Origin of the sequence: Methanocella paludicola SANAE, assembly GCF_000011005.1 — an archaeon.
Classification (GTDB): Archaea; Halobacteriota; Methanocellia; order Methanocellales; family Methanocellaceae; genus Methanocella; species Methanocella paludicola.
On sequence record NC_013665.1, the window covers coordinates 2,880,172 to 2,935,506 of the forward strand.

The window sequence follows — 55,335 nt, forward strand, 5'->3', positions numbered from 1 at the left end:
CCCGGCCCGTGTATCCCCTCGCGGCCCGGATGGCGCTCATGGTCGCCTCCCCGCCGGTGCTCACGAACCTCATCATCTGCATGCCGGGATAGTAATTTCTTATCTTCCGGGCGTACCGCACCTCGAGCTCGCACGGGGTGCCATACAGCCAGCCCTCGTCCAGCTGCTTCCCGATGGCATCCTTTACCGGCGCGGGCTGGTGGCCTAAGATGAGAGGGCCATAGCCCATGCAAAAGTCGATGTAGCCGTTGCCGTCGGCGTCCGTGAGCCGGCATCCCTTCGCCGACTTCGTGTAGAATGGGAACGGCTTCGCGGCCCGGACGGGGCTTGAGACGCCCCCGGGCATCACCTGTAACGCTTCCTCAAAAAGCGCTCTGGAAGTGTCGAGCTTCATGGAACCTCACTTTATTAGCGTTGCGATGTCTTTTGCAAAATATGTTATGAGCATGTCCGCGCCGGCGCGCTTCATCGATATGAGCGCCTCCATGGCGGCCTTTTTCTCGTCCAGCCAGCCGTTTGCCGCGGCGGCCTTTATCATTGCATACTCGCCGCTCACGTTGTAGGCGGCCACGGGCGCCCGGAACTCGTGCTTGACCCGGTACACGACGTCCAAATAAGAGAGGGCGGGCTTCACCATCACGATGTCAGCTCCCTCATCCAGGTCGAGCGCCACCTCGCGCATGGCCTCGTCCGAGTTCCTGGGGTCCATCTGGTACGAGGAGCGGTCGAAGCCCGTGAACCCGGAGTCCGCCGCCTCCCTGAATGGGCCGTACATGGCCGAGGCGTACTTGGCCGCATAGGACATGATGGCCGTGTCCTTGAGGCCGTTGAAGTCCAGCTCGCTTCTAATTGCATGGACCATGCCGTCCATCATGCCCGAAGGGGCCACGATGTCGGCGCCCGCCCGGGCGTGGTTGACGGCCACCTTCGCGATGACGTCGAGCGTGGCGTCGTTGTCTACCGTGCCGCCCTTTATTGGGCCGCAGTGGCCGTGAGTGGTATATTCGCAGAGGCAGACGTCCGTAATGACCAGCAGATCCCGGCGCTTCTTTTTAAGGCGCTTCACTGCGGCCTCGATGACGTTCCCGCCCTTGTGGGCGCAGCCCCCGGTCTCGTCCTTGAGGCCGGGAATGCCGAAGAGAAGCACGGCCGGGATGCCCAGCGCCTCGAGCGAGTCGGCCTCCTCCTCGACCTCGTCGAGCGGGAGCCTCTCCACTCCAGGCATGGACTTTATCGGTGCCCGCTTCGTCGCCGTTTCGTCGATAAATATCGGATAGATCAGGTCCTTAACGCTTAAGGTGGCCTCCGCCGTGAGGTCCCTCAAAAGAGCGTTGCGCCTCAGGCGCCTAGGCCTTGTGACCGGATAGCCCATCGTTATCCTCCAGGTCGAACAGTACTCGCGCGGTCCTTAAATATTCGTCGTCGCCCTTCTCCGCCGCCAGCCTCAGCCTCCTGGCGGGCGCCGCCAGGATCTTGCCCGTGAGGGCGCAGGAGAACTCGGACAGGATGTCCTTCTGGGCCTGGTTCAGGCCCCCGTGGGATGAGAGGCGGCATACGGCCCGGTCCAGCTCGGCCAGCCGGAGGCTGTCCGCGTGCAGGTAGAGCCCGCCTATGACGTGGTCGGCCCGCTGGCGGCCGTACGCCTTCTTCATCCGGGCCAGCTCCTCGGATATGATGCGCTCCACCTGGCCGACCTCGGCCCTGCGGCGCTCCAGGTTGGCCTCGTTGATCCTGCGGAGGCTATCGATGTTGTGCAGGACGACGCCCGGCACCCGGGCCACGGCCTCATCCACGTTCCTGGGGTTGGTGATGTCTATGATGATGAGCGGTCTCCTCGCGCACGTCTCGACCATCTTTTTTGTTATAATAAGGTGGGGCGCCGCCGTGGCGCATATCAGGACGTCGGCGGCCGCAATGTAATTGCAGATGTCGTCGAGCCTGACCGCCACGCCGCCCAGGCTGGACGCCAGCTTTTGCGCCTGCTCAAAGGTACGATTGGCAACGTAGATGCCCTTCAGGTTCTTCTGGGCCAGGCCGTTGGCCACCAGCGAGCCCATCTCCCCGGCGCCCACGACCAGGATGGACCTGCCCTTCAGGTCCCCGGCCAGGGCTTCGGCCAGCTCCACGGCGGCCGAGCCGATGGACACGGACCCTTTGTTGATCCGGGTCTCCAGCCGGGCCCGCCTCCCGGCGTCGATGGCCCCGAGGACGGCCGTCGAGAGGATGCTGCCCATACAGCCGTTCTTTTCGGATAAGAGGTATGCGGACTTGAGCTGCCCGAGGATCTGGTCCTCGCCGATGATCATGGAATCCAGGCCGCCGGCCAGGCGTAATAAATGTAACAACGCGTCGTCGCCACACGCGTGCTCCAGCGGGGGCATGCCCTCTGCAACGGCGAACTTCCCGAGGACGTCAGGGTCCTCCGACACGGCGTATATCTCGACCCGGTTGCAGGTCTGGAGGATCATGGCCTCGCTGGCGCCCGTCACCGTCAGCCTTTGTAGGGCCGCGTCGACGTTATCGAACCGGGCGGCCTCGATGCCGCCTATGGAAGCCCTGTGGTGGTTGACGGACGCGCTCGTTATGAAAGTCATGCTATCCCTTAAGACGTAGTAACACTTTAATTTACAATATTAGCACTACTGCAAAATTATTATAGTTTGCGCATCAGGAGCGAGCGTGGCGCAACGCCAGCTCTAACGCCCTGTCGTCCTCTTTTAAAGCGTCCCATACGGCCGGGTCGTCCAGGATAGCCCATAATATCTTTTCCCTTGCTTTTTGATCCGGCAGCTGGCTTTTTAATCTCTCCCGCACCCGGTCCTGGAGCGCCGCCATCTTCTCCACGTCCTCGCCCAGCGCCGGCTCGAGCTTCAGCCTGAGGTACTTCGATAGGGCCGGGCTCCGGCCCCCGGTGGAGATGGCCACCATGACGTCCCCCTTTTTTATGAGCGAGGGCACGACGACTGGCGACTCGCCCGTGGCGTTGTTGGCCAGGATGCCGGCCGCCTCTGCCGCCTGCGCTATCGACTCGTTGAGCTCCGCGTCGCCGGTGGCTGCCACCACCAGGAAGGCCCCCTCGACCAGGCCAGGGACGTCGCCGGGGACGACGGCACGGCGCTCAAGCTTCACGAGGCCGTCGGCGCCCATGGCCTCCAGGCACTCCGTGAACGAAGGGCTTATGACAAAGACCTCGGCAGGTAAAAAATATCTGGCCTTCCGCTCTCCAACGGCGCCGCCGCCGAATATGATGACCTTCCGGCATGAAAAGTCCAGGAACAGCGGAAGGTAAGATGCCACTATGATGCCCCCCGGAGGGTGTCCCTCGCGAGGGTGTCCCTCACGAGGGTCGTCTGGTAGTACTTCGAGTAGTTAAAGGAGATGGCCGAGAACGCGGCGAAGCCGACCCAGGGGATGATGACCACGAGCAGCGCCGAGACGGAGCCGATGGCGATGATGGCCACCGAGGCGATGAGCGTCGTCAGGTACCCTTTAGGGTCGAGCGATATGAGCCCCCTGATCCGGCCCGGCGTCAGCGCCACCCTGACGCTGTCGCACGTCGCATAAAGCACCCAGGAGGCGAAGAACACCACGCAGAACACGACCGCCGTGACGGCCATGGTGACCACGAGCGCGATGGTGCTCAGGAGCACCATGAAGGGCATGTTGAGCGCCTGGAAGATGAAGACCGACAGGGCCACGAGCGATATGACGACCAGATACGCCAGCGCGTAGGCCAGGAATACCACGACCATGCGGAGCCCGTCCCAGAACATGTCCACGATGTTGTTCCACTCGGGCAGGATGCCGTTGCCCCCGATGGCCTCTCGCATGCACCGGGTGATGTACCCCAGGAAGAAGGGGAGGCCCACGGCGAAGGCGGAGAGGAAGAACACGATGCCCCCGACGAGGAGCGCCGAGATGTTGGAGGACGCGTACTTGAGCGCGTCGGCGAATGTCTCCAGTAAGTCATTTCGGGGCATTATGTTACTAGCTATTGTTCAATGTGAAATATAGCTTTGGTGGTGATATTAGCGGATACCATATATAGAATCAATTCTAACCACTCAGACGATGCCCGATTTTAACACGCCCGCCGAGAGATATCTCCGGGACTTGATCTCCATGCCCTCTGTAACAGGCCGCGAGGGCCTCGTGAAGGACTATTTAGCCGACGCCTTCAGGAAGATGGGGCTCGGCGTGGAGCTCCAGAAAGTCGAAGGGGACCGCTGCAACGTCATCGGCAGGCTGGGAGAAGGCCCGATAAAATTAATGCTCTGCACCCACACGGACGTCATCCCGGCGCTGGACGAGTCGCTGTGGCATTCTCCGCCGTTCGAGGCCACCATGAGGAACGGCCGCATATACGGGCGGGGCTCGACGGACGCGAAGGGCTCGCTGGCAGCGGCCATGGAGGCCATGGGGAAGGCGGCCAAGCTTAAAAAATTCAACGGCTCGGTGGCGCTGGCGGCCGTCGTGGAGGAGGAGACGGGCCGGTCGCTGGGCGCGAGGAAGCTCATGGAAAAGTACAGGCCGGAGATGGGGCTCATCCTGGAGCCCACGGGGCTGAGGGTGGCAATCGCCCACAAGGGGGCCCTGAGGCCCGTCATTACTGTCCATGGCCAGGCCGCCCACTCGTCGAGCGCGGACATGGGCGTCAACGCCGTGTCCATCGCGGGGGAAGTGCTCCGGGACCTGGAGAGGTACCGCAACAGGGTCATGAACGTGGTCGACCCCCTGCTCGGCCGCTCGTCCCTCGAGGTGACCATGATCCGGGGCGGGGAGCGCATCAACGTCATACCCGTGAAGTGCCACATATACGTGGACAGGCGGCTCACCTCGGGCGAGACCGTCGGGGGCGCCTTCGACGACCTGGCCCGGGTCGTGGAGAGGATCGGCGAGGAGACGGGGGCCCGGATGGACGTGGAGTTGTTATGCTCCTACCCTCCGTCGAGCGTGAGCGAGAAGGAGCCGGTGGTCGCGCTTATCAAGGATGTTCTGGCGAGGCACGGCCTGCCCTCGGCGCCCGTCGGCTTCCCGGCGGGGTGCGACATGTGGACGTTCCGCGCCAACGGCGTGCCGGCCGCCGTGCTCGGGCCCGGGTACATCGACCAGGCCCACGGCGTGGACGAGTACATCGACAGGGAGCAGCTGAAGCTCGCCGCGGACCTGTACGAGGACATCGTTAAAAAAGCGTTAATGTAAAAGCGGCTCTAAGACTAATAAGAAAGCTCGAAGACTGTTTCAGCCACGAAGCGACACTAAGAGGGCCTGAAGCTACACGAAGACATAATAATATATTTTTGACTCTTCCGCGGTTTTGGGATGAATATTTTTTTTATCCTTTTCTAGTTATGCCGTCGTTGAGTGGTCCAACCACAGAGGCACGGAGCGCACGGGAGTTTCACAGAGTTTTATTTTAATAATTTAAGACTCAGAGGGCTCAGAGGCCGGTTTATTAGTTTGCCTGGGGCACAGAGTTTATTGAGGCTCGGTTGACCAATAAACAATAATGCGGGTTTATCCTCGGCAGTGCCTCTTTCAACTCCGTGCCCCGGGAATGTTATAAACCCGTACTCCGTGGCCTCTGAGCCTCCATTTATAAGAAAACTCCGTGAAACTCAGCGCTCTCCGTGCCCCTGTGGTTGGACCACTCAACGACGGCATAACATAAAAACGAGCGAAGGCATCAGCCAAAGCAATATATCATCCCAAAAACGCACAAGAACCATAATTTTAAAAAATCTTAGAGTAGCTTAGAGCCGGCTTAGTGTCGCTTTGAGGCTGAAACAGTCTTCGTGCATTCTTAATAATAGCTTAGAGAGGCTTTAGTTCCTTCTGATGTGCGAGATGACGTGTCCCAGCTCGGGGACGATCAGCTCTGAGACGGCGACCCTGGCGGCGTTGGGCGAGCCCGGTATGCAGAACACGGCGCGGTCCTCGATGACCCCCGCCATGGCCCGGGTAAGCATGCTCGCGGTCCCGACCTCCTCGTAACTTTTAATGCGGAATAGCTCGCCGAAGCCGGGGATGGTCTTCTGCAGCATGGGCGTGACCGCCTCGATGGTGACGTCGCTCGCCGTCAGGCCCGTGCCCCCGCAAACGATGGCCGCGTCCGCGTCCGAGAGCATGTCCATCAGGCACCGCTCGATGTGTAGCCGGTCGTCCGGCAGCAGGCGGTAAGACGTCCTGTGGCCCGCCTTCGCCAGAAGGCCCACGATGATGCTGCCCGACTCGTCCTCACAATCTGCCGGCGACGCCGAGTCCCCGTACTTAGCATATCGAGAACTACTGACAGTAATGACGGCACACTTATAAGACAGGCCTTTAGCCTTATCCTTATGCTTCTCGTGTGAAGGCTTTTCCAAGCTGCTCACCTACAGTAAAATAATGGGCACAGGACTATAATGATTTTGCCACATTTTTCGACGCATAATCTATTTCTCGAAGGGCAATAGTATGTTAAGCGACATGGCAAAAACGAGCGAAGCGCAGGAGCGGTATTTCAAAAGCCTCGAGGGCGAGTTCGGCCGGTGCAGGGAGCTTGCGGGCCGGGCGCGCTCGCGGGGATTCGACCCCCAGCTCGAGGTGGAGGTGCCGTCGGCCAACGACCTGGCGGAGCGGGTGGAGGTCCTCATGGGGATCCCCGGGCTGGCGCCCCACATCAGGAAGTGCGAGGAGAAGATGTCCAGGGAGGAGGCCTCGCTGCAGGTGGCCGCCGACATCGCAGAGGGGCTCGTTGGCAGGTTCGATACGAAAGCGGACGCCATCCAGTGCGCCGTGCGGACCGCCGCCGCCATCATCACCGAGGGCGTGGTCGCCGCGCCGCTCGAAGGGATATCCCAGGTATCGATAGCGAAGAACGACGACGGCACCGAGTACATCAAGATCTACTTCGCCGGGCCCATCCGGAGCGCCGGGGGCACGGCTGAGGCGCTCTCCGTTCTAGCGGCAGACTACGTGCGCCGCAAGGTCGGGCTCGCCCCGTACAAGCCCCGGCCAGATGTCGTCGAGCGGTACGTGGAGGAGATCGCCCTCTACAAGTCCATCCAGCATTTACAGTATACTCCCACGGACGAGGAGATCCGGCTCATCGTGCGTAACCTGCCCGTCTGCGTGGACGGCGAGCCCACCGAGGACGAGGAAGTGCAGGGGTACCGGGACGTCACCGGGGTCGACACGAACCGCGTCCGGGGAGGCATCGCGCTCGTTATAGCGGAGGGCCTCATCCTGAAGGCCCCCAAGGTCAAGAAGCACGTCGATAAGCTCAAGTTCGACGGCTGGGAGTTTTTGGACAAGGTCATCGCGGGCTCGAAGCCCGCGGACGAGAGCCACGACGAGAAGGTCAAGCCCAAGGATAAGTTTTTGGTCGACCTGATCGCCGGGAGGCCCGTGTTCGGCCACCCGTCCCGGGCGGGAGGCTTCCGCCTCCGCTATGGCAGGGGCAGGAACACGGGGTTCGCGGCCGCGGGCATACACCCGGCGTCCATGGTCATCATGGACGACTTCATCGCCACCGGCACCCAGCTCAAGGTCGAGCGGCCGGGCAAGGCCGCCGCCATGGTGCCCGTGGACAGCGTGGACGGCCCCACCGTGCGCCTCATGAACGGCGACGTGCTCTACATCGGCACGGTCGATCAGGCCCGGGCCATCAAGAAGGACGTCTCCGGGATACTCGACAACGGCGAGATACTCATCAACTACGGCGACTTTTTGGAGAATAACCACATCCTGATGCCCTCGCCCTACGTGCTGGAGTGGTGGGAGCAGGACCTGGCCCTGGCCACGAAGGAGAAAGTCCAGGTCCGGTCGGCCGGAGAGGCGTTCGATGTCTCCGAGAAGTACGGCGTGCCCCTGCACCCGAAGTACACGCTCATGTGGAAGGACGTCTCCACGGAGGACATATTGCAGTTAAGGGAGCACGTCGTGAAGACGGGCAGGCTCGAGGACGGGCTCAGGATGCCCGTGGAGCCCCGGTCGAAGCGCACGCTGGAGCTGCTATTATTGCCCCATGAGGTGAGGAGCGGGGCCGTCATCCTCGACGCCGACCGGGCGGCGCTGCTGGTCCGCTGCCTTGGCCTGAACCCGGACCTCTCCCCGAAAGAAGCCGACGTCTCCGGCCTGGACCCGCTGGATGCGGTGAGCAAAATGTCGGGAGTCACGATAAAGGACCGGGCGCTGTCCAGGATCGGGGCCCGTATGGGCCGGCCCGAGAAGAGCAAGATGAGGGAAATGAAGCCCCCGGTCCACGTCCTCTTCCCGGTGGGCGATGCTGGAGGCAACCGGCGCTCGCTCGAGGACGCGGCCGCGTTCACGAGGAACATGAACGATAGGGCCGGGCTCATCGAGGTGGAGATGGGCCGGAGGAAGTGCCCCGGCTGCGGCGCCGTCACATTCAGGAACCGCTGCGACTGTGGGGCCCACACGCTGCCCTACTATGGCTGCCCTGACTGTAAAATAGACAACATCACGGGCGCCTGCCCGAAGTGCGGCAAGCCCGCCACGCCGAACGTCCGCATGAAGGTCGACCTCAAAGGCCTGTATGCCGAAGCGCTTGAGAACCTGGGGGAGAGGGGCAACTACGAGATCCTCAAGGGCGTGCAGGGATTGATCTCGAGCGAGATGACGCCCGAGCCCCTGGAGAAGGGAGTGCTCCGGGCCAAGCACGGCGTGTACATGTTCAAGGACGGCACCGTCCGGTACGACCTGAGCGACGTGCCCCTCACCCACTTTAAGCCCCGGGAGATCGGGCTGTCTCTCGAAAAGCTAAAGCAGCTCGGCTACGAGAAGGACGTATACGGAAGGCCCCCCGAGTCGGGGGAGCAGGTCTTCGAGCTTAAGGTGCAGGATATCGTGCTGTCCCACGACTGCTCCACCTATCTTATAAAGACCGCCGGGTTCATCGACGACCTGCTCGAGAAGTTCTACGGGCTGCCCAGATACTATAACGTGAGCTCCGAAGAGGAGCTGATCGGCCACCTGGTGATCGGCCTGGCGCCCCACACGTCCGCCGGCGTGCTGGGCAGGATCCTGGGCTTCACGGGCGCCTCGGCGGGATACGCCCACCCGTTCTTCCACGCGGCCAAGCGCCGGAACTGCGACGGCGACGAGGACTGCGTCATGCTCCTCATGGACGGCCTCATCAATTTTTCCCGCTCATACCTTCCGGACCGCCGGGGAGGCAAGATGGACGCGCCCCTGGTGCTGTCCATGCGCATCGACCCGAAGGAGGTGGATAAGGAGTCCCACAACGTCGACGTCATGGCCAGGTATCCCAGGGAGTTCTACCTGGCGACGCTGGAGTATAAGTCGCCCAAGGACCTGGAGAAGATGATGGATCTGGTGTCGAGGCGGCTGGGCACTCCGGCCCAGTACGAGGGGTTCATGTTCACCAACGACACGGGCGACATCGCCGCCGGCCCTACGAATTCCGCATACAAGACGTTAGGGTCGATGGAGGATAAGCTGAAAGCGCAGCTTGAGCTGGGAAGGCGGCTCCGGGCGGTGGACGAGAAGGACGTGGCCGAGCGGGTGATCAACTCCCACTTCCTGCCCGACCTGATCGGCAACCTCAGGGCTTTCTCGACCCAGCAGATGCGCTGCGTCAAGTGCGGCGCCCGGTACCGAAGGCCCCCGTTGTGCGGCACCTGCCCCAAGTGCGGGGGCCGGGTGATATTGACCGTGCACGAGGGCGCCGTGACCAAGTACATGGAAGTTTCTATTAACATCGCCCGGGAGTACGGCGTCTCCAGCTACACGCTCCAGCGGCTAGAACTTCTTGACCTCTCCATCAAGAGCCTCTTCGAGAACGATAAGTCCAAGCAGGTCATCCTTTCCGACTTTATGTGAGAAGCTAAGCTCCTCGAAAATTTATTAAGAATGCTCTAAGACTATTTCAGCCACGAAGTTACACAAAGCAGGCCTGAAACTGCACAAAGGTATTAATAAAATATTTTTAAAAGTCTTAGAGTTTCTTCAGCAAGCTTCGTGTCGCTTCGCGGCTGAAACCGTTTTCGTGCAGCTTATTATTTTTTCGAGGGGCTTGCATAAGGGAAAAAGATTTAGTGGCCGGAGCCTATGGGGGTATAACTATTACCGGTGGACGAGGGTATGGACGAGGGTAAAAACGACCTCAGATTGACGAGAAGGAGCTTTTTGGCCGCGGCAGGCGTCGTGGGCGCAGCGCTATTCCTCAAGGCCAACGCGCCAGCTGTGGCCGCAGCCATCGCCGGGTCAGATAAAAAGCTCGTCTGGCTAAGGGGCTCGGGGTGTGGAGGGTGCACCGCATCGATGCTCAACGGCGGGGACCCGGACGTGCTATCCGCCCTGGAGAAGGTCGGGCTGGAGCCGGAATACCACGACGAGTTCATGCTCCAGCAGGGCGTGTTCGTGGACGGCAGCCTCTCGGGCAGCTCGGACCACAACTCCCGCATACGGCTGAGCGAGCTGCTGGCCGGCGGGGACTACGTCCTCGTCGTGGAGGGCGCCATACCCGACGGCCCGGAGGGCAGCGGCCGGTACTGCATGTCAGGGGCCATGCCCTTCAAGCAGCTATTCACCGAGGCCGCTCCGGGGGCCTCCTGCATCGTCGCCGCGGGCACCTGTGCCTCGTACGGGGGCGTCTCCAGGCTGTTCAGAGCCGCCGACGCGGCGGGCGTGGCCTTCGGCGGGACGTCCCGCCTCAAGGGGGCCATGAGCCGCTACGGCGTCGATAATAAGGTCATCAACGTGCCCGGATGCCCCACGCATCCCGAGTGGCTGCTGCTCGTCCTGGCGGACGTGCTCTCGGGCCGGGACGTGGCGCTCGACATGTACGGCCGCCCGGTGGCGTTATTCGGGGCTACCGTACACGATTCCTGCCCCAGGAGGGGCGCATATGACAGGGGCGACAGGGATAACGAGTTCTCCGGGGGCAACTGCCTTTACTCGCTGGGATGCAAGGGCCCCCTGGCGTACGCCGACTGCCCGACCCGGCGCTGGAACGGCGCCTCGAGCATGTGCACCCGGGCAGGAGGCCCGTGCGTCGCCTGCGTCGAGCCGGCTTTCCCGGACGCGTTCATGCCGTTCTTCGGGAAGTCAGAGAGTAAGGAACTTTTCGCCGACCTGGCGGTGGACGACATAGCCAAGGTCGTCATCGGCGCATCCGCCATCGGCGCCGGGATACACGCGGTGAAGCGGCTCGCAATCGGCGAGAGCGGCCGGGAAGAGAAGGGGGAGAAGAAATGAGGATCACCATCGACCCGGTGACCCGCCTATCCAGCGGGCTGCGAGTCACCGCAGAGCTCACGGACGGCGCCATAACCAGCGCGAGCAGCTCGGGCATGATATACCGGGGGCTCGAGCAGATGCTGGCGGGAAGGTCCCCGGAGGACGCCCCGTACTTCACGCAGCGCATCTGCGGCATGTGCTCTGCATCCCACGCCACGGCGTCCGTGAACGCCATCGAGAGCGCCGCGGGCGCCGCGGGCCTCATACCCCGGGACGCGCTGCTCGTCCGGAACATCCTCAACGGCCTCGGGTGGCTGAAGAACCACGTCGAGCACCTCTACATGGCGTTCATGCCCGACCTGGCCGACCCCGTGTACGGGGACGCGCTGAACTCCTCCAGCCTGGGTAATTTATTATGGCAGGAGCTCAAAGAGCGGTACGCGGTCTCGGGCGGCCAGGCCTACGGCGAGGCGCTCAGGTGCATCAGGGAGATAGGCAGGGCCGAGGGCGTTCTCGGGGGCCGCTCCCCGTGCTCGCCCGCCATCGTGCCGGGAGGCGTCACGGTGAGGCCCGCCAGGGGAGACATCGGCGCCCTGGAGACGTGCCTGGAGAACATCGACGGCTTCCTGCAGAAAAGGCTGGTCGGCGCCATGACCATAGGCGAGTGGCTGGCTAATACGCACGACCAGGACGCCGGGTTCGGGTACGACTACATCGAGCACCTCCCCATGGGCGACCTGTCGGCCTCGAAAGGCTGGGGGGACCTGCCCCTCTTCATGATGTTCTTCTCCAGGATGTTCGCCAGGGACGTGCTATCCCTCCCCGCATACATCGGGCTGGACGACGCGGGCGGCTATCCCCTCGACGACCAGCTCATCGGCTTCCTCAGCTACGGGTCCTTTTACAGGGTCAGGGACGAATCCGGCCGGCTCAAGGACGGGTACGGGACTGTCGAAGATGGCGCCTTCGAGATGCCCGCCGGGTTCACGCCCGGGGGCATGCAGAACATATACCTGGCCGCCGACAGGGTCGACCCGAACCTCATCGTCGAGCACGTCGCGGCCTCGTTCTACGACTACAGCGAGGAGAGGCTGTCGGAGGCCCCGCTGGACGGGGAGACCGTGCCGGCCGGCAGGGCGAGCTCCATAGAGCTGGACGGCGCCCGGTACAGCTTCATCAAGGCCCCCAGGTACGGCCGCGTGCCGTGCGAGGTCGGGCCGCTGGCGAGGCAGATCAACTCCAGGGAAAGCCTGATCATCGACGCCATGCGCAGGCTGTACTCGCGCAACATGAGCGTCACTAATTACCCCATGGCCAGCGTATACACCCGGACCATGGCCCGGATGCAGGAGACATTGCTCATCTCCCGCATGCTCCACGAGTGGCTCGACGATCTCCATGTCAGCGATGAGAGGCAGAAGTATTGCGTGCCCGTGTCCGTGAAGCCTAACAGGACGGGGAGCGGGCTCATCGAGGCGCCCCGGGGCGCGCTCGGCCACTGGCTCAGGATAGGCAAGGACCAGAAGATCTCCAACTACCAGGTCGTGGCCCCGACCACGTGGAACGCCTCGCCCAGGTGCAGCGAGCAGAAGAGCGGCCCCATGGAGCTGGCCCTGCTCGGGTGCAGCACCACGCCCTCCGGGTACCTGCCCGGGTCGGAGTCGAACCCCGTGAGCATATACCACGTCATCCGGTCGTTCGATCCCTGCGCCGCCTGCGCCGTCCACACCGTGAAGAGGCGGGACATTGGATAGGCTGATCGTGACCAGGCACACGACCCTGGAGCGGCTCTCCCACTATACGAACATCGCCTCGCTGGCGCTCCTGCTCGCCTCGGGCTTCTCCATGTACCTGGGCCTGCCGTACCTCTCGTACGGCGACTCCTATTCAATTCACATCATCTCCGCCGCCGCGTTCATCGCCAACAACTGGATCGTGATGCCGTACACGGCCTTCATGAACAGGAGCCTGTCCAGCTACTTTTTCTGGCCCATGGACTTCCGGAGGCTGTGGGGCATAATTAAAAACTTCTTCACCGGCTCGGAGTATCCCCCCTATTCGGTCTACGACATCGGCAAAGGCCGGTTCGCCAATCGCCTCCACCCCGGCGCCAAGCTGCTCCTCTACTCGCACTACGCGGCGCTCTTCGTGGCCACGGCCACCGGCATCGTCCTCTACTCGGGCTCGGTCACGGTGCTGGGATTCGGCGTATCGTCATTGATCGTGCGCGCCCTGGACATGCTAGCCCCCTCTTTTCACATGCCGGGCATGGCCCTGGCCCTGGTGCTCCACATGGCCGCCGCGTACTGGTTCGTGGCCGAGGCCATCATACACGTGGGCATGGTACAGCTCGACCCCAAAAAGTCCCAGCACATCCGGTCCATTTTCCTGCACGGTAAGGAGGACCTGTACGCCGACCCCACGGCCGACATCGTCGATACTTCGGAAAGCTCTAAGGATTTCGAGGAGAAAACTGCCGTCGAGGTCAAGTAGGCTATTTTTTTAGCCTGAGCTTCTCCATGTCCTCGGCCCGGTTCACGTTCAGAAAAGTCTCAAGCTCCGGGTCGACGGCCCTGACGGCGTCGTCGGGCACGTATACCACGTCCTTCAGCCTCTTCAGGGGAGCCGATATCTTGCTCTCGCCGGCCGCGATGGACTCCTCTACGGCCCTGAGCATGGGCCCCCTCTGATATACGGCGTGCAGGGGCTCAATGAGCCCGTCCTCATGGCGGGGCACGGCGGCGTCGTGGCCGAGCGCCTTCTCGAACAAGAGCCGGACGGCCGCGGAGTTTATTAAAGGCATGTCGCAGGCCACGACGACGGCATAATCGCCCTTCAGGCGCTTAAGGCCGGATAAAATGCCCGATAGCGGGCCGATGCCCTGCACTTCGTCATAGGCGAAGTAGTAGCCGCTGATAAAAGGGAACAGCAGGTCTTTCTGCTGCTCGTCCCTCACCGAGATGACGAGCTCGTCCACGACGGGGCAGAGCGCGTCGACGACCCGGCATATCATCCGCCTGCCCCCGACCAGCTTCAGCGATTTCTCACCGCCGCCGAACCTGGTCGAGCGGCCTCCTGCCAGTATCAGGCCAGACCTCATGAAAACTCCTTATGTGCCTAATACATAAAAAACAGATAGTATAGGCCCATCGATATGATGCCGCCGACCACTGTGGAGAAAAAGTTCACGCCCTCGTTAGTCAGCAGCTTCTTCTGCTGGAAGGTGGCGCCCAGTACGCTGTCGATGTTAGTGCCCAGGAGCCCGCCCAGCACCGCGAGGAGGAAGGCGACCCCCGCGTCGGGGCCGGCGACGCCCATGGCGATGGCCACGACGGCGATGGCGACCGAGCCGAACAGGGCCGATACCTCGCCCAGGATGGATACGGCGCCGTCCGTGCCAGGCCTAACCTTTTTAAGCGTGGTGATCAAGCGAGGCTCGCCCCTATAAGTGGAGCCGATCTCGCTGGCCAGGGTGTCGGCGGTCGCCGTGGCCATGGCGCCCAGGTACCCCATGATGAAGATGGTCCTGTCGACGGTACCGACGTACGGGAGCTCGAAGCTCCCGATGGCGCCGAAACCGACCACTAATATTAGAGGGAACAGGCAGTTGCCGAACACGTTCCGGTACCCCCGGGAGCCTTTATTCATCTGGGCCGTGCCGATCTCGACCTTGTACCTGTACTTGTACTTGGTGAAGAGGGTGCCCAGGAAGAAGAACACGAGAAGCAGGGCGAACCAGCCGATGCCCCCGAACAGGATCATGAGCAGCCCGGAGAGCACGCCCGCCAGGGCGCCGGAGAGGTCGGCGGCGTTCAGCTTGTACGAGGCGACGCCGATGATCAGCGGGAACGTCGCGGCGATGATTATTTCGGCCGAGGCGGGGATGCGCGCGTAGGTGAACGACGAGAACAGCCACATGGCCATGCCCGCGCCCAGCGGTATGGCGATGCTCTCCTCGTCCACGATCGTATAGAGGAGCGCGCCGGTCACCGTGCCTATTACCGCTAAAAAGAACATCAGGTCGAGCCGGTCCGTGCCCATGCCCATGTTCACCATCGCCCAGCCCCCGAATATGAAGCCGAATAAAGTGCCCAGTATGAGGAGCGTGACGATCCAGAAGAGCGCCTTATTCCGGGAGACCAGGACGTTGACCAGGGTGGCGGCCCCCTCGCCGAATGCCACGATGCCGATGGTGGCGGCCATCACGTAGACCGGTAAGTCGAGCGACACGACCAGGATGGCCAGGAGAAGGATGGCGAAGCTGAACTTCAGCGGGCCGATGAGCACGCCAGCCTCCATGTCGCGCTCGGAGGCGAACGCCCTGAAGATAAAAGAATTTTTAGGCATGTACAGGATGGCCACGACCCCGAACAGGACGCCCAGGACGATGACCCACTTGGGCACGAAGGGGAACAGCAGCGCCAGCAGGCCGAGGGAGATGTACGCGGACTGCCGCTTCAGCTCGGCGTCTAGCGATTGCCGGCCAAAAGTGCTGAGCCTCGGGTACATAGAGTCAGTATATTCGGCCAATACGCAAAATACTTTACCCTATAGTGAATTAATACGTACGATGCTCGTCCGGCAGATGGCATATAAGATCTACGAAAGGTCCCTGGCCAGCGGTATTAAGCAGAGCCCCGTGCCCCGTTGTATAGCGCTCGTCATTTCGGACGGCGACCTCATCGACCGGCCTGCGCTCAACAAGCTGCTCCAGCTGATCGAATGGTGCGCCGAGCTGGGCGTCCACGAGGCGTCCATTTACGTGAGCGTGACCGACACCAGCGCCGTGTCCAGGCTGGTGGAGTGCATCCGGGACGTCTTTGATGGCGCCGGGTTCCCGGGGAAGATCGTATCCCCGGGAGGCATCGCGGACATAGAGGGCGACATGCCGTGCACGGTCAGCGTCTCCATCGGGTACGGCGGCAAGCACGAGCTGATCAACGCGCTCCGGGCCGCGATGAAGGACGTGAAGGAGGGCAGGCTCTCCGAGGACAGCATCGACGAGCAGGCCATCGATTCCCGCCTCGTGTTCAAGTGCGAGCCCGACCTGTTCATCCGCACGGGCGAGGAAAGGCTCACCGATTTTCTGATATGGCAGGCCGTGTACTCCGAGCTGTACTTTACGGACGTGAACTGGGAGGACTTCCGTAAGATCGACCTGCTCAGGGCGATCAGGGACTACCAGTACAGGCAGCGCAGGTACGGCACATGATCACAGAGAAGGACATCATGTTCCCGGACATACCCTTCGGGAAGACCGCCGTGCTCATCGTGATAGGGCTCGCTATTTACTTCGGCTACTTATACCTGGTCGGCTTCGACAGCGTCCTGGACGTGCTCCTGCACGCGGACTACTGGTACATGGCGCTGGCTGTCATCATCTCCCTGTCCGCAAATGCCTTCCACGCGGCCGGATGGTGGGTATACCTTAAAAGCATGGGATATAAGACATCGTTCTTCAAGGCGTACCAGATCTACCTCGCGTCCATATTTTTCGTCAACCTGCTACCTACGATGGCCGTGAGCGGCGAAGTCTCTAAGATTTATTTCGTGCAGAAGAGCACGCCCGGGAGCCGTTTCGATAAGACGCTGGCCACGTGCGTCATGAGCAGGGTGCTCGAGATCGTCCCCATCGCTTCAGGCGCGACGGTCGGCGTGCTTTACCTGGCTTTCTTCTACGGGATGCCCATCTGGGCCACTGCTTTCTGCCTGTTCGTCGCCCTCGCCATGGCATCAGTGGCCGTAGGCGGGCTCGTCGTGACCATGGACAACGTCCTTCTTCGAAGGCTCGCGAACTCCGCCTTCCGGCTGTTGGGCCGGCTGCTGAGGAAAGACCTCTCTGCGCAGGCGGAGCACGTCGACATCATCCTCGCGCAGTTCGACACGAGCCTCAAGGACATGACGAGTAACAGAGCCCTCGTGGCCGGGTCCCTCGTCTTGATATTAGTGGCCTGGTGCCTGGACGTCTCGGTCGCCTACATCGCCTTCATGGCCATGGGCAGCCCGGTGTCCCCGGTGCTCGTGGTCACCGTGTTCTCGGTCATGGTCATACTCCAGATGCTGCCTATATTCCTGCCCGGGGGCATCGGCGTCGTCGACATCGTGATGACGACGCTGTACATGACGGTGGGGATAAGCAAGAACGCCGCGGCCGGGGCCACCATCATGGTGCGCTTCGTCACGCTGTGGTTCCTCACCGCGCTGGGCGGCCTCGTCACGCTATACCTGACGAAAGCCCATGGAAAAAACGGCGCCAGATGAGGAGAAAGAATCAGAATATTTTACCTGCCAATCGGATGCGACCAAATAAAATTCAATAAAATTCTAGACTGTATTATATACTCGTAGGCAAATTTCTATTTATGAGCGACTACGTGCCCGTGAAGGTGAGGGGCGTCTATTTTGTGAGCACGATCACCGGCCCCCAGGCCGTCGTGTTCATCGCGGCGGACAACGAGCGTATGGTCCCCATCTATATCGGGCTCGCCGAGGCCATCTCCATCGACATCGCGCTCAGGAACGAGACCACGCCCAGGCCGATGACCCACGACCTCATGAAGTCGGTGATGGACAACTTCAACATCAGGATCGACCGCATCATCATCGACGACCTTGACGAGCAGGTGTTCTACGCCAGGCTCATGCTCAAGGACACGGACAAGGAGATCGAGATCGACGCCCGGCCCAGCGACTGTATCGCCCTCGCCGTGCGGATGAACGCGAGCATCTTCATCGACCCCGAGATCTTCGACAAGGTCGCTGTCGACCGCAAGGATATCGAGGCGGCCGGCAACCTCGAGGAATTTTTCGAGTAGGTAATTACTTAATATTACTTTCAAATCGGTTAATATTACTTTCAAATAGCTCTCTATCATCGGCTTCATTATTTAATTGCATATATTTGCAAATATGTTCATACCATTGACCATCAACCAGCGCCGCGACGGGCTGACTAATGTCCTCATTGCGGGCGACACGGCGGGCATATTCTATTTGCTCAGCCACCTGACCGCATTAGAGCTGAACGTGTTCCTGGCAGACACGGGCATACGAAGGCCGCTCCGGGAGTTCCCATGCCACCGCGGGGCCTCGAAAGACAGGGCCAACGTGTATTACGACTTCTTCGACGGGGGGATCGGCGCCGGCATCCCGAGGCGAATGGACGCCGTGCTCACCACGTCGTGCGACCTGAAACGGTGGACCAGGCACTTCGAGGTGCCCGCAGTGCACTTATGGCAGGACGCCTCGGGCACATGGCTCGAGTTCGAGGGGGCGGCAGGGAAGCCGGATAAGGGCTCCATCGCCGACATGCTGGGCGGCTTTATTTCCTCCCGAAGCCGGTACGTGCCGGAGTCTTCCCGGGCATTGCTCGATAAGGAGGGCGAGCTGCATGCCTTCCCGGCAGTCGAAAAGTGGGAGACGAAAAAGCTCACGCCCGACGAGTCGACGTTCAGCGCCTGGGACCGGGCCTGCGACCTGCTGAAGGGAGGGGAACGGCTCCTGAGGAACGACGACGCCATCGAGAGCGGCGAAGAGAGGAGGCTCATCGAGCTCGGGGTGCCCGAGCTGGACGTCGTGGTAATAGAGCGCTGCGGAAAGCAAAAGTACGTGGAGCTTACCGGGGACCTGGCGAGGGTGTTCGACGGGCTGTTCTAGCCGGCCCTGACGAGGTCCACCAGCCGGTCAAGCACGAGGCCGACCCCTTGCCCGGTACGGGAAGATATGGGGAGCACCTCGCATACGCCGCCCGCGTCCCTCGTTATCCTGTCCAGGGACGCGCCCGGCAGGTCCTGCTTGTTCGCCAGGACGATGCACGGCACCCGGTTAGCGTGAAGCTCGCCCAGGATGCCCTTCTCGAACTCGGTCATCCCCCGGGTGGAGTCGACGACTATTATCGCGGCGTGCAGGCCGAAGGCGACGACCTCCCTGGCCACGTCGAACCGGTCCTGGCCCGGGGTACCGAACAGGTAGATCCGATAGCCGTTGTGCTCCTTGATGGCCAGGTCGAAGGCTACAGTAGTCGTGCCGCTGCCGCTCTTTACCTCGGTGGAAAGGGTGTCGGGGTTGACGCAGCGGATGAACGACGTCTTGCCCGAATGGTACGAGCCGAAGGCGACGACCTTGACGCGGTTGCCGCTGTCGACTTTCCTGGCGACGTTCTCGAACATCGATAAATGCCCTCGGATTGTTGGGACTTAACCAGCATAAGCCTTTCTCTCAGGCGCCTTCGAAGCAATGCATCAACAAATTGATATACTATACATATTTTATTAGAGGCACATGGGCTATTCCGCCGGTATCGGGACCTCCGAGCTGATCGACTTACTATTATCGTTCGTAGTGCTCACTGTCGCCTTTGCGATGGTCGGCGGCGGCCTGGGATCATTGAGCGCGGAGCGGATCGCCATCGTCGCCGTGGCGGTGGGCACCGGGTTCCTGCTCCACGAGCTCGCCCACAAGTTCGTCGCCCAGCGGTACGGCTACTGGGCGGAGTACAAGGCGAGCATGTTCGGGCTCATCCTGACGTTCATCATGGCCCTGACCATCGGCATCGTGTTCGCCGCGCCCGGCGCGGTCATGATCCGGAAGCCTGCCCACTCGTCCCGCTCGATGTACGACCTCCAGGCCAATTACGAGGGCGACGACGCCTACTGGGACAGCCTGGAGCGGAAGACTGGCAGCGAGGACCTCTGGATATCGCTCGCCGGCCCGGTGACCAATATCGTGCTGACGATGTTCTTCTTCGCCCTGCTCATGAGCGGCATGCTCACGTCCTCGCTCTTCATCGCCATGGCCTGGACGGCTTTCCAGGTGAACCTGATGCTCGCGGCCTTTAACCTGATACCCATCGACCCGCTCGACGGCGGCAAGATCTTCCGGGGCAACGCGCTTGTATGGGTGATCGTCGGGGTGCCCACCATACTGGCCGCCCTCGCGATCCTGTTCCTGGGCGTCAGGATCATCTAAGGCCCTTTTTAAATGAACCGTGCAAGGAGCAGGCTCAGCTCGAATAATAGTATCAGGACCACGCCCACGATGAGTTGCGAGAGCATCGTGGGGTCCGGGGAGATGAACACGGCGAAGCCCACGAGGAGCCCGTACACGACGAGCCGGCTGTCCACGAGCGCCTTCCTTTTTACCAGGCCCATCCTGATGGCCAGGAGAATAATGAGGGGGACCTGGAACACGACCCCGAAGCCCAGCATGAAGTTCGTTACGATGGTGAACGTTTGCCCTATCGACAGCTCGGGCGAGGCGAGCGAGCCCTCATAATTGAACAAAAGGTCGAAGAAAAGAGGCATAGTGACAAAGTATGCCAGCGCCGATCCGGCAACGAAGAGGAGCAGGGAGAACGGGAAGACGGCATAGACGAACCGCTTTTCATGCTGGTACAGGCCCGGCGCCGCAAAGCGGAAGGCCTCGTAGACGAGGAGCGGGAACCCGATGGTGACCGCCGCGAGGAACGACACGATGATCCGCACCTTGAGGAGCTCCAGGGGCTCGTAGACGGTGAGCGTTGCCGAGGCCGGCACGACGTGCCCGAGGACGATGTCGACTAGCGAGGAAGAGAATGGAAAGGCCACGGCCATGAGCGCGAGCGTGACGGCGAGGACGATGACCACGCGGTCCCGCAGCTCCCGGAGGTGCTCGGACAGGGGCATCTCCCGGTCGTGGGGCGGGAGCGATGTTTCGGGCATTGGTTAGGTGTGTCCGCCGTATTAATAAAAAAACTTTACCTGACGAGGAGCCGCCAGGCGGCGCAGCCGAGCACGATGAAGCCGCCGGCGAACGCCAGCAAAGGGTTCCTCAGCAGGTCGATGCTGTCCGTGGCAAGGAGCATGCCGACCGCGATCATCAAGAGCCCCACGGCGATCCCCGTCATGTCTAGCACCGACACCTTCTGCACGGGCGCTTTTTTATTTGTGGCCGCCTCGAGCGCCGCCACCCGGCCCTCGAGAGATGCGTGCGGGCCTTCCGGCCCGGCGGGCACGAACTCGGTGACGTCGCAGGCGCTCGCGTCCCCGGAGAACCGCATCTCCAGCGCGCTCAGCCGGCCGCCGAGGCCCCTCGTCCGCTGCTCCAGCGCCATGATCCGCCCGACGACGTCGGGCCCGGACTCCTTATTCGTAGCGTCCATAGTAACCACATGTGTAATTACATAATGGTAAGCCGCAAACTATAAGTATTTTACCGATAAATGAAAAAAAGTATGCTGGACGAGAAGGGAGCCGACTTCCTCGGGATGAGGCTCGTAGTGGTGCTCATGGCAGCCTTTTTGCTGCTGTCCGTGGCCTCCGCCTATGTGGAAGCGTACGTCGAAGGGGCCTCGAGGGACCAGGCGAGGCGGGAGGCGTTCCGCATATCGAGCCTTGCATCCGCCGAGTTCGCCTCGGGAATACCCGGTGGCTCCGCTGAGATATCGGTGAGCGTGCCGGGCTGCGTGAGGCACATCGATTTTACGGGCAATAATTATAGCATCGAGTTCAGTGACGGCTCCTGCGAAGTGCATGCAGCTGGCTGCCCGTTCATTCCCGCCAGGCTGTGCCCGGGCGAGCACCGCCTGGAATTAAAGGTCGTGGATAACGGCACATACGCCGTCTCCATGGAGGCTCAGGATGCTCGATGACAGGGGCGTGGACTACGGCGTCCTGACGGGCATAGGACTTGTCATCGCGTCGGCAGTCGTGCTGCTGTTCGTATTTTCCATGGTCAGGTCCTCCGCTTCGGCCGACGTGGCGATCGCGCTCGAGTCGGCCGCATCGGAGGTGTGCGGGGACATCGAGACCGTGGGCTCTATGGCCGTGCCCTATCGTGTAGAGCGCTTCTACCGGCTGGACGGGGCCGAGGTCCGCGCGAGCTCTGGATACGTGAACGCCTCCTGCGGGAAGGACGTGTTCTCCAGGCCGTTCGCCTTCCGCATCGTGCCGGGGAGGTATGAGGAGAACGGCTCCCTGCTCTGGAACGGCTCGGCCGGGATGCGGGAGTACCTGAACGCCACATTCAACGCCACGGGCACCAGGGAGAGGCCGGTCGACGACAACCATACGAAGGCTTTAACAACGCTCATGGACCGGGCGAGCACGAGCACGTTCACCAGCCCCGTGGAGGTGCCCCACGGGAGGCCCCTGATCATCGAGAAGACGTTCATATACGCCATGAACGGCGTGGAGGCGGAGCCATATGTGCTCGTTTACGCGGGATGAGCGGGGCGTGACGGAGCCCTACACGGACCTTCCGGCGCTGGGCATCGTGGCCGTGGGGCTCATCGTGTTCTTTTATCTCGTGCTCTCGGCGTACTCGTCGTACGCCTCCTCCGCCTATTACGCCTCGGTGAAGGGCGACCTGAGGAGCGTCGCCCGCGCCGTCGCCGCCGACCCCGGGCTCACGTACGCCCCTTATACGTTCGATGCCCGGAAGCTGGACAACGCGTCATTAAGCAGTGCAGATTACGGGTACCAGGCCGTCCGGATGACGGTCGATGCCCCGGGGCGCCACTGGGCATGGGGCCATCAATCGAGCGGAAGGTCGGCAGGCTGTATGCTCCCCGTCTCGGTCAGGCTGAACGACGCCAGGTGCATCGCAGGCACTCTCAAGGTCACCATGTGGGAGCGATAGAATGGATGACGGGTACTCCACCATCATCGACGCCATCATGTTCCTGGCCATGGTGTCCGCCTGCGCGATCATCCTGTCCCCGGCCATCGCCGGAGGCGAGAGCCGGCGGGCCGTGGCAGACTCGAGCCTCCGGGCCCTGGCGTCATCGTGCCTGGCATCGGTGGAGACCGGCCGCGTTGACTACTTCGAGTACCGCATCCTGGGCGACCGCGTGGATGCCGTCGCGGAGAGCTGCGGCATCGACCCCGGCGCCTGGCTCTACAGGGACGTGACGAAGGCCGTGCTGGGCCGGGGAAACCGCCACAAGTCCGCCATGGAGATGGCCGCAGAGGCCGCCGCGTGCCAGTTCACGGTCCGCATGGGAGGGGACACGCTCACGCTCAACCCGCTCACTGCCGAGTACCGCAGCGGCGTAGAGCGGGCCGTGGACGGGCAGGCCAGGGAAAGGCTCGACGGGCGTTATGCGTATAATTTTACCCTGCGCTGGGTCCCTTTCGCCGGAGTGCCCTTCGAGGGCTCCGTGGAGTGCGGCAAGCCCGTCCCCGTCGGCGCTGCCTCCGCCTCCACCCTGGTCACCATGCCGTATCAGGCCGGCGTCACCGGGAGCCGCATCGAGGAGGCCATATCCCCGGAGCTCTCGGGCATCGAGAACGCCACCCGCGAGTACAGGGCCGGGGGCCGGGACGATGTTTACAGGGAGCAGCTGAGCGCATATCTTAGTAGCTCATTGAAGAAGTCCAGCAGTCTCATGGTCGAAGAGGTACTGGGGAACACGCTGTACCGGGTAGTGCCGGCGAGCGACGTGGGGAACCCCCTGGCCATGCTCGCCTCCTTCTCGGACAACGACACCGTATCCGCCGGCCCGGTACTGCTGAACGCGAGCGATGACCTGGAGGACGTCTTATGCGACATGATCGTGCAGTACAGCTCGGAGCCCCTGGACGGCCTGGCCGATAAGATCATCGAGGGCGTCGATGACGGCTCGATAGAGCCCGGAGATGAGAGGGATATCATAGTAAACTGGCTTTGCACGAGATACAATCCATCGGCGGCACGGGCCACGCTGAGCGTATGGGTGACCGCCGATGCTTAAGGACGACGGCGCCAGGGTACCGTTCGCCGTCATCGGCGTGCTCCTGATCTTCGTATCCACTGCGGCGTCGGCGTACCTGATGTCCATGCAGTCGCTGGGGGTCACGAACGCCGTCGAGGACGAGAGGGAGGCCGAGCTCAACGACGCGCTGGCCTGCGCGAAGGCCGACATCGACAGCGCCCTCAACTACGCCTGCATATACGCGGAGGAGGACATCGGAGAGCGGCCTATCGTCAACTCCACGATGGACCCCGGCGAGGCAAACCTGCTCCGGCTCGAGCGCATGGCGGCCCGGAACCTGACGCAGTACCTCGATGCCAACTATCAGGGCAGCTTCGTCTACGGCGACTACCGGATCGACGCCTCGATGTGCGGCAACGTCAGCGTCGAGCCCCTCTACATGAACCTGAGCCGCGTCGTATACCACCCCGTGCTCCAGTGCCAGGTCCGCTACCCGGCATATTACGTGGCCTCGACGCCCATACGCCTTCACATCACCCGCCCGGGCAGCACGCTCGACCATGCCGAGGAATACGAGGCCAGGACGCTGGTCACCTCGCGGTACCCGCTCCTGGAGAGCCTCACGGAGGAATATGAGGCGCGCCTGAACGGCACGGTTATGCTAGCCGACGCGACGGCGGCCTCGTTCGCGTACACCTGGGCCAGGGGGTACTGCCAGTACTACTCGGGCGAGCCCGCGAACATCGTGGACAACGACGACCTCGCGCTCATCGCCAACGCCGCGTCGCTCCTGGAGCAGGGGTGCGAATACAACTCGGTGGACCCGGTGAGCCTGGCGTCCCTGGTAAAGCACACGTACGACAACACGCGCTCCACGGAGGACGTGCTCGAGGATAACGACCTCTCGTACATCAACCAGTACAACTTCAGCAATACCTCTAAAAAGCCCCTGCCAAGGGATGAGGTGCCCGACGAGTACTCTTTTAACGGGGACGAGATCGTGGATAAAGCGCTCAGGAAAGCCATCGCCGACCCGGTGAGCCGCTACGACGTGGAGAAGGCCTACGGGTGCCGCATGTACGTCACGGTCCAGAGGAGGGCCGTGTCCGAGCGGTATAACGACACGGGAAGCATCTGCCGGGAATCGTATCCCCTTGCCTCGAACGAGAACGGCACAGGCCCCTTCTTCCGCGAGGTGTGGAAGGCCTGGGAGAACGATACGTGTGGCAGAGGATGGACCGAGGCCGTCACCATCGACTACGTCATGGAGGACTGCTCGCTCCTCCACGCGTATAACGACGTGCGGACGCCCCATAAAGAGGCCTCGTACGCGTCCGGGGGCAGGGCTTACGTCGACTCGAACCTCGTGAAGGCGGTGGACGGGTACCACGGCGTCGTTCCCGTCCAGGACGTCCTGTTCGACAGGGCAGGGTACCCGTCGGGCAGCTCAGGGCCGACGGTCGAGATAGCGTGCGAGCACAATGAGTGGGTGGAGAACGCCTCAGTGTCGGAGCTGAGAGCGCTGGCGCCCGGGATAAAAAAGGGCATATCAGTAACGCTCAAGGCCTCCGATTATGGCTCATATGACGAGATGATGGCCGGGGCATACGGAAGGATGCAGGACCAGTTCAGGCGTAACTATACCGCCTACCTGTCGGAGGGCGATTACCGGAATGATGGCATATTCAGGGGCTGCGGAGCGAAGTACGTCTTCTACAAGCGGGTGGCGTTCCTGGACGACATCGGGAACGCGCTGGACGCCTCGGCGAACGCCTCAGAAGAGGTAAATAAAAAGATCGACAAACAGCTAAAAGACTACTCCCGCGACATGAACTCGTCCACGCTGAAGGACAACGCCCGCAGCTCAAAAAGCTTCCTGGACGACACGAAGATGTTCATACCGTTCGGGCTTAACATGACCCTCGCCGGAGGCGAGGGCAAGTACGACCCGTACAAGTGGGAGGAGAACGTGTCCCTGGCCATCGACCAGCGCCCGAACTACCTGTACGTTGATAATTATACGGACCCCGAGACCGGCTATACGGTGAGGCCGCTCAAGGTCAGGAACGTGTGCGCATTCGCCCTACCCACGGACGTGGTCGATACGGGGGAGGCGACGGGGGCGGTGCTCGACGGCATCGACGCGGTGGCGGGAGCGGCCGGAAGGCTGGCCAACGATACCATCACGGCCGAAACGTCGGAGCTCGTGGACAACGTCTCGGCTGAGGCGAAGCAGGCGATCAAGGACGAGATCAACGACGCCCTTGTACACGACCAGGACCTGCAGGGCCAGGTCACCAGGGAAGACGTGAACAGCTCTGTCGAAAGCGCGTTCAATGACCGCACGCCGGGGCAGGCCGTCAGGGACATGAGGAACGGCACCCTGCAGAGGGAGATCGCCGGGGACCTCGCGGGGAAAGCGAAGGCCCGTGCCGAGAGCGAGCTGGCGAAGAGGTCCGACGAGTACGTGGACGCGTACGGCGACTATATCGCCGGCAAGGCCGAGGAGGCCATCCTGGGGGCCGAGGAGCGCGCCGTCTCGTACGTTATAAGCACGCTAAGCGACAGCGTAAAAGGCGTTTTTAAGGACTTCATGGCCGAGGCGGCGGACAAGACAGGGGACGCTGCGATAAGCGCAGCGCTCAAGCGCATCCCTATGGGCCTGCCCCTGCTGCCTCCGTGGGGATGGTGGGCGACCATGAACCTCTGGTATATCGAGATCTACGGGGAGATACCGTACCTGGCCGTCTACGACACTGATAGCGAGCCCATCCCGGACCCAGTCCTGGGACAGAGGGCCACCGTGTACGTGCGCCGCCCGATGCTCGACATCAGGGAGGGGGAAATAATGGGGAGCAACGAGCCCGTTCGCTTCCACATCCGGACCTGCACCTTCATCGTGGTCCCGCCCGGGCCCCAGGGTATCGGCGATAAGCTGGGCGGCTGGGACGAGAAGAGCCCTGGCTTCGACGAGGTGCCCGCATGAGGATACGGGCGCTGGCGCTGGCAGCGGTCATCCTGGTCTCGATGGCAGGGGACGCGGAGGCCAGGCACGTCATCAAAGCCTATTATAACGGGCAGGAGGCCACGGTCACGGGCGTCGTCCTCAAGGTAGGCGAGCCGTTCACGATCGACCTTTATGTTACCCCGGACCGGTACGCGACGGTGTCCGCCCGCCTGAGGGAGCCCGGAGGAGGGCTCGAGTCTTACGGGCGCATCTCGGGCGATCCTGTGGATATAGTGCGCAAGAAGGGCGGCACCGGTGATACCGTGCACTTCCAGTGGGTGCTGGCCCCCACGGACGCGTGGGCCGGGGGCACGGCGCCCCTGGACATCCAGTATAACGTGTGGGGCGAGACCATGGACGGGGACGTGCAGGGATGCTTTACGGCCGTGGAGGCGTACATCTCTCCTGTAAAATATGGGCCGCCGCTCTGGTCACGGGAGGGCGCCCACCTGCCACATAGCGGCGTCCGCCGCGCCATCCGGTGCCGCGCGCCATCGCTTATCACGTAACACGAAGCCTATTTATATCCAGACCCCATTACTACGAGCCCATGCTAAACAGGTTATTCAGTATATTAAAAATAAAGAAGTCTTTGCAGGCCAGGGACTGGACCCGCAACACGAGCCTGCTCCAGTCGGGCGTTTGCGGCGGGTTTAACTTTACCCGCTAACCCCTTTTTAACTTTCAGTTTCACCTACCCTTCCGGCTCAGGAACAGGTACAACCCGAGGAGGCACAGGATGCCCACTGCCAGTGACGCCAGCAGGGCAGCCCACTCGATGGGGATCCCTGAGGGCTCCGATGTCGTGGCGCTCGCAGTCGCGGAAGCGCCCACATCGAGCACCATGGGAACGAAGGCCACGTTCCTTGCGTCGTCCTCCCCGCCGTTCGCCATGAGCATGTCCGGGTAATACAGGGGCTTCTCTTCCGTCCGGTCCTCTGCAGCCCCGTATTCCGCCACGGCCACGATGTCCTTCTTCGCCTGGATCGGCTTGCCGTCGTCCGTGGTCGGTGCCACGCCCGAGAACGCGTATCGGCCCTGATCGTTCGTCGTGGCAGAGACGGTCCTGCCATCTGTCACCATCGGGACGAAGGTGGACCCGTTATCGGACCGCTGGTAGAGCGCCACGGTCACGCCGGGCAGGGGCTGGCTGTCTTTTGTCAAGACGATGCCGATGACCCTGTTCTCGTGGTGGGCCGGCGCCTCGGCGGGGTCCGGGCTCGAGGAGGGAGAGGTCAGCGGGAGGATGATGCGGGTATCGAGCACTTCGGTCACGGCTGCGTTGGGAGTGACGTTCACGGCCTTGCGGGCCGACTCGTAGACCACTCCGTTCTCCCGATGCTGAGCGTATAAGATGTAGCTGCCCGCGGGGGCGTAGAACGTATAGCTGGCCTTGCCGTCCGTCCTGTCGGCGAACTGGTAGTACCTGATGCCGCTATCGGGGTCCGCCAGGTAAACGATCCCCGGGATGAAGCTGGCGGCATTCCCGGCGCCGGCCTGGATGGCGCCGTATATGTAGCCGTAGACTGGCTCAGGATAGTTCGAAAAACTTGTCTCGTTGCTGTTGATGCACTGGATGCCTTTTGAGGGATACCATCGAGTGTAGTACGAGGGAATCTCGTATGTCTTCCCGCCCCGCGTGAGGTTCACCCTCACCGAGACCGTGTCAGTATCCGATACCACGTTGACGAAGTCGTAGTTGCCGTTCTCGTTCGTATAGTTGATCGATATGGTCTTATGCGCGTTATCGATCAGTGTCACGCAGGCTCCCTGCAAGGGGCCGCCGTATCGGTCGAGCACCTGCCCGGAGAGAGAAAAGGGCGTGCCGGCGGCGGAGGCCGGGGAGACAAAAAGCACGACCACCGCGAATATGAGCAAATAATACAGTCGCATTAACATACACCAAGAAAAAAAATAAAAAGGGAGCTTAAATAGCTTATATCACGATCGGTTAACCCTTAGAACGTGTACATGCTCAGGTCGTGAGTGCCCGCCGCTTCTTCGATGTTGTCGATGGCCCGGTAGATCTCCACGATGCCCTTGTTGCCCAGCAGCCTCTGTTCCGCTTCCATGAATTGTTTATTGATGTCGTCCATGTCCCTCTCCGGGAGGAGGTCGTACATCGCGGGGAAAATGACGGTCTCTTCCCAGGCGGCGTGGGCCGTGATCATGTCCTTGAAGCTCTTCGTGAGCAGCGCCAGCTCGTCCATTTCGCTCTTGCCCTTGACCTTGCCCCCTCTGGTCAGGTCGAGCACCATCTTGTTAACGACTCGGGCGTCATCGTGCTGGCCCTCAAGCGTTTCCGTCATGCTGCTCAGGTAGTCGATCTGCTCCATGCGCGGGTAGACGCTCTCCTCCTCGAACGCCATGTGGTGGTCGGCCACCACTTTCTGGATCGCGTTGGCCGCGCTGTTGATGGGGCTCAGGTCCGTGCTCCTGTCGTCGAGGGCGCTGTCCACGACGTTATCGATGGCGAGCAGCAGGCGGGTGAGCATCGCGTGCTCCCTGGAAAGCGCTTCAGGGGCGGACACGTTCATCGAGCGTTCGCTCGCCCACGTAGGCCTGGCCTGGGTCGCCTGGGCGAAGATGCCCAGAAATGCGCCCGGCCGATAAGTAAATCTCCTAAAGGTCATGCATATCACCGCGCGGATAATTTTAGTGTTATTAATAAAAAATGTGGCAAAATTAAACGTGATATTGTAAAAATGAGCTTAATTAGGGCTTTTTAAGATGAACTGTACGTTACTTTTCGTTTTTTCCACGGCTCGCCATGTCATAAAAGTACTTGACCTTCGAGCTGTGCTCGATCATCGTGGTGGTGTTGAAGCAGTCCTTCAGGTCCGGCCCGATGGCGAACGAGCCGTGGCCGCGGTTCACCACGCCCCTGTACTTTCCCGGCGAAAATACCGATATCAGGTTATCGTACAGCTCCCTGGAGCCCGAGTCCCCGTCCACGATGGGTATGGTGCCCAGGAACGGGAGGCCTTCGCTGTCAAGAGGCCGGATCTCGCCCTCGCAGAGGAGCGACTCCACGATGGCGAACTGCGGGTGAGCGTGGATGATCGCCATCGCGTCCGTGGCCCTGTATATGGCGCGGTGGCTCGAGGTCTCGGACGAGGCCTCGCGGTCGGCGGGCGAGGGCTCCATGCCCACCTCGATCACGTCGCCGGCGCTCTCGATGGAGTCGAGCATGACGCCCGTCTTTTTTATCAGCAGCCCGCGCTCCGTGCGCACGCTGATGTTGCCGAACCTCGAGCTGACGAGCCCGCTCGCGGCAAGCTTTTTACCCCAGTATGCGATATCCCGCCACATCATATCCCCTTATCACGCGCATATTATTAATGCTATGGATGGCGTCATGTAAAATAAGACCGGGGGCTCAGTTTCCACAGGAAGCGAGGGGGTCGAAGTATGGTTTCGCATCTGAAGGCCTGGGAGGACGAGTATACGCGCACCGAGTGGAGGGGGCCCTATAGCATCGAGCCCATGAAAGAGCTCCTCAGGGCCGGCGCCCGGGTGCTGGACGTGGGCTGCGGGAACGGAAAATTGCTCGCCCCGCTGGCCAGGGCGGGGTTCGACGTCCTGGGGGTGGATATATCCAGGGGGGCGCTGCTCACGCTGGCGGACCGGAGGATCGTGCAGGGCGACGCCCGGGACCTGCCCTTCAAGGAGGATACGTTCGGCGGCGCCGTGTGCTACGACGTGCTCCAGCACCTGCTCGAGGCCGAGAGGGACGCCGCCGTCCGGGAGATACGGCGGGTGCTCGTGCCGGGAGGCCTGCTTTTTATCCAGGTGTTCGGCAGGAAGGACATGCGCTATGGAGGCACCCTGGTGGAGCCCGACACGTTCAGGCGGCACAGCGGCATCATATACCACTACTTTTCTGAGGATGAGGTGAGGGCCATGCTCTCGGGATTCACGGTGCTCCGCATGGACAGCTCCATCTCCGTCAAGGCCTTTAAGGGCGAGGAGTTCACCCGCCATAAGATCACGGCCGTCGCCCAGAAATGAGCGGGACCACAAAGGTCAAATATACATTGGATTCTATAAAATGTCAGGGGATGCGGATTTAAAAAACGCGGCGATAGAGGCTTTTTTATGCTTCCCTGCCCCGGCCATCTAAGGAAGGGCAACTTTTGTATGGCAACCACTAGTTTACTATACAATTCGTTATATAATAAAGCCTTGATGTCCCCGGGAACAGGACACAATTTAAATATCAGTTTGACAAATGGTAGTTAGCTGAGGGAAAATGGATATCGTTGATGGCTTGTACGGTTTTTTTGGCGCCGGCGACCCCGCGACGCTGCTTCTTGACCTGCTCGTGGCGGCAGTTCTGGCCGTTTCCATCGCCTACCTGGCCAGGGAGCTGTACCGGATCTACGTGGAATACACCCCGAAGGAAGCCCCCGCGCTCGTAAAATCCGAGATGCCGGAGGTAAAGCCGGCCACAAAGCCCCCCATGCCCGGGCCCATGGAGGCCATGAAGACGCCCGTAGCGGGTAATGCCGAGATACCTGCCATCGACGTGGTGAAGGGCACGCTACAGGAAAGCATGATGACGCTCACCCAGAAGTACAGGCTCGGCTCGCTCACCCTGGCGTCCCAGGACGGCCTGGTCATCGCGTCCACGAGCAAGACGCCGGAGCAGGATGCGGCCGTGTACTCCGGCCTGTTCCAGGAATTGTATAAAGTGAAGCAGGAGCCCTACTACTACGTCGAATCCAAGGGCGTAAGCCTATACTCCGTCGAGAGCGGCGCCCAGAAGCTGATCGGCGTGGCCGCCCGGAAGTCCGGGCTGGCCCCCGAGGAGGCCAGGGCCGTCCGCGATGACACGAAGAAGGTCGTCGAGCGTTTCGCCAGCCTGAAATAATCAAAAAGTTATTAATGTTTGGCCATAGAGCTTTTTTCGGATGAATTCCATCGACACCGTTACCTTCGACGTCTGGAATACTCTGCTCGTGCATGAGTTTTACGATGATCGTGTCAAGCTGGCGCGCGTCGAGCGCATCGAGAAAGCCCTTGACTGTGCGGGCTTCCGGTTTAGCAGGGATGACCTTTTGAAGGCCTACGACTACTCCGAGGCCAGCCTCTGCAGCCTCTGGAAGGACGAGAGGGACGCGAGCCTGGACGGCCACGTCGCTTTGTTTTTGGACGGCCTGGGCCTGGAGGCCGACGAATATCACAAGGACATCCTCCGCCAGCCTTACGCCGACGCCCTGCTCGATTTTAAGCCCGTGATGGTGGAGGGGGCGCCGGATGTCCTGGCGAGCCTCAAGAAGAAGGGCTACCGCATCGGGCTCATATCGAACACGGGCCGGACTCCGGGCGAGACGATCCGCCGGGTGCTGGACGGCTACGGCATCCTGAAGTACTTCGACGCCACGGTGTTCTCCAACGAGTTGGGCTACATCAAGCCGAACAGGCGCATCTTCGAGAGAGCGCTATCGGGGCTGGGCTCCCGGGCCGCTAATGCGGTACACGTGGGCGACAGCGTGCTTCTCGACATCTACGGCGCCCGGGAGGCTGGCATGAGCGCCATACTCTTCAACAAGTACTCGGTGCGCTTCGAGAAGTACGCGACAAGGTACTACGAGGCCAACGGCCGCAGCGGCACGCCGGACGCCGCCGTCGAGCGGCTTGCGGACGTGACTTCCGCCGTCGAGGCGCTCGAGATAAAGTAAATATACACGAGGCCGTATCTGAGGCTGGTATGATGGACATCGACCTTCGCTCCACCATGGACATCCAGATCACCGCCCTTGAGTGGATGCTCCGTGACGACGGCAGGTACGTCCGGTACTACCCGGAGGCGGGCAGGGACGTGTACCTGGAACAGCTTCCCGACGGTTCCCTCAGGGTGACGCCGCCAGAGTTCCACGACGAGGTGATGTCCATATTCGAATATCCCCTGAACGGAGTGTACTGTGGCGATAACAAGCTACTGCTAAGGCTCCGGGAATTTTACAGGCGCTGCTGGGTCATGAAGCTCCAGGACCCCTACATCTCATTGATCATTACCATACTGACGCAGAACAAGACGGCTGACAGCGCCCGAAGGACGTTCCACAAGCTGCAGCACCGGTACAATGGCATCGACGTGCACAAGATGGCGGGCGCCGACAAGAAGGAGCTGGAGGAGCTCATCCACTATTCCGGCCCGTACAAGGCCGCATACATCATCGAGTGCTCCAGGCAGATCATCGAGCGGTGGGGCGGGAGCCTGGAGTGGATGAAAAAGGTCTCGACCGAGGAGGCCCGGGAGGCGCTGCTAAGCTTATACGGCGTGGGCCCCAAGACGGCAGACTGCGTCCTGTTATTTTCGCTGGGCCACAGCGTTACCCCCGTGGACACCCACATCTGCCGGGTGTCACAGAGGCTGGGCCTGAGCACGTCCACGGGAGACAGCGAGGCCGCGAAGAGGAAGGTCAAGGAAGACCTGGAGAAGAAGCACAGGATACCTGGCATGGCCCACCTTCTTATCATCAACCTGGGGAGGGACTTCTGCAAGGCCCTTGTGCCCCTCCACCACATCTGCCCCGTCGAGGACATATGCCCAAAGCGGGGGGTGGTCAGGCCTGAAAGGCTCCTGTGATTTCGGGGTCATCGTGCATGGCCCCGAGGCGGTCTACTCCGGCGAGGTCTCGAAGGTCATCTCCTTTTTAGAGTCCCGGGGCGACGTGCGGGCCTTCGCCGCGGGCACCATGTGCCGGACCGCCATCATCGACATGAGGCTGGAGAACGTCATCGATATCACTGTTTGCGACCTGCCCAGCCGGACGCTGTCCGCCATCCCGTGCGCCGTGCCCATCATGGTGAACAACGGGAAGTCCGTCGAGTCGGGCCTGGCGTTCGGGGACATCGTGGCGGGCCGCACGAAGAGGACGGCCATACAGGTGGAGAGGGCCTCCGAGAAGGACGGAGTTATCGTTTTATGGGAGGTCGAGCCGAACGAGACGGCCTCCTGGGTGGCGCGGGCTCTCTCGGAGCATTTCGCCGTACCCTTGAGACAGCTCTGGCCCTCCGTGAACAGCGAGGGCGAGTGCCACGCGGTGAGGTGCGCCTGCCCCGGCGAGCCGCTCTTCGTCAACGGCGTCCTCATCGGAGTCGTGGAGAGCCCCGAGGTGAAGGCATACATCAGGGACGGCCGGATCGTGCGGCTGGAAGGCGTATCTGCAAAGGATACGGGCCTGGCCAGGCTGGGCCAGTTAAAAGAGGCGAAGTTCAAGTCGGGCTACATCCGCTACAAGGCCGGCCCGGCGTGCGACGTGCCCGTGAGGTACGGCAAGGGGAGGATGGCGGTCATCGACCACATCGCGTTCAGCTCCCTGGAGCGCATCGACCCCGACACGGTGTGCGCCCTGACCGTGGGCGACGACACGACGGAGGTGGCGGGCGACGTCCTGGCCCGGAGGGGCGTGCGGGTCATCGGCATCACCGACGGCGACCGGGACGGCGTGCTGAAGGGCCCCGCCAGGGCATCGGGCTCCGTCATCCTCCGGATCCTGAGCACGACGGACGACGAGGCCGGGGCGGCGCTGGCCAGAAAGATCAATGGTACCGACACCTTCGAGGGCTTCGTGGCTAAGGTCAGGGAGGAGCTGGCCAGGATGGGCGTCGAGTACGAGGTGGCCCCGTGATCGCGGGCATCGACGAGGCGGGCCGGGGCCCGGTCATCGGCCCCATGGTGGTCTGCGGCGTCTCGGTCAGCGAAAAGAAGCTCCGTAAGATCAAGTCCATGGGCTTAAAGGACTCCAAGCTGCTGACCCCAAAGAAGCGGGAGGAGTTCGCCGTAAAAATAAAAGATGTCTGCGAGTACGAGCTCGTGGTCGTCGGGCCGGAGCGCATCGACTCCCGTGCCAATGACGAGCTGAACCTTAACGAGCTCGAGGTCGAGTGTTTTTCTAATATACTAAAAGCCTTGAGGCCGGCCACCGCGTACGTCGATGCCTGCGACGTGAACGCGGAGCGGTTCGGTATTAACGTGAAGAAGGGCCTGGACTTCGAGGTGGAGGTCATCTCGAGGCACAACGCCGACCGGGATTACCCGGTGGTATCGGCCGCCTCCATCCTGGCCAAGGTGCACAGGGACGCGTTGATCAAGGAGATCTGCGACTCCATCGGCGAGAACGTGGGGAGCGGGTACTCGCACGACCAGGTCACCATCGAATTCTTAAAAGGCTATTATAAAAAAAATAAGTGTATGCCCCCGTTCGCCCGGAAGTCGTGGAAGACCACGTCGGCCATCATCAGCGACTGCCTGCAGGCGAGGCTTTTCCAGTTTGAATGAGGCGGCTTAATTCTTTTAAGGCGTGCCGCTGGCCAGGAAACGCTGCTTCGGGTCGTCCAGTTTCGATAGCAGGAACATGTCGCCCGGGTTGTAGGCGACCTCCTTGTCCGTCTTGATGTCGACCTCGTAATTACTATTAGAGGCGGTCGCAGCGGCGCCCTTGATGCCCGTGACCAGCGCCGGCGTGGACTGGAGGCCAACGTAGAGGTGCACCTTGTCGCCTGCGTTGAACTCGCCCTTGAACCGGGCGGTCCGGCACTTCAGTTTTAGCGTGTCCGCTACGGTCTCCGAGGCGGAAATGATGAAGCCCCGGTCCAGGTCCTTGCTCTGCACGCCCTTCAGCGCGAGGCCGACCCGGTCGCCCGCCTTCGACTGCTTCACGTCGTTGTCCTGCATCTGGATGGAGCGGACCTCGGCCTCCTGCTTCAGGGGATAGACCATGAGCTTATCGTGGATGTTCACCGTGCCCTGGAGGACGTAGCCCAGGACGACACAGCCGATGCCCGTCACGTTGAAGTGGTGGTCGATGGGGATGCGCACGGGCTTGCTGACATGGGACACGTATTCTTTCTTAAGGAGGTTGTCCAGCTCGAACAGGCGGTCCTTAAGCCGGTCGACGCCCTCGAACGACTTGGTCGAGGTGGGGATGATCTCCCAGCCTTCCATGGCCGTGCCCTTCGTGAGCGCCTTGATCTTGCTGGAGAGTTCCTCGACGGCGTACGGGTTCGACTCGTCAGTCCTCGTGATGGTGATGATGCCGTGCCTGGGCCTGAGCAGGTCCATGAGGATGATGCACTCCCCGGCCCGGGCGTCCAGGCCCGTGGCGGATACGCAGAATACGACGACGTCCGACATGTTGACGCCGTTCACGAGGGGCTTCGGGGACTTCGGGTACCCGATGGGGTCCACGATCGTCAGGATGTTCTCGCCCTTGGTAAAATTATACAGAGTGATGTCTGATTCGGTGCCTTTTTTGCCGAGCTTCGAGGCGAGAGTGGTCTTGCCGCTCTTCTCTCCGCCGGCCATTGTCACGTTGACCATGAGTGATTACCTCTATGAAAGTTGAGACATACAATGAAAAGGTGGCTTATATAAGTTGCCATGGCCGTCACTTTGCCATGATGGCCTTAACCTCGGCCGCCGCCCGGTCGACGTCCGCCAGGGCCTCCCTGTATGCGGCCTTCGGGCCGATGAGCGCCACGACCAGGGCCTTCGGGCCCGCGCCCACGGCGACGAGCCTCTTCTCCCCGACCTCCATGACCACCCGCCTGGGTATCCCCGCCCTCAGCTCGGATGACGCCTCCTCGGCGGCGCCCAGCATGGCGGCGTACATTGGGGCGAAGATCTTGCGCTCCTCTCCAGGGGCCACGTCCGCTGCCAGGAGCGTGCCGTCCCGGGAGATGGCCGCAGAGGCCTCTATGCCGGACCCCTTCAGCCTGGACAGCGCGGCCTTTAGCCGGTCCGCCTTCTCCTGAGGCAGTGCCCCTTCCACATTCATCTACGTAAACTACGCGTCGTTTTTATATTACGCTTTGGGCTTCGCCTTGAAGGCCCGGGCCTCGCGCTCGCTTCCGGTGACGTTCATGTAGCCCTCGCCCAGCTTCTCCTTTACGTTGACCGTCTCCGAGTAGCCGTACGCGAAGTTGTCGCCCTTGAGGAACACCGTCTTCCCCTTGAACCGGGGCTTGAGCGCCTCCACGGCCTTCATGACGGTGCCGAAGTCCCCGGAGGGCAGCGAAAGGTCGATGGTGTCGCTGTTCAATGAGCCCTCGATGAGAGCCCGGACCATCCGGGATTGTAAATCCTTGTTCTGCTTGGACAGCTCCTTCCACTCGTTGAAGAACCGGGCCGCAGTCTTCGGGATGTCGTCGTACCCGACGCCCCAGAGGTCGGAGACCTCCTTGAGGAGACGGTCGTGGTACTGGACTTCGTTTAAGGAATTGTCTAAGGACTTGAACTCGAGCCTCACGACTCCGTCCTGGATGCGCTCCGAGGACAGCATCTTTATGAAGCCCACCTTGGCCGTGTTATCGACGTGTATGCCTCCGCATGCCTCCACGTCGTACCCGGGGATCCTGATGATCCGGAGCACCTTGCCCGGCACCGCGCCGCCCTGGTAGATCCGCATGGAGTACCGCCTCTCCGCCTCGGTCCTCGAAAGCTCCTCCACGTGGACGGGCACGTTCTCCATGACCAGGCCGTTGGCGACCCGCTCGATCTCCTGGAGCTGGGCGAAGGTGAGCGACTCGTAGTGGGTGATGTCCAGCCTCGCCTTCTCCGGCGTCTTCTCGGCGCCCGCCTGCCAGACGTGGTCGCCCAGCACTTTTCGGGCCGCGTAGTTGACGATGTGCGTCGAGGTGTGGTGGGCCGAGAGGATGCGCCGCCTGTCCTTATCGACTTCGCCGACGACCCTCTTCGCGTCGGCCGGCAGGGGCGACTCCAGGACGTGGACGACGACGCCGTCCTGCTTGTACACGTCCTTCACCTTTATGCCGTTCATGAACCCCGTGTCTCCGGCCTGGCCGCCTCCCAGCGGGTAGAACAGCGTCCGGTCGAGCACTACTTTCACGGGCGTGATGAGCTTCACGACGTCGGCCTCGAACCTGAACTCGTGGGGCTTCTCATAGTACATCGGCACTGTCTTCGGCAGGCCCGCGGTCTCGCTGGCCTCGACCTTGCGCTCCTCCCGGCGCTCGTGCCTGGCCTGCACCCGGACGTAGAAGTCCTCGGGTATCTCCAGGTCGGGCTTCGACTCCTTTATCATCTCGGGGGCGACGCCCTGGGAGTCGTATAGCTCGACGAGCTTCTCGGGCGTGAACGCCTCCTTCGACTTGACCATGCGCTTGATGATGTTCTGGCTTTTTTGTTTTGATTCATCGTAGCGCTTCTTTTCCACGTCGATGATGTCGAATAGGCTGCCGTAGTCCTTGAGCTCCGTGTACCAGGAGCCGAACTCGTCGATGTGGCACCTGAAGACGTCGTTCAGGTCGACGTCGAGGCCATATTGATCGGCGAGCGTCCAGCAGCGCCTCAGCAGATTCCTGAGGTTGTAGCCTCCGCCCACGTTGGATGGAAGCGCTCCGTCGTGGATGGCGACCAGCAGGCTCCTCGTGTGGTCGGCGATGGCGTATAATGCGCGGTTCTTGTAGACGGCGCCCTTGAGCTCATCCAAGCTCATGCCCATCTGGCCGGCGATGTCGTTCCACGCCGAGTGGGCGTCCTCGAGCTCGTCCACGTTGAGAATGCCGGCGTACTTCGCGAAGCGCGCCTGGAACTCGGGGTCGGGGCGGTAGCCCGTTTTGGTGTATAAAAAGTCCATCGTCTTCGGGAAGGTGGCGTCGTAGGACATCGGCAGGCCCTGACTGAACCATGCCCACCTCTCCAGGCCGGCGCCCATGTCGATGACCTTCGTCTTTAGTTCCCTGAAGCCGTCCGGAAGCTGCTCGTACTGCATGTATACCTGGTTGCCCAGCTCCAGGCCCCTCGAGAAGTACTCGATGGAGGGGCCGAAGTTGCCTCCCCCGGCCCACACGTCCTCGTGGAACAGGATCTCGTGGGCCGGTATGCCCAGGCCCTTCGTTAAGAACTCCTGTATCTGGGCGATGCCCTCCTCCTTGAAGTAGACGTGCTTCTCGGGCGTGTTGAACGTGTGCTGGCCCACCATGATGAATCCGGTGTAGTGCCGGCCGGTGATGCCCACGTTATCGATGTCGTTGAACCTTAAGCAGAACTGGGGCTCCAGCACGGCGGGGGCCGGGGGCTCCAGCTCGCCGGAGACCACGTAGGGCTGAAAGTCGTTGATGCCGGCGGCCACAAAATAAAGGTCCTCGTACCAGCGGGCCACGGTCGGGTACCGTTCGAGGGGCACGTATCCCCACTGCTCGAACGTCTTAACGTAGCAGTCCCAGGCTTCCTTGTACTCGAACTTCTTCCGGGTGAGCGACTCCCCTATGAAACGGTATCCGCCGCTGCACTCCGCCTCGTCGCAGAAGTCCCGGGGCGTCTGGCTCCAGAACCCCCTGCCGCACTTCTTACACACGTACCTCTCGTAGCCCAATGAGCGTAACGTTTTAACCGGATAGTACTTCTCGTAGTTCTTCGCGAACTCCGGCTTCATGAGTTTTTTGATCTGCTTATCGTCCATGGCCATCTCTTCCGGAAAAATGAATGTAAATTGGCTCTCTTCGCCCTATGTCGTGGAGGGCGCATATATTTATCGGTTTTTGCGGGGCATGAAAAGGTTTATGGCTTAGCAGCAGTAATCAAGTAACGGTTCCTCAAGGGTAAAAACATGGATTCGGACACCGGCGGCAAGTCAAAATACGATTTTAGCGAGATCATGTCCATACTGGGCGAGGAGCAGAAGCCCTCCACACCGGTCAGGAAGACCGAGCCCCAGAAGCCCCGGGACGAAGCTTTTTCTAAAAAGCTCATGGCGGACATCGAGCAGAAGAACGCCGAAATACTGAGGCTCAACTCGGAGAACATTTCCCTCAGGTACTCGCTCAGCGAGAAGGAGATGGAGATAAAGAAGCTCCGGGCGCAGTCCGACAGCCTGCGGGACCAGGCGGAGAGCCTGAAGGCCCAGGTGGTCAGCCTCAACCAGCAGATCGGGGACATGAACAAGTTCGTCAGCGACGCGCGCCTGAAGCTCGGGGAGATGGAGTCGGACAGGGCGAAGCTCACGGCCCGGATCGTGAAGGAAGAGGAGGCCCCGCCCGGGGACGATGACGATGTCGCATCGATATTCAAGCGGATAGCCCTGAAGGGCGAGGAGCCGCCGCAGGAAGCGCCCGACGGCGGCGAGGATAAGCCAAAGCCCCTGAAAAAGGCCGGCACCGCCAAGCTCTACGACCTGTAGGCCAAAGATAATTTTATATGTACCCCGGGTCCTAATTCTTCTTACATGAGCAAAGTCACCAAAGAGTCGATATTGAAGAGGGCTGAGGACCTCGATGTCAAGTTCATCAAGCTACAGTTCACCGACGTGTTCGGGACCACGAAGAACGTGGCCATCCCCGCCAGCCAGCTCGAGAAGGCTCTGGATGGTGATGTCATGTTCGACGGTTCGTCCATCGAGGGGTTCGTCCGCATCGAGGAGTCGGACATGTACCTCAAGCCGGACATGAACACCTTTTCTCTCATTCCCTGGCAGAGCGAGTACGGCAACGTCGCGCGGCTCATCTGCGACGTGTACAACCCGGATGGCAAGCCGTTCGAGGGCTGCCCCAGGAACGTGCTTAAAAAAGTCATCAAGGAGGCCGAGAAGATGGGGTTCAGCATGAACGCCGGCCCCGAGGCCGAATTCTACTTATTCGAGCGGAACCTGGAGGATATGCCGACCACGAACTCCCGTGACTACGGCGGATACTTCGATTTATCTCCGGTCGACCTGGGCGACGAGGTGCGCCGGGCCATGGTCACCGAGCTGGAGAGCATGGGATTCGAGATCGAGGCCTCCCACCACGAGGTGGGCGAGGGCCAGCACGAGATTGACTTCAAGTACGCCGACGCGCTGACCACGGCGGATAACGTGGTGACGTTCAAGTTCGTGGTGCGGAAGATCGCCATGCAGTACGGCCTGCACGCCACCTTCATGCCAAAGCCTTTGTTCGGCAAGGCCGGGTCGGGGATGCACACCCACCAGTCGCTCTTCAAGGGTAAGAACACGAACGCCTTCTACGATGAGAACGCGAAGTACCAGCTCAGCAAGACCGCCATGAACTACATCGGTGGCCTGCTGGCCCACGCGAGGGGCTTCGCCGCGATCACCAACCCGCTCGTGAACTCTTATAAGCGGCTCGTGCCGGGCTACGAGGCGCCCGTGTACATCGCGTGGTCGGAGAAGAACCGCTCTCCGTTAGTGCGCATACCGGCCCGCAGGGGCCTCGGCACCAGGGCCGAGCTCAGGAACCCGGACCCGGCCTGCAACCCGTACCTGGCCTTGGCCGTGACGCTCAAGGCAGGCCTGGACGGGATCAAGAAGAAGACCGACCCGGGAGACCCCGTCAACCTGAACATATACCACCTGACCGAGACGCAGAAAAAGGACCTCAAGATCAAGAGCCTTCCCGCGAGCCTGAGCGAGGCGCTGGACGAGCTGGAGGCCGACGACGTGGTCAGGAGCGCCCTGGGCCCCCACGTCTACGAGAACTTCATGACCGCCAAGCGCATCGAGTGGGACGAGTACCGGACCCAGGTCTTCCCCTGGGAGGTCGAGCGGTACCTGGGCGTTTATTAACGCCCCCGTCCTTTCTTTTTTAATATATTATCAGGTATTTTTCGTTCAGGCTTCGATCGTACTCGTACTCTATGGTTATTTCGTACCGCCCGCCTCCCTCGATGGCCCTGTGCTTATTTGATGGGACCATGACGCCTCCCTTTTCCACTCCCTCCCTGAGCCTGACCTGGCCGATGGCTATGGCCTTCCTGCTGCCCCGGACCTCATAGATCATAGTGCCCTCATCCTCTTCGGAGCCGAACGTCACGTTCGTGCCGGGCGGAAGGGAGAGCGTTGTTCTCTTCGTGGCTCCCTGAGGCGAGGCGGGGTCGAGAAGGTCCCTGGGGGCCGATGCCATGAGAGCCCTGCAGTCGTTTGATAGCTCGAGAAGCCGGGAATCCACGGAAGCCGTACTCACGACCGGCTCCGCACGGCTCAGCCCGAGGCCGGCGAGGCATGCGATGGCCGCCAGCACGGCCATGGACGCGGCCATGGCCACGGGCAGCGAGTCTACCACGGCACGGCCCCCAGGAGTACGACTGATGAGACGCAGGCGGCCAGCAGGGCAGGGCCCATGGGCTCCTCCTGCTCCCGGAGAGAGGCGATGTCCTCGGCGGACAGGGGGCCGCCCTTGCCGGCATGTCTCGATTTCACGGCGGGCCGGTATACCCCGTGCTTCAGCAGGAGCACGGCCGCCAGGCAGAGCGAGTACGCCGCGATGAAGTATAGCGGGGGATAGGCCGGCGAGGCCATTAAGAATAGCCCCAGGACGAGCTTGGCGTCCCCGCCTCCCCACATTCGGAGCTTCCAGAGGCCATACACGTACGCGTACGACACGATACACGTCAGAACGGCAGGCCCCAGGGGGTAACCCCGGGCCGCCATCAGCGCCAGACCGGCCGCGATGAGCGGGATCGTGAGCCGGTTAGGTATGCGCATGGTACGGTAGTCGATGACGGCGGCCGCGGCGACGGCCAGCCCCGCGAGCACGATGCAGGCCAGGTCAATCCAGGTAAACGACAGGCTCTCCACCCCCGTGCTCGCTTTCCCTCGGGCGGATCTTGATGACGTGGCAGGACTCTGTGGTGTCGTCGACCACGATGGCGGCGCCCCTCCCGGCGCCCAGGCGGGCCATGGCCTCCTGTATGGGCTCTTTCACGTACGTGGGCCGGGCCGACTCGAGCGCCTCCAGGTCGTCCCTCAGCGTCAGCCTGTGGCAGACGATCACGTCGGCCTGGGAGAGCACCTCCTTGCCCAGTGCGGAGGGCCGCTGGGTGGCAAGCACCAGGGACAGGCCGGGCTGCCTTCCCTGGCGGAGCCACTCGTTCGTGAGCACCCGCCCCGCCCTGGTATCCCCGTCCATGAACATGTGGGCCTCGTCGATGAGCAGCCAGACAAGGGGCTTTTCCCTTTTGCCGTTCTCGGCCCTGCGTGCCTCGACCCGGATATCGTACAGCGCTCTGGCCAGCGACGCCACGATGGCCGATCTTATCCGGGGCTCGTGGCCGTATCCGCTCAGGTCCAGTATGCTTATTGAGCCGGGCTTCAGCAGCGCGTCGAACGTGGCGCTGCCCGAGAACAGGCCCCAGGACGCCACCATACGCAGCAGGCCCGACAGCGTGCTCCCGGGCTTCACCCTCTTTACCAGCCCCTCTACCTCGAACGGCCCGTTGTCCATGGCGCCCATCAGATCGGCGCCGTGCTCGCTCAGAGGCTCGATGCCCAGGAGCTCGCAGTAGTCGTAGAACGATAGCGAGCAGGATGGTATTTCCAGGGGCAGGGCGCCCTCGCGCCGGTGCGCCGGAGGCGCGAACACCCGTATGCCTTCCCAGCCTTTCATACAGGCGAACACGCCCATCGTGTCCACGACGATAACGCAAAAGTTCTTCCTGATGGCGAGGGGCAGCCGGGCGAACTCCTCGATGATGACGCCCATGGTGTATGATTTGCCGTAGCCCCGCTTGCCGCAGATCAGCGCCGCGTGGGGCTTAAGCACGTCGAGGTACACCCCGGCACCCTGGGACCCGTCCAGGGCAAGGTACCTGCCCACGTAAAGCACCCCATCCTCCCCTCCGTCTCTCCTTCCAAGCAGATAGCGCTTCTCACAGGACATACTTAATTACAATAAATTGAAAATAAATAAAGCTATCCCCTATGTGACGGGTGCCTGGTTAATGAGAGCTTTCACTTCCTCGTCGCTCAGGTCAGGGAAGCTCTCGTAGTAGCTCGCCACGGCGAACGGGCCGTACGGCTGCACGGCCAGGCCGACCACCTCGTCCACCTCCTTTTCGAGCCGCTCTACTGAGGATTCGGGGCTGCAGGGCACGGCCACGATGACCCTTTTCGGATGCTCCCTCATGACGGCCCTCACGGCGGCGATCATGGTATACCCCGACGCCAGGCCGTCGTCCACGACGATGACGTTCTTGTTCTTTAGTTCAGGCAGGGGCCTGTCGCCCCTGTATTCCCTTGCCCGGCGCCGTATCTCGGCCAGCACCTCTTTAGATATCCGCTCGATATCCCCGACGGACAGCCCGCAGTATGCCACGAGCCGCTCGTTCAGTACGATGGTGCCGTCGGGGGCGATCGCGCCGAACCCGGCCTCGGGGTCGGACGGGATGGGCAGCTTCCTCGGGATGATGAGGTCCAGGGGCACTTCGAGCCGCCTCGCCACCTCGTATCCAACGGGCACCCCTCCCCGTGGTATTGCCAGCACGATGGCGTTGTGCCGGTAAATGAGCAAGCGCTCTGCCAGCCGCCTTCCCGCGTCGCGCCTGTCCCTGAAGATCATTGGGCCCTTGCCATCCCCGCGGCCTGGCCTGCGCCCGCGCCCTGGAGCGCCCGGAGCACGGCGTCGCAGAAGTACCCGAGGTCCGTGGGCTGCCTGGAGAATATGTACTGGGCGTCGGTGATCAGCGGCTCGTTCACGTACGTAGCCCCCGCGTCCTCGATGTCCACCACGAGGGACTTCCAGCCCGTGGCCCTCTTCCCCTTCAGGAGCCGGGCCGTGATGAGTATCTGCACGCCGTGGCAGATGGCGGCTACTGGCTTACCCGTGCGGTCGAAGTCCTGCACGAACCTGATCACTTCGGGGTATATGCGGATGTGGTCCGGCCCCTGGCCGCCCGGTATCACGAGACAATCGTAGTCGTCGGGGCTGAGGTCCTTGAAGGCGATATCGGCGGCGACGGGCATGCCGTGCTTGCCTGTGATGGTCTTGCCCTTTTCAAGGCCCGCGACCTTGACGTCGGCACAGGCCTCATACCTCAGCCTGTATAGCGGGTACATCAGCTCCATGTCCTCGAAGCCTTCTCCTGCGAGCATAACGACTCTTTTTCCTTTTAACTCCTCCATAGTACTCCTCCTCTTTTATGATGTTCGAGCCCCGGATACTTGAACCGTTTCGACGTTATGCGCGAACGGGTTAATTATATATGGTTTGGTTGCAAATTACTAATTTGCAATTTGGTGTAAAATTATGCTCGATGCCCTCAGAGCCCTGTCAGGGCTGACAATAAAAGCGGCGGAGCCCGCATGCCCCCTGGCGTTCAGGCAGGGAAGGCACGGGACTGACGCTGTGGCGGACTGCAGCAGGTGCCCCGGCGGGTCCAGCCTCTCCGACCCGGGATGCCGGCTTCCCCTCGTCAAAAGCCTAGCGGGAAAAGCGTGGATGGACCGGCTATTGCTCGAGAAGAACATCGTCCGCGAGTATGACGCCCTCGGGTCGCTCCAGGCGCTGGTGTCCTCGTACGAGAACATGAGGCTCCACGCCTCCACGCTCCGGACGTACGGATGCGGCCAGTGCGACAGGCAGAGGAAGGCCGTGGTGGGCTCGGCCATAGAGGAGGCCGTGGCCGCCCCGGGGGATATATGCCGCGTCATCGCCTCGATCCCCGTCCGGCCAGGGAAGGGCGTGCCCGAGTGCAGCCTCTGCATGGAGCGCTACTCGGCCTTCCTGAGCGGCATGGCGGATATCGGCCGGAGGCTGTCGTACAAGGATCCGCCTCCATATGTCAGGCCCCGGTTCTCCAGCTCCAGGATATGGATGGAGCCCCCGAAGGGGGCGGTTTTCGTGCGCTCGTACGAAGTGGCCGGGGATGCCTTCACGCCCCCGCTGCACGTCACTCTCTACGAGCTGGCGGAGAGCCTGGAGAAGATGTACTTCATCGTGCCGTGGGAGTACTGCATGGATGAGGAAGACATCGCTATTCTTACAGAGGCCAGGCAGAGGCTCCTCACGAAACGCCCGGAGACGATGGAGTTCATGGAATCGGCGAACATGCGCCCGCTGTTTGCACGGTATGGCAGGGAGGCCATTTCGGCGACGGCGAGCTCTGGCAGGGCATGGATCGGCGAGGCGAGGCTCGAGAGGCTCACCGCCGCCCTGGTGAAGTACACGTGCGGCCTTGGCATCATTGAGGACGTCCTCAGGGACACCCACATCGAGGACGCCTACGTCAACGCCCCGGTCGGCTCCACCCCCCTTCACCTGGTCGTGGATGGCGAGGAGTGCACGAGCAACGTCTTCCTCTCGGAGGCGGACGTGGAGTCGATGATCTCCCGGCTTCGGGCCATATCGGGGAGGCCGTTCTCGGAGGCCAGCCCCGTGCTGGACATGGACCTGGGCGAGTTCAGGACGAGGGTGTCGGTCATCGGCGACCCCCTGTCAAGGGGGCTTGCCTACGCGTTCAGGCGGCACAAGGCCACGCCCTGGACCCTGGCCCAGCTCGTCTCTAAGGGCATGCTCACGCCCTACGCCGCCGGCCTGCTCTCGCTCCTCGTGGACGGGCAGTCATCCATCCTGGTCACGGGCACCCGGGGGGCGGGCAAAACGTCCCTGCTTGGGGCCATGATGCTCGAGATACCACAGGGCTACCGCATTTTGGCCATCGAGGACACGCCCGAGCTGCCGCTCGAAGACATGCAGCGCTGTGGCTGGAAGGTGCAGGGGATGGGGACGAGGTCCGCCGTGTCGGGGTCGGAGGCCGAGTTCCAGGCGTCGGACGTGCTCAGGGCGGCGCTAAGGCTGGGCGAGTCGGCGCTCATCATCGGCGAGGTGAGGGGCGCCGAGGCCCGGTCGCTGTACGAGGCCATGCGTGTGGGCGCTTCCGGCAACTCGGTCATGGGCACCATCCACGGCTCCTCCTGCAGGGACGTATACGACCGCGTAGTCCACGACATAGGCGTCCCCCCGGCGTCCTTCAGGGCGACCGACATCGTCGTCGTCTGCTCGACCGTGAGAAAGTGTGGCGGCCACTCGAGAGAGCGGCGCGTCATACAGGTCGCCGAAGTCTCGAAAAGCCGCTGGGATGACTCCGGCGGGGCTTTTAACGACCTCCTCCTGTACGATGCCACGGAAGGCTCTTTGATCGCGACGGACCTCATCGACACGGGACGCTCTGAGGCCCTCCAGGGCATCGCCGGCAGGTGGGGCCTGCCGATCAGGGCCGTGAACGGGGAGATCGAGGCCAGGGCGCAGCTCATAAAGCAGGTGGCGGGCACGATGTTCATGGAGGCCCCGGAGTACGCGAGGTGCCTGAACGCCTACCGGGCCATGCGCGAAAAGGGGGGCGCCGGTGGAAGCTGATCACTATGCGGAAGCCTGCCGGTCGTCCTTCAGGACACTCTCCGCGCTCTTCGGCCGGGACAGGCTCGACGCGTACTCGGGCCGCTATGCGAGTAAAGACCTTGTGGCGTGCATCGGGTTCGCGGGCCTGGAGATCAAGCCGTCCGAGGCCTTTTCGCTGGCATTCATGGCGGCCATGGCCTCGCTCATCATTGTAGCGGTAACGGGAATGGCGGCCTTCGCCCTGGGCCTGCTGGATACGGGGATGGCCGTGGTGCTGGTGGTATGCGGTGGCGTGCTGCCGCTGCTCGTGTACGTGTACGTGGGGGAGTACCCGAAGCGCAGGGCCGCCTACATGAAGGTCCATTCACTGGGCGACGTGCCCGAGGTCATCAGCTACATCGTCATGGCCATGAAGCTCACCCCCAACATCGAGCTGGCCCTCAAGTTCGCCGCCTCCAACTCGAAGAGGCAGCTCGCGAAGGACGTGAAGAAGCTGATGTGGGGCCTGCAGGCGAGGGCCTATGACAGCCTGGACATGGCGCTGGGCGCGTTCGCGGAGGAGTGGGGCGGGTACAGCGAGCACTTCAAGCGGGCCGTGTTCCTTATAAAGAGCGCCGCGGACGAGAGGGACGAGGCCATGAGGACGATCACCCTCAACCGGGCCCTGGACGTGGTGCTCGCGGGCACGAAGGGCATGATGCAGTCCTTCTCGAGCGCCCTGCACTCGCCCACCCTCATCCTCTACTCCATTTTCGTCATGGTGCCCCTGGCCCTCGTGGCCATGCTCCCCGCCGCCGCCATCATAGGCCTGCGGATTAATTCGCTCGAGCTGGCGCTGCTCTACGACGGGCTGTTCCCCCTGGCAACGCTCGTCTACGCCCACTCCATCCTCATGAAGAGGCCGGCCGCCTTCACGCCGCCCGACATTCCGGCCATGAAGGAAAGCATCCCCAGGTGGGCCTGGGCGCTCATCGCATGCGCGGTCGGGGCCGCCACGGCATCGCTGTACTTCTTCCCGGCCGGAATTCCCGTCCCCGGCTCGATCTTCCTGGCATGGAGCGTCACTGCTGTCATATCGATATACTGCCTGGGCGTGTACACGCCCTATAAAAAGCTGAGGGACGACCTCAGGAAGATGGAGGACGAGTTCGCCGACTCGCTGTTCGTCCTCGGCCGGCGCATTTCGGAGGGGAGGTCCCCGGAGGATGGATTCGCGTACACGGCCGCCATGACCGCCGGCACCTCGGTCGGAAAGGCCTACGCCCGGGCTGCATACAACATACGGTGCCTCAGGACGACGCTGAGCGACGCGGTGCTGTCGCCCGAGTACGGCGCCTTCTCGGACGTGTACTCCGACCGCATCAGGGCGACAGTGTGCATGCTCGTGGAGACCTCGGGCAAGAGCGGCGAGATCGCGGGCAACTCCGTCGTGCGGCTGGCCGATCACCTGAAGGAGCTACAATCGATCGAGGACGACGTCCGGAAGATGCTCTACACCATGACCAGCATGCTCAAGACGACCTGCGTGGTGTTCGCCCCGTTCATAGGGGGCATCACCCTGGCGCTGTCCCGGTCCGTATCGGAGGTGGTTGCCCGCACGATGGCCGGGCTGAGCGAGATGCCCGAGGGGGCCAGGCAGTACTTCCCCATGATGCCCGAGTTCAGCGCTCCCCTGGTGTCCAACGACGAGTTCGTCCTTATCATCGGGATCTACGTGATCATGCTGGTGCTGATATTGTTGAGGTTCGTGGACGGCATCGAGCATGGCGACGACCGGTACGAGTTCATGTACAGCGTCGGGACGGTGCTCCCCATCGCCATGGCCGTGTTCACCATCACGACGGTGTTCGCCGATTCATCGTTCGGCACCATGTTTTAGTTGCATTAATGTGAAAATTATTTATAGGATAAGCGTTAACTTACTAACGTATAATTATAGTTAGGTGATATACATGCGCAGCAAAGGTTTCAAGGGCGACGAGAGGGGCGTGGAAGGCCTCCCCGTGCGCCTGATCGTCGTGCTGGTCGTGGGCGTGATCGCGCTCTCGTCCATGGTGGCCGCCGTGAACAGCTTCAAGCCCCCGAAGACGCTGACCGCCGCAGTGACCGAGGTGAGCAGCAAGGACGGCAATCTCCTGCAGGTCAGTAACTCGGGCGAAGGCGCCGTTACGAAGACGTGGACCTGCTATGTGAACGTGACTGACGATAAGGGCAACCCGGTGAGCGGCGCCAGCGTGATCGTCCACGGCCTGGGAGGCGCAGGCTCGGGCGTGACCAACACAAAAGGAGTAGCGTACATCTCCAAGACGAACGACATCAAGCTCAACGCCAACCAGAACATCGGCTACATGACCCTGGAGGTCAACGCCCCCGGGTTCTACCAGTACAAGAACGAGAACGCGCTCGCCGTGGTGAGGGTGAGCTAGAGCCGCCTGGCGAGCCAGTACAGCGCCTCGGCCGCCCCTTCCCCGTACGGCCTTTCGGCCACGTAGTCGGCGGCCTCCTTTATTTCGGGCGTGGCGTTGCCGACGGCGAGCCCCATGCCCGCGGCGTTGAACATGTGGATGTCGTTGGCCGAGTCCCCCACCGCCGCGAACTCCTCGGGCCTCAGGCCCATCAGCCGGGCGACCTCTACGAGGCCGGTGCCCTTGTTGACGCTCCTGTGCTTCAGGTGCAGGGCGAACTTCGTGTCGATGATCTCAAGGTCAGGGTAATATTTTGCGAGCAGCGCCCGGGCCTTCTCAAGGTCGACGTTGCGCCTGAAGGCCAGCTCGGACATCCTGTACCGGGCGTCGAGCTGCTCCAGGCCCGGGAACTCTTTCAAAAGAAGGGCGGCCGCCCGCCGGCACTCCTCGATGTCGGCCAGCACGGAGGGCTTCGCGTCGTAGCCCACCTGGATCACCCCGCCGGTCTCCGCGATCATGGCCTCGCTCGCGCCGATGAGCTTGCTGGCCGCGCGCATAAAACAGATAACGTTGCCCGAGGCCAGCACGACCGGCACGGGAAGCGAGCGGATGGCGGCGATCGCGTCGGTGCTGACCTGCCGCCGCATGTCGGTGAGCGTGCCGTCGATGTCCGCCACGACGGCCTTTATCCGAGTAATGAAAAGCCTCCGGTGTTTATGCGCCTTTTGTATTTTTATACGTGATGGTCAGGGGTGTTTTAACACGAGCGCCGGGTAGTCCGAGGCCGCCACCACCGACAGCGCCATGCCCATCTCCGCCCCCGCGTCGAGCATGATGATGGACGCGCCGGTCTTTTCCGCCGCCTCGATGATCTCTTTCCTGGGCGTGCCCTCCGCCATGACCACCCCGCCCCCCAGGCCAAGGCCTTTCAGGCTGTCTGCGAGGGATACCGGGTCTACCCGGTCGGAAAAGCACAGGAAAGTGACGCTGCCTATGCTTACCTCTTCCTTCAGGGCGCGAAGTGCCTTCAGCTTGGCCGCCGGTTCGCCTGTAATGGGGCAGAGCACGCGGCCGAAGAGGTTCGTGCAGTAGGCCTCCATGGCCATCTTCGACTGGTCCACCGCGCTGGAGGAGAGCATGGTCATGACCAGCAGGTCCCGCCGGCAGTTCCTGATCAATTCCATGGTGGCGCTGCCCGCCGGCCCGCCGGGCTTGTGGTAGTTGACCACGATGAGCGAGGCGTCGAGCTTCTCCGCGATGCCGCAGATGTCCCTCCCGGGGGCGCCAGGCATGAGGTGCACGTCCGTGGATACCCCCTTGTTCCGCTCTATATTTAATTCTTCATCCAGGAAGTCCCGGGCCTCCTGCATCCGGGGCTCGAACAGGGCCGGGTCGATGCGGTTCTGCTCGTCGATGACGTGCAATAAGTGGATGTTTTTCGTCTTCCCGATGATGCCGACGCAGGGGAGCATGAACGGCGACTCGGAGAAGTCGGTCGCGTACAGGATATTCTCGAACATCTATGATTATATTGGCCTGCTAAAATAAAATAGTGCCGTACATAGGTTTATGTCCGCCGGGGATATAGTGGTTGCTTGTGCAGGACAGGATCGCCGTCGATCAGGCGCTGGCCTTTCGCCTGGATGGCCATTATCTTGCCCGCCGATCCCCCCCGGGCTCGATGCTGCGGGCGGCAGGGGCGTGTGGCATCCAGAACACGCCGCCCGGCTCGGCGGCCCTCTCGCTCCACGCGAGGGTTGAGGGCCTTACTCCGGGGGACGTTGAGAGGGCGCTGGATATCGATAAGACTCTGATGCAGACCTTCAGCCTGAGGGGCGCGGCCTATGTGTCCCCGACGGCCGACGCGGCCGTGTTCACCCGGGGCGTGCTGCCCGGGGACGAGGACTCGATGCGCTTCTTCATCCGGGGAGCCGGCCCCGCCTTCGATAAGGCCGGCATGAGCGCCGCGGAGGCGGTCCGCCTGACATCCGATGCGGTGCTCGAAGTCCTGGACGGCCGTGCGCTTCCCAAGAGCGAGCTGGCCGTCGAGCTGGCCGATCGCGTGGCAGAACGATTATCTCCGGGGCAGCTTGAGGCATGGAGGTCGCCCGGCGGGTACGCGCCCCGCCAGCCCCTGGGCGAGGCCATCGTCCGCTTCTGCCTGTACGTCAATGCACTCGAGGGCTCGTTCTGTTTCGTTACAAGGCGCAACGCCGCCCACTTCGTGCGCACGGACCAGTGGCTCGGCGCCCCGTTGTCGGAAGCGGACCCGCAGGAGGCGAGAGCCGGGCTGGCACGCCGCTACATTTCGTGCTACGGGCCCTCGACGCCCGAGCATTTCTCCGAATGGGTCGGCATTTCGCTGGCCGGGGCCTCGAACGCGTGGGAACCCATGGCAAAAGAGCTCGTGGAAGTCGACTTCGAGGGACGTAAAGCATGGATACGTGAGCCGGACCTTCCCCGCCTCATGTCGCCCCGGGAGCCCGAGGGCACACGGTTCCTGCCGCCCCATGACCCGTACCTGCAGATGCGGGACAGGGCGACGCTTATCCCCGATAAAGGGCTCCGCCGCCTCATCTGGCGAGCCGTGGGCAACCCGGGCATTGTCCTGTATAAAGGTCGCCCGGTAGCGATGTGGAGGCCACAGAAGAAAGGTAAGACTCTCGGCATATCCATAGAGCAGTTCGCTCCCCTGGCTCAGGCCGAGCGCAGCGACATCGAGGCTGAGGCGACAACGCTTCCCCCGTTCAAGGGTTGCACGAAGGCTGATGTCGGGTTCAAGAGCCTCTAGGGGCTTTTCCCCTGCTGCTCTACGAAGCCTTCGACGGCACGCCGGATGTCCTGAACGCTCTCCAGCACCGTGATGCCCTCCATCTTTCGGATCTTATTGACGTTCTCCACGTCGACGTCTCTTATATAGAGGGTCATCTTCTTGCCGCCGGGCAGGATGGTCACGAGCTCGCCGGGCTTGTTGTCGGGCGGGTATATGTAGATCGGCAGCCGGGCCTTGGCGCCCTGGGCTACGGCGTTCGAGAGCAGCGTATCGCCGATGCCGTAGGCGATCTTGGCCGCCGTATTCGCCGTTACGGGGGCCACCAGGAACATGTCGTAGTGGCCGGTCTGGAGCTTGCCCACCAGGAACGGGGAGTTCGCGTCCACTTCGACGCGGATGTCGTAGAACTCTTCCTCCAGCTTGCTCCAGAGCTTGTACCATTTGAGCACCAGTTTGGCGCTCTTCGACGTGTAAATGTCCACGGTGAGGCCGTGCTTCTTCTTCAGCTCGATCATGAGCGCGGCGATCTCCTCGATCTTGTCGCCGCAGCCGGTGATGCCCCAGGCTATGCGGACCATCATGCCACCTTCCTGGCCATCGCCTCGTAAAAGCGCTTGAGCGTCTTGCGGAGCGTGCGGAGCCCTTCCTCGTCGCCGGCCACGCCCTCGCTTCCCCTGTCGTGGGACCATAGAGTCCCTCCCAGGTTGGCGCCGAAAGAGCCGCCTCCGCACGGGATCATCTCGTTGAGGATGTAAAAGTTATTGATCGTGGTCAGGGCAAGCTCCTGCCCGCCGCAGCGGTCGCCGCCCACGGCCAGGCCCATGCCGGTCTTGCCCTTTAGTATCGAAGGATCTTTCGCGAGTATGGCCCTGCACCTGTCCATCAGGCACTTCGTCTGGCCGGACAGGCTGCCCTGGTAGCACGGCGTGCCGAAGATGATGCCGTCGGCCCAGACCATGCCGTCGTAGAACTCCGGCAGGGCGTCCTTCTGGATGCATCCCTGCTTATTCTTGATGCAGTAGTCGCAGTGGATGCAGAACCTGATGTCCTTTCCCCTGACGGAGAAGTACCTGGTCTCGCAGCCCTTCTCCTTTAGGTAGTCCAGTCCATACCTGACCGCATAGTCAGTGCCGCCCTGGCGGGGGCTTCCGCTGATGCCGAAGACCTTCATAGTGCCTCTTTTTTTCAACTCGTTAAAAAGTAGTTTGGCGGACGATATAATAATTTTATGGTCAGCGCCGCTTGGTCTTGACGTTCCCGTACGTCCTGACCTGGTTCTGGACGTCCATGACCCACTGCATCATCGCCCTCTCGTCATTCCCGGGGACCTTGCCCGCCTCGATGGCCTTCCCGAACGCCTCCATGGCGTCCTGGACCTTCAGGAACTTTTTGTGGGCTATGCACTGGTCGACGTACAACGGATAGACTTCGTCTGACAGGCCGTACAAGTCCTTGATGGGCCGGAGCTTCTTCATTATCTCTGCCTTCACCGAGTCGTGGTTCCCGTTCGACAGCCCCCGGATGAGGTACGAGAATACGGTGGCTGCGGTCTCTTCCTGCTCGAGCTTTTCCATTTGAGAGCACCTTTTTCACCTTATAGAAGTCAAATGGTCATATATCTTTTCTTGGCGGGACCGGCAAACGTTTAGGCAGGTATTTCCATATGATCCATCATGCCAGACATGAGGATCGCCACAGCCGAAGATCTGCCCGCGATCATATCGCTGCTGAAGGCGTCCGAATTGCCCTGCGAGGACGTCAGCCCGGGCAGGCAGGACTTCATCGTCGCCGTATCGGGGAACAGCATCGTAGGCGTCGTCGGGCTGGAGAGGGCGGGCCCGTACGGGCTGCTAAGGTCGCTCGCGGTGGGGCCCGGCCATCGGGACAAAGGATTGGGGAAAGCCCTGCTGGACGAAATGCTCTCGCATGCCTGGCTAAAAGGCATTGGCGAGATATACATTCTCACTACAACAGCTTCCGGGTTTTTTAAGAGGCGTGGGTTCGAGGCGGCCGTCAGGTCTGACGCGCCTAATGTCATTCAAAATACCACTGAGTTCAGGACCATATGCCCGGCCTCGGCCGTCTGCATGCGGAAGAAGATCGCCTGAGCTGAGCCCGGCGCTATAAACTAAAAAAGGAGGGACCTTAGTCCCTCAGACCCTCGGTCGTGACCGAGAATATCGCCTCGCCTTCCGGCAGGTTCGGGGAGTCCACGAGCCTGGCGATACGCTTCTCGCCCTTCGACTTCCTCAGGTACAGCCTGAACGTGGCCGTGTGGCCCACGATGTGGCCGCCGATGGGCCTGGTGGGGTCGCCGAAGAATGCGTCGGGCTTCGCCTGCACCTGGTTGGTGACCACGATGGCGGCGTTGTTGATGTCGCCGAACCGCATCAGGTCGTGCATGTGCTTGTTGAGCTTCTGCTGCCTGTCGGCCAGGGTGCCCCTGCCCACGTACTCGCTCCTGAAGTGTGCCGTCAGGGAGTCCACGATGATGAGCTTGACGGGCCTGTCCGAGTCGCGCATCTTCTCCGCTAATTCGGAGGCGCTCTCGACCAGGAGTATCTGGTGGTTGGAGTTGTAAGCGCGGGCGACGTGGATGTTCTTGAGGAACTCCTCGGGATCCAGGTCCTCTCCACCCTTGAGCCCTTTGACCATCTGGGCGATACGCTCCGGCCTGAACGTGTTCTCGGTGTCGATCATGATGACGGAGCCTCCGAGGCCGCCCTCCTCAGGGGGAAGCTGCACTTTCACCGCGAGCTGGTGCGCCACCTGGGTCTTGCCCGACCCGAACTCGCCGTAGAACTCGGTGATCGACTGCGTCTCCACGCCCCCGCCCAGGAGCTCGTCGAGCGCGTTCGACCCGGTCTTGAGCTTGCCTACCTGCTTGCGGCGCTCGAACACGGTGTCTCCTGTCTCGAATCCCCCGATGTTGGAGCACTTCTTCGCGGCCGCGACGATCTTGGAGGCGGTGTTCTCGCCCACCTCGGCCGCTGCGGCCAACTCGCTCGGCGATGCGACAGCTATCGCCTCGATGGATGTATATCCTGCCTCTTTGAGCTTGTCGGCGGTAGCAGGCCCCACGCCAGGTAGATCTTCTATTGTCATTCTTTCTGCCATTTTGTTTACCTCTCGGGCTTATTTTATAATTATTGTAATTAGTATTGGAGTGTATATAGAACGTTATCGCATGCGGATT

At 61.8% G+C, this 55,335-nt stretch carries 57 protein-coding genes (1 of these 57 only partly in view); 29 read left to right on the top strand and 28 right to left on the bottom strand.

What is annotated here, in order from left to right; all coding sequences use genetic code 11:
* From hemL to MCP_RS14855, 5 genes are all read right to left on the bottom strand, one after another.
* Positions 1-394 carry the beginning of a glutamate-1-semialdehyde 2,1-aminomutase gene (gene hemL, locus MCP_RS14835; RefSeq protein WP_012901668.1) on the bottom strand. The gene continues 881 nt to the left of window position 1, outside the view, so 394 of the gene's 1,275 nt are visible here — the first part of the coding sequence; the start codon lies at positions 392-394; the stop codon falls past the left edge of the window.
* A 6-nt stretch (positions 395-400) separates the two neighbouring features.
* The gene (gene hemB / locus MCP_RS14840) at positions 401-1,372 is read right to left on the bottom strand and encodes a porphobilinogen synthase (RefSeq protein ID WP_012901669.1); all 972 of its coding nucleotides are present in this window, start codon (positions 1,370-1,372) and stop codon (positions 401-403) included.
* Positions 1,347-2,594 (bottom strand): glutamyl-tRNA reductase, encoded by a 1,248-nt coding sequence (gene hemA / locus MCP_RS14845; protein ID WP_012901670.1) that lies wholly within the window; start codon positions 2,592-2,594, stop codon positions 1,347-1,349. The genes hemB and hemA overlap by 26 nt, the downstream gene beginning before the upstream one ends.
* Positions 2,595-2,667: 73 nt before the next feature.
* A complete protein-coding gene (locus tag MCP_RS14850) occupies positions 2,668-3,297 on the bottom strand; it encodes a precorrin-2 dehydrogenase/sirohydrochlorin ferrochelatase family protein (RefSeq protein ID WP_012901671.1) in 630 nt (209 codons plus the stop codon).
* Positions 3,297-3,980, bottom strand: coding sequence for a DUF4013 domain-containing protein (locus MCP_RS14855; RefSeq protein ID WP_012901672.1), 684 nt, complete (start codon positions 3,978-3,980; stop codon positions 3,297-3,299). The genes MCP_RS14850 and MCP_RS14855 overlap by 1 nt, the downstream gene beginning before the upstream one ends.
* 91 nt (positions 3,981-4,071) lie before the next feature.
* Between MCP_RS14855 and MCP_RS14860 the strand changes: the two genes are divergently transcribed.
* Positions 4,072-5,202 (top strand): M20 family metallopeptidase, encoded by a 1,131-nt coding sequence (locus MCP_RS14860; RefSeq protein ID WP_012901673.1) that lies wholly within the window; start codon positions 4,072-4,074, stop codon positions 5,200-5,202.
* Positions 5,203-5,825: 623 nt separating this feature from the next.
* On the opposite strand, the gene MCP_RS14865 is transcribed toward MCP_RS14860, so the two are convergent.
* Entirely contained in the window at positions 5,826-6,365 is a 540-nt protein-coding gene (locus MCP_RS14865; protein ID WP_012901674.1) for a MogA/MoaB family molybdenum cofactor biosynthesis protein, read from the bottom strand.
* A 103-nt stretch (positions 6,366-6,468) separates the two neighbouring features.
* On the opposite strand from MCP_RS14865, the gene MCP_RS14870 reads away from it, so the two are divergent.
* From MCP_RS14870 to MCP_RS14885, 4 genes are all read left to right on the top strand, one after another.
* Positions 6,469-9,846, top strand: coding sequence for a DNA polymerase II large subunit (locus MCP_RS14870; RefSeq protein WP_128567293.1), 3,378 nt, complete (start codon positions 6,469-6,471; stop codon positions 9,844-9,846).
* 261 nt (positions 9,847-10,107) lie between these two features.
* On the top strand, positions 10,108-11,223 hold the full coding sequence (locus MCP_RS14875) for a hydrogenase small subunit (protein ID WP_128860099.1): 1,116 nt from the start codon (positions 10,108-10,110) through the stop codon (positions 11,221-11,223).
* The gene (locus tag MCP_RS14880; RefSeq protein WP_012901677.1) at positions 11,220-12,959 is read left to right on the top strand and encodes a nickel-dependent hydrogenase large subunit; all 1,740 of its coding nucleotides are present in this window, start codon (positions 11,220-11,222) and stop codon (positions 12,957-12,959) included. The genes MCP_RS14875 and MCP_RS14880 overlap by 4 nt, the downstream gene beginning before the upstream one ends.
* Complete coding sequence (locus MCP_RS14885) at positions 12,952-13,698, top strand: cytochrome b/b6 domain-containing protein (RefSeq protein ID WP_012901678.1); 747 nt, start codon at positions 12,952-12,954, stop codon at positions 13,696-13,698. The genes MCP_RS14880 and MCP_RS14885 overlap by 8 nt, the downstream gene beginning before the upstream one ends.
* Position 13,699: 1 nt before the next feature.
* On the opposite strand, the gene MCP_RS14890 is transcribed toward MCP_RS14885, so the two are convergent.
* Positions 13,700-14,305, bottom strand: a complete 606-nt coding sequence (locus MCP_RS14890; RefSeq protein ID WP_012901679.1) for a molybdenum cofactor guanylyltransferase — start codon at positions 14,303-14,305, stop codon at positions 13,700-13,702.
* A gap of 17 nt (positions 14,306-14,322) precedes the next feature.
* Positions 14,323-15,714, bottom strand: coding sequence for a DUF92 domain-containing protein (locus MCP_RS14895; RefSeq protein ID WP_012901680.1), 1,392 nt, complete (start codon positions 15,712-15,714; stop codon positions 14,323-14,325).
* 76 nt (positions 15,715-15,790) lie between these two features.
* Here MCP_RS14895 and MCP_RS14900 point away from each other — a divergent pair, with 76 nt between their 5' ends.
* The 4 genes from MCP_RS14900 to MCP_RS14915 all read left to right on the top strand — a co-directional run bounded on the left by MCP_RS14900 (position 15,791) and on the right by MCP_RS14915 (position 18,861).
* On the top strand, positions 15,791-16,417 hold the full coding sequence (locus MCP_RS14900; protein ID WP_128860100.1) for an undecaprenyl diphosphate synthase family protein: 627 nt from the start codon (positions 15,791-15,793) through the stop codon (positions 16,415-16,417).
* Positions 16,414-17,466 (top strand): lysylphosphatidylglycerol synthase transmembrane domain-containing protein, encoded by a 1,053-nt coding sequence (locus MCP_RS14905; RefSeq protein WP_128860101.1) that lies wholly within the window; start codon positions 16,414-16,416, stop codon positions 17,464-17,466. The genes MCP_RS14900 and MCP_RS14905 overlap by 4 nt, the downstream gene beginning before the upstream one ends.
* A gap of 101 nt (positions 17,467-17,567) precedes the next feature.
* Positions 17,568-18,020: a bifunctional nuclease family protein gene (locus tag MCP_RS14910; protein WP_012901683.1), complete on the top strand. Its 453-nt coding sequence runs from the start codon at positions 17,568-17,570 to the stop codon at positions 18,018-18,020.
* Between the two features lie 94 nt (positions 18,021-18,114).
* Positions 18,115-18,861 carry a hypothetical protein gene (locus MCP_RS14915; RefSeq protein WP_012901684.1) on the top strand — a complete coding sequence of 249 codons (747 nt, stop codon included), beginning with the start codon at positions 18,115-18,117 and terminating at the stop codon, positions 18,859-18,861.
* On the opposite strand, the gene MCP_RS14920 is transcribed toward MCP_RS14915, so the two are convergent.
* Entirely contained in the window at positions 18,858-19,373 is a 516-nt protein-coding gene (locus MCP_RS14920) for a GTP-binding protein (RefSeq protein ID WP_012901685.1), read from the bottom strand. The two genes, MCP_RS14915 and MCP_RS14920, sit on opposite strands and share 4 nt — an antisense overlap.
* A 112-nt stretch (positions 19,374-19,485) precedes the next feature.
* Here MCP_RS14920 and MCP_RS14925 point away from each other — a divergent pair, with 112 nt between their 5' ends.
* On the top strand, positions 19,486-20,172 hold the full coding sequence (locus MCP_RS14925) for a site-2 protease family protein (RefSeq protein ID WP_012901686.1): 687 nt from the start codon (positions 19,486-19,488) through the stop codon (positions 20,170-20,172).
* A gap of 8 nt (positions 20,173-20,180) precedes the next feature.
* On the opposite strand, the gene tatC is transcribed toward MCP_RS14925, so the two are convergent.
* Both tatC and MCP_RS14935 read right to left on the bottom strand, forming a co-directional pair.
* Entirely contained in the window at positions 20,181-20,903 is a 723-nt protein-coding gene (tatC, locus tag MCP_RS14930; RefSeq protein ID WP_012901687.1) for a twin-arginine translocase subunit TatC, read from the bottom strand.
* Between the two features lie 35 nt (positions 20,904-20,938).
* The gene (locus MCP_RS14935; protein ID WP_128860102.1) at positions 20,939-21,343 is read right to left on the bottom strand and encodes a hypothetical protein; all 405 of its coding nucleotides are present in this window, start codon (positions 21,341-21,343) and stop codon (positions 20,939-20,941) included.
* Positions 21,344-21,415: 72 nt separating this feature from the next.
* On the opposite strand from MCP_RS14935, the gene MCP_RS14940 reads away from it, so the two are divergent.
* Genes MCP_RS14940 through MCP_RS14965 form a run of 6 tightly spaced genes read left to right on the top strand, consistent with a single transcriptional unit; the run spans position 21,416 to position 27,391 of the window.
* Positions 21,416-21,832, top strand: a complete 417-nt coding sequence (locus tag MCP_RS14940) for a hypothetical protein (protein WP_012901689.1) — start codon at positions 21,416-21,418, stop codon at positions 21,830-21,832.
* Positions 21,822-22,409, top strand: coding sequence for a hypothetical protein (locus MCP_RS14945; protein WP_012901690.1), 588 nt, complete (start codon positions 21,822-21,824; stop codon positions 22,407-22,409). Before MCP_RS14940 ends, MCP_RS14945 begins: the two co-directional genes overlap by 11 nt.
* Positions 22,387-22,821: a DUF7285 family protein gene (locus MCP_RS14950; RefSeq protein WP_012901691.1), complete on the top strand. Its 435-nt coding sequence runs from the start codon at positions 22,387-22,389 to the stop codon at positions 22,819-22,821. Before MCP_RS14945 ends, MCP_RS14950 begins: the two co-directional genes overlap by 23 nt.
* A gap of 1 nt (position 22,822) precedes the next feature.
* Positions 22,823-23,914, top strand: a complete 1,092-nt coding sequence (locus MCP_RS14955; protein ID WP_012901692.1) for a DUF7284 family protein — start codon at positions 22,823-22,825, stop codon at positions 23,912-23,914.
* A complete protein-coding gene (locus MCP_RS14960) occupies positions 23,907-26,861 on the top strand; it encodes a DUF7286 family protein (RefSeq protein WP_012901693.1) in 2,955 nt (984 codons plus the stop codon). The genes MCP_RS14955 and MCP_RS14960 overlap by 8 nt, the downstream gene beginning before the upstream one ends.
* On the top strand, positions 26,858-27,391 hold the full coding sequence (locus MCP_RS14965; protein WP_012901694.1) for a sarcinarray family MAST domain-containing protein: 534 nt from the start codon (positions 26,858-26,860) through the stop codon (positions 27,389-27,391). Before MCP_RS14960 ends, MCP_RS14965 begins: the two co-directional genes overlap by 4 nt.
* A gap of 181 nt (positions 27,392-27,572) precedes the next feature.
* Here the strand turns inward: MCP_RS14965 and MCP_RS14970 are convergent, their stop codons facing one another.
* From MCP_RS14970 to MCP_RS14980, 3 genes are all read right to left on the bottom strand, one after another.
* A complete protein-coding gene (locus MCP_RS14970) occupies positions 27,573-28,781 on the bottom strand; it encodes a carboxypeptidase-like regulatory domain-containing protein (protein ID WP_012901695.1) in 1,209 nt (402 codons plus the stop codon).
* A gap of 59 nt (positions 28,782-28,840) precedes the next feature.
* Positions 28,841-29,515 carry a hemerythrin domain-containing protein gene (locus MCP_RS14975; protein WP_012901696.1) on the bottom strand — a complete coding sequence of 225 codons (675 nt, stop codon included), beginning with the start codon at positions 29,513-29,515 and terminating at the stop codon, positions 28,841-28,843.
* Positions 29,516-29,624: 109 nt separating this feature from the next.
* Complete coding sequence (locus MCP_RS14980) at positions 29,625-30,197, bottom strand: aldolase (RefSeq protein ID WP_231845108.1); 573 nt, start codon at positions 30,195-30,197, stop codon at positions 29,625-29,627.
* A 96-nt stretch (positions 30,198-30,293) separates the two neighbouring features.
* On the opposite strand from MCP_RS14980, the gene MCP_RS14985 reads away from it, so the two are divergent.
* The 6 genes from MCP_RS14985 to rnhB all read left to right on the top strand — a co-directional run bounded on the left by MCP_RS14985 (position 30,294) and on the right by rnhB (position 35,172).
* Entirely contained in the window at positions 30,294-30,893 is a 600-nt protein-coding gene (locus tag MCP_RS14985) for a class I SAM-dependent methyltransferase (protein ID WP_012901698.1), read from the top strand.
* A gap of 241 nt (positions 30,894-31,134) precedes the next feature.
* Positions 31,135-31,755, top strand: coding sequence for a hypothetical protein (locus MCP_RS14990; protein WP_012901699.1), 621 nt, complete (start codon positions 31,135-31,137; stop codon positions 31,753-31,755).
* Positions 31,756-31,795: 40 nt separating this feature from the next.
* Positions 31,796-32,566 carry an HAD family hydrolase gene (locus MCP_RS14995; protein ID WP_012901700.1) on the top strand — a complete coding sequence of 257 codons (771 nt, stop codon included), beginning with the start codon at positions 31,796-31,798 and terminating at the stop codon, positions 32,564-32,566.
* 29 nt (positions 32,567-32,595) lie between these two features.
* A complete protein-coding gene (nth, locus tag MCP_RS15000; RefSeq protein WP_012901701.1) occupies positions 32,596-33,477 on the top strand; it encodes an endonuclease III domain-containing protein in 882 nt (293 codons plus the stop codon).
* A gap of 13 nt (positions 33,478-33,490) precedes the next feature.
* Positions 33,491-34,522 (top strand): DUF2117 domain-containing protein, encoded by a 1,032-nt coding sequence (locus MCP_RS15005; protein ID WP_231845109.1) that lies wholly within the window; start codon positions 33,491-33,493, stop codon positions 34,520-34,522.
* Positions 34,519-35,172, top strand: a complete 654-nt coding sequence (gene rnhB / locus MCP_RS15010) for a ribonuclease HII (RefSeq protein ID WP_012901703.1) — start codon at positions 34,519-34,521, stop codon at positions 35,170-35,172. Before MCP_RS15005 ends, rnhB begins: the two co-directional genes overlap by 4 nt.
* Before the next feature lie 15 nt (positions 35,173-35,187).
* Here the strand turns inward: rnhB and MCP_RS15015 are convergent, their stop codons facing one another.
* The 3 genes from MCP_RS15015 to alaS all read right to left on the bottom strand — a co-directional run bounded on the left by MCP_RS15015 (position 35,188) and on the right by alaS (position 39,316).
* Entirely contained in the window at positions 35,188-36,213 is a 1,026-nt protein-coding gene (locus tag MCP_RS15015) for an EF-Tu/IF-2/RF-3 family GTPase (protein WP_012901704.1), read from the bottom strand.
* Positions 36,214-36,280: 67 nt separating this feature from the next.
* A complete protein-coding gene (locus tag MCP_RS15020; RefSeq protein ID WP_012901705.1) occupies positions 36,281-36,670 on the bottom strand; it encodes a roadblock/LC7 domain-containing protein in 390 nt (129 codons plus the stop codon).
* A gap of 27 nt (positions 36,671-36,697) precedes the next feature.
* Complete coding sequence (gene alaS, locus MCP_RS15025; RefSeq protein WP_128567250.1) at positions 36,698-39,316, bottom strand: alanine--tRNA ligase; 2,619 nt, start codon at positions 39,314-39,316, stop codon at positions 36,698-36,700.
* A 147-nt stretch (positions 39,317-39,463) separates the two neighbouring features.
* On the opposite strand from alaS, the gene MCP_RS15030 reads away from it, so the two are divergent.
* Positions 39,464-40,033: a hypothetical protein gene (locus tag MCP_RS15030; RefSeq protein WP_012901707.1), complete on the top strand. Its 570-nt coding sequence runs from the start codon at positions 39,464-39,466 to the stop codon at positions 40,031-40,033.
* Between the two features lie 45 nt (positions 40,034-40,078).
* The gene (gene glnA, locus MCP_RS15035; RefSeq protein WP_012901708.1) at positions 40,079-41,413 is read left to right on the top strand and encodes a type I glutamate--ammonia ligase; all 1,335 of its coding nucleotides are present in this window, start codon (positions 40,079-40,081) and stop codon (positions 41,411-41,413) included.
* Between the two features lie 19 nt (positions 41,414-41,432).
* Here glnA and MCP_RS15040 read toward each other — a convergent pair whose 3' ends face one another.
* From MCP_RS15040 to MCP_RS15060, 5 genes are read right to left on the bottom strand one after another with little or no spacing between them, the layout of a single operon-like run.
* A complete protein-coding gene (locus tag MCP_RS15040; protein WP_012901709.1) occupies positions 41,433-41,909 on the bottom strand; it encodes a hypothetical protein in 477 nt (158 codons plus the stop codon).
* Positions 41,903-42,424 (bottom strand): A24 family peptidase, encoded by a 522-nt coding sequence (locus tag MCP_RS15045; RefSeq protein WP_128567251.1) that lies wholly within the window; start codon positions 42,422-42,424, stop codon positions 41,903-41,905. The genes MCP_RS15040 and MCP_RS15045 overlap by 7 nt, the downstream gene beginning before the upstream one ends.
* On the bottom strand, positions 42,396-43,505 hold the full coding sequence (locus MCP_RS15050; protein ID WP_012901711.1) for an ATP-binding protein: 1,110 nt from the start codon (positions 43,503-43,505) through the stop codon (positions 42,396-42,398). The genes MCP_RS15045 and MCP_RS15050 overlap by 29 nt, the downstream gene beginning before the upstream one ends.
* Before the next feature lie 39 nt (positions 43,506-43,544).
* Entirely contained in the window at positions 43,545-44,183 is a 639-nt protein-coding gene (locus tag MCP_RS15055; protein WP_012901712.1) for a phosphoribosyltransferase, read from the bottom strand.
* Positions 44,180-44,746: a type 1 glutamine amidotransferase domain-containing protein gene (locus MCP_RS15060; RefSeq protein WP_012901713.1), complete on the bottom strand. Its 567-nt coding sequence runs from the start codon at positions 44,744-44,746 to the stop codon at positions 44,180-44,182. Before MCP_RS15060 ends, MCP_RS15055 begins: the two co-directional genes overlap by 4 nt.
* Positions 44,747-44,870: 124 nt before the next feature.
* On the opposite strand from MCP_RS15060, the gene MCP_RS15065 reads away from it, so the two are divergent.
* The 3 genes from MCP_RS15065 (at position 44,871) to MCP_RS15075 (ending at position 49,387) form a co-directional block, all read left to right on the top strand.
* Positions 44,871-46,979 (top strand): type II/IV secretion system ATPase subunit, encoded by a 2,109-nt coding sequence (locus MCP_RS15065; protein ID WP_012901714.1) that lies wholly within the window; start codon positions 44,871-44,873, stop codon positions 46,977-46,979.
* Entirely contained in the window at positions 46,969-48,840 is a 1,872-nt protein-coding gene (locus MCP_RS15070; protein WP_012901715.1) for a hypothetical protein, read from the top strand. Before MCP_RS15065 ends, MCP_RS15070 begins: the two co-directional genes overlap by 11 nt.
* 73 nt (positions 48,841-48,913) lie before the next feature.
* Positions 48,914-49,387 carry a hypothetical protein gene (locus tag MCP_RS15075; protein ID WP_012901716.1) on the top strand — a complete coding sequence of 158 codons (474 nt, stop codon included), beginning with the start codon at positions 48,914-48,916 and terminating at the stop codon, positions 49,385-49,387.
* Here the strand turns inward: MCP_RS15075 and MCP_RS15080 are convergent.
* A complete protein-coding gene (locus MCP_RS15080) occupies positions 49,384-50,064 on the bottom strand; it encodes a phosphoglycolate phosphatase (protein ID WP_394296159.1) in 681 nt (226 codons plus the stop codon). The two genes, MCP_RS15075 and MCP_RS15080, sit on opposite strands and share 4 nt — an antisense overlap.
* A 48-nt stretch (positions 50,065-50,112) precedes the next feature.
* Positions 50,113-50,886 carry a universal stress protein gene (locus MCP_RS15085; protein WP_012901718.1) on the bottom strand — a complete coding sequence of 258 codons (774 nt, stop codon included), beginning with the start codon at positions 50,884-50,886 and terminating at the stop codon, positions 50,113-50,115.
* 77 nt (positions 50,887-50,963) lie between these two features.
* Between MCP_RS15085 and MCP_RS15090 the strand changes: the two genes are divergently transcribed.
* A complete protein-coding gene (locus MCP_RS15090) occupies positions 50,964-52,157 on the top strand; it encodes a winged helix DNA-binding domain-containing protein (RefSeq protein ID WP_128860103.1) in 1,194 nt (397 codons plus the stop codon).
* On the opposite strand, the gene afpA is transcribed toward MCP_RS15090, so the two are convergent.
* From afpA to MCP_RS15105, 3 genes are all read right to left on the bottom strand, one after another.
* A complete protein-coding gene (gene afpA / locus MCP_RS15095) occupies positions 52,154-52,717 on the bottom strand; it encodes an archaeoflavoprotein AfpA (protein ID WP_012901720.1) in 564 nt (187 codons plus the stop codon). The two genes, MCP_RS15090 and afpA, sit on opposite strands and share 4 nt — an antisense overlap.
* Positions 52,717-53,310, bottom strand: a complete 594-nt coding sequence (locus MCP_RS15100; protein ID WP_012901721.1) for a flavodoxin family protein — start codon at positions 53,308-53,310, stop codon at positions 52,717-52,719. The genes afpA and MCP_RS15100 overlap by 1 nt, the downstream gene beginning before the upstream one ends.
* A 61-nt stretch (positions 53,311-53,371) precedes the next feature.
* Positions 53,372-53,713, bottom strand: a complete 342-nt coding sequence (locus MCP_RS15105; protein WP_012901722.1) for a hypothetical protein — start codon at positions 53,711-53,713, stop codon at positions 53,372-53,374.
* A 99-nt stretch (positions 53,714-53,812) separates the two neighbouring features.
* Between MCP_RS15105 and arsN2 the strand changes: the two genes are divergently transcribed.
* A complete protein-coding gene (arsN2, locus tag MCP_RS15110) occupies positions 53,813-54,247 on the top strand; it encodes an arsenic resistance N-acetyltransferase ArsN2 (protein WP_012901723.1) in 435 nt (144 codons plus the stop codon).
* A 37-nt stretch (positions 54,248-54,284) separates the two neighbouring features.
* On the opposite strand, the gene radA is transcribed toward arsN2, so the two are convergent.
* Positions 54,285-55,256, bottom strand: coding sequence for a DNA repair and recombination protein RadA (gene radA / locus MCP_RS15115; protein WP_012901724.1), 972 nt, complete (start codon positions 55,254-55,256; stop codon positions 54,285-54,287).
* Between the last annotated feature and the right edge of the window lie 79 nt (positions 55,257-55,335).

What these genes read in the sequence shown, in the direction of transcription:
- MCP_RS15050 (WP_012901711.1), bottom strand. Translation starts at nt 43,505, where the DNA reads ATGTCCTGTGAGAAGCGCTATCTGCTTGGAAGGAGAGACGGAGGGGAG.
- MCP_RS14870 (WP_128567293.1), top strand. Translation starts at nt 6,469, where the DNA reads ATGGCAAAAACGAGCGAAGCGCAGGAGCGGTATTTCAAAAGCCTCGAG.
- MCP_RS15065 (WP_012901714.1), top strand. Translation starts at nt 44,871, where the DNA reads ATGCTCGATGCCCTCAGAGCCCTGTCAGGGCTGACAATAAAAGCGGCG.
- MCP_RS14855 (WP_012901672.1), bottom strand. Translation starts at nt 3,980, where the DNA reads ATGCCCCGAAATGACTTACTGGAGACATTCGCCGACGCGCTCAAGTAC.
- hemA (WP_012901670.1), bottom strand. Translation starts at nt 2,594, where the DNA reads ATGACTTTCATAACGAGCGCGTCCGTCAACCACCACAGGGCTTCCATA.
- MCP_RS14935 (WP_128860102.1), bottom strand. Translation starts at nt 21,343, where the DNA reads ATGGACGCTACGAATAAGGAGTCCGGGCCCGACGTCGTCGGGCGGATC.
- MCP_RS14960 (WP_012901693.1), top strand. Translation starts at nt 23,907, where the DNA reads ATGCTTAAGGACGACGGCGCCAGGGTACCGTTCGCCGTCATCGGCGTG.
- MCP_RS14980 (WP_231845108.1), bottom strand. Translation starts at nt 30,197, where the DNA reads ATGATGTGGCGGGATATCGCATACTGGGGTAAAAAGCTTGCCGCGAGC.
- MCP_RS14945 (WP_012901690.1), top strand. Translation starts at nt 21,822, where the DNA reads ATGCTCGATGACAGGGGCGTGGACTACGGCGTCCTGACGGGCATAGGA.
- MCP_RS14995 (WP_012901700.1), top strand. Translation starts at nt 31,796, where the DNA reads ATGAATTCCATCGACACCGTTACCTTCGACGTCTGGAATACTCTGCTC.
- afpA (WP_012901720.1), bottom strand. Translation starts at nt 52,717, where the DNA reads ATGGTCCGCATAGCCTGGGGCATCACCGGCTGCGGCGACAAGATCGAG.
- MCP_RS14890 (WP_012901679.1), bottom strand. Translation starts at nt 14,305, where the DNA reads ATGAGGTCTGGCCTGATACTGGCAGGAGGCCGCTCGACCAGGTTCGGC.
- MCP_RS14965 (WP_012901694.1), top strand. Translation starts at nt 26,858, where the DNA reads ATGAGGATACGGGCGCTGGCGCTGGCAGCGGTCATCCTGGTCTCGATG.
- arsN2 (WP_012901723.1), top strand. Translation starts at nt 53,813, where the DNA reads ATGCCAGACATGAGGATCGCCACAGCCGAAGATCTGCCCGCGATCATA.
- MCP_RS14880 (WP_012901677.1), top strand. Translation starts at nt 11,220, where the DNA reads ATGAGGATCACCATCGACCCGGTGACCCGCCTATCCAGCGGGCTGCGA.
- alaS (WP_128567250.1), bottom strand. Translation starts at nt 39,316, where the DNA reads ATGGACGATAAGCAGATCAAAAAACTCATGAAGCCGGAGTTCGCGAAG.
- nth (WP_012901701.1), top strand. Translation starts at nt 32,596, where the DNA reads ATGATGGACATCGACCTTCGCTCCACCATGGACATCCAGATCACCGCC.
- MCP_RS15075 (WP_012901716.1), top strand. Translation starts at nt 48,914, where the DNA reads ATGCGCAGCAAAGGTTTCAAGGGCGACGAGAGGGGCGTGGAAGGCCTC.
- MCP_RS14990 (WP_012901699.1), top strand. Translation starts at nt 31,135, where the DNA reads ATGGATATCGTTGATGGCTTGTACGGTTTTTTTGGCGCCGGCGACCCC.
- MCP_RS14925 (WP_012901686.1), top strand. Translation starts at nt 19,486, where the DNA reads ATGGGCTATTCCGCCGGTATCGGGACCTCCGAGCTGATCGACTTACTA.
- MCP_RS14920 (WP_012901685.1), bottom strand. Translation starts at nt 19,373, where the DNA reads ATGTTCGAGAACGTCGCCAGGAAAGTCGACAGCGGCAACCGCGTCAAG.
- MCP_RS14875 (WP_128860099.1), top strand. Translation starts at nt 10,108, where the DNA reads ATGGACGAGGGTAAAAACGACCTCAGATTGACGAGAAGGAGCTTTTTG.
- MCP_RS15060 (WP_012901713.1), bottom strand. Translation starts at nt 44,746, where the DNA reads ATGGAGGAGTTAAAAGGAAAAAGAGTCGTTATGCTCGCAGGAGAAGGC.
- MCP_RS14860 (WP_012901673.1), top strand. Translation starts at nt 4,072, where the DNA reads ATGCCCGATTTTAACACGCCCGCCGAGAGATATCTCCGGGACTTGATC.
- MCP_RS14915 (WP_012901684.1), top strand. Translation starts at nt 18,115, where the DNA reads ATGTTCATACCATTGACCATCAACCAGCGCCGCGACGGGCTGACTAAT.
- MCP_RS15105 (WP_012901722.1), bottom strand. Translation starts at nt 53,713, where the DNA reads ATGGAAAAGCTCGAGCAGGAAGAGACCGCAGCCACCGTATTCTCGTAC.
- MCP_RS14910 (WP_012901683.1), top strand. Translation starts at nt 17,568, where the DNA reads ATGAGCGACTACGTGCCCGTGAAGGTGAGGGGCGTCTATTTTGTGAGC.
- MCP_RS15055 (WP_012901712.1), bottom strand. Translation starts at nt 44,183, where the DNA reads ATGATCTTCAGGGACAGGCGCGACGCGGGAAGGCGGCTGGCAGAGCGC.
- MCP_RS15030 (WP_012901707.1), top strand. Translation starts at nt 39,464, where the DNA reads ATGGATTCGGACACCGGCGGCAAGTCAAAATACGATTTTAGCGAGATC.
- MCP_RS14940 (WP_012901689.1), top strand. Translation starts at nt 21,416, where the DNA reads ATGCTGGACGAGAAGGGAGCCGACTTCCTCGGGATGAGGCTCGTAGTG.
- MCP_RS14975 (WP_012901696.1), bottom strand. Translation starts at nt 29,515, where the DNA reads ATGACCTTTAGGAGATTTACTTATCGGCCGGGCGCATTTCTGGGCATC.
- MCP_RS14950 (WP_012901691.1), top strand. Translation starts at nt 22,387, where the DNA reads ATGTGCTCGTTTACGCGGGATGAGCGGGGCGTGACGGAGCCCTACACG.
- MCP_RS15020 (WP_012901705.1), bottom strand. Translation starts at nt 36,670, where the DNA reads ATGAATGTGGAAGGGGCACTGCCTCAGGAGAAGGCGGACCGGCTAAAG.
- MCP_RS15015 (WP_012901704.1), bottom strand. Translation starts at nt 36,213, where the DNA reads ATGGTCAACGTGACAATGGCCGGCGGAGAGAAGAGCGGCAAGACCACT.
- MCP_RS14905 (WP_128860101.1), top strand. Translation starts at nt 16,414, where the DNA reads ATGATCACAGAGAAGGACATCATGTTCCCGGACATACCCTTCGGGAAG.
- radA (WP_012901724.1), bottom strand. Translation starts at nt 55,256, where the DNA reads ATGGCAGAAAGAATGACAATAGAAGATCTACCTGGCGTGGGGCCTGCT.
- MCP_RS15100 (WP_012901721.1), bottom strand. Translation starts at nt 53,310, where the DNA reads ATGAAGGTCTTCGGCATCAGCGGAAGCCCCCGCCAGGGCGGCACTGAC.
- MCP_RS14955 (WP_012901692.1), top strand. Translation starts at nt 22,823, where the DNA reads ATGGATGACGGGTACTCCACCATCATCGACGCCATCATGTTCCTGGCC.
- MCP_RS14900 (WP_128860100.1), top strand. Translation starts at nt 15,791, where the DNA reads ATGGCATATAAGATCTACGAAAGGTCCCTGGCCAGCGGTATTAAGCAG.
- tatC (WP_012901687.1), bottom strand. Translation starts at nt 20,903, where the DNA reads ATGCCCGAAACATCGCTCCCGCCCCACGACCGGGAGATGCCCCTGTCC.
- hemB (WP_012901669.1), bottom strand. Translation starts at nt 1,372, where the DNA reads ATGGGCTATCCGGTCACAAGGCCTAGGCGCCTGAGGCGCAACGCTCTT.
- MCP_RS14895 (WP_012901680.1), bottom strand. Translation starts at nt 15,714, where the DNA reads ATGTACCCGAGGCTCAGCACTTTTGGCCGGCAATCGCTAGACGCCGAG.
- MCP_RS14985 (WP_012901698.1), top strand. Translation starts at nt 30,294, where the DNA reads ATGGTTTCGCATCTGAAGGCCTGGGAGGACGAGTATACGCGCACCGAG.
- glnA (WP_012901708.1), top strand. Translation starts at nt 40,079, where the DNA reads ATGAGCAAAGTCACCAAAGAGTCGATATTGAAGAGGGCTGAGGACCTC.
- MCP_RS14970 (WP_012901695.1), bottom strand. Translation starts at nt 28,781, where the DNA reads ATGTTAATGCGACTGTATTATTTGCTCATATTCGCGGTGGTCGTGCTT.
- MCP_RS15085 (WP_012901718.1), bottom strand. Translation starts at nt 50,886, where the DNA reads ATGTTCGAGAATATCCTGTACGCGACCGACTTCTCCGAGTCGCCGTTC.